The 57,671-nt window shown below is 70.7% G+C and carries 48 protein-coding genes (1 of these 48 running past the window's edge); 23 read left to right on the plus strand and 25 right to left on the minus strand.

Going from position 1 to position 57,671, the window contains the following annotated elements:
* Positions 1-447: 447 nt before the first annotated feature.
* Positions 448-1,503: a class I SAM-dependent methyltransferase gene (locus QQZ14_RS04930; RefSeq protein ID WP_284533099.1), complete on the minus strand. Its 1,056-nt coding sequence runs from the start codon at positions 1,501-1,503 to the stop codon at positions 448-450.
* 928 nt (positions 1,504-2,431) lie between these two features.
* Between QQZ14_RS04930 and QQZ14_RS04935 the strand changes: the two genes are divergently transcribed.
* Positions 2,432-2,983 carry a class I SAM-dependent methyltransferase gene (locus QQZ14_RS04935; protein WP_284533100.1) on the plus strand — a complete coding sequence of 184 codons (552 nt, stop codon included), beginning with the start codon at positions 2,432-2,434 and terminating at the stop codon, positions 2,981-2,983.
* A 59-nt stretch (positions 2,984-3,042) separates the two neighbouring features.
* Here QQZ14_RS04935 and QQZ14_RS04940 read toward each other — a convergent pair whose 3' ends face one another.
* The 9 genes from QQZ14_RS04940 to QQZ14_RS04980 all read right to left on the minus strand — a co-directional run bounded on the left by QQZ14_RS04940 (position 3,043) and on the right by QQZ14_RS04980 (position 15,289).
* Positions 3,043-4,143: a polysaccharide pyruvyl transferase family protein gene (locus QQZ14_RS04940; protein WP_284533101.1), complete on the minus strand. Its 1,101-nt coding sequence runs from the start codon at positions 4,141-4,143 to the stop codon at positions 3,043-3,045.
* 97 nt (positions 4,144-4,240) lie between these two features.
* Entirely contained in the window at positions 4,241-5,149 is a 909-nt protein-coding gene (locus QQZ14_RS04945) for a class I SAM-dependent methyltransferase (RefSeq protein WP_284533103.1), read from the minus strand.
* A complete protein-coding gene (locus QQZ14_RS04950) occupies positions 5,136-8,741 on the minus strand; it encodes a glycoside hydrolase family 99-like domain-containing protein (protein WP_284533234.1) in 3,606 nt (1,201 codons plus the stop codon). Before QQZ14_RS04950 ends, QQZ14_RS04945 begins: the two co-directional genes overlap by 14 nt.
* Positions 8,741-10,288 (minus strand): sulfotransferase, encoded by a 1,548-nt coding sequence (locus QQZ14_RS04955; RefSeq protein WP_284533104.1) that lies wholly within the window; start codon positions 10,286-10,288, stop codon positions 8,741-8,743. Before QQZ14_RS04955 ends, QQZ14_RS04950 begins: the two co-directional genes overlap by 1 nt.
* A gap of 7 nt (positions 10,289-10,295) precedes the next feature.
* Positions 10,296-11,048 carry an ABC transporter ATP-binding protein gene (locus QQZ14_RS04960; protein WP_284533105.1) on the minus strand — a complete coding sequence of 251 codons (753 nt, stop codon included), beginning with the start codon at positions 11,046-11,048 and terminating at the stop codon, positions 10,296-10,298.
* Positions 11,048-11,938 (minus strand): ABC transporter permease, encoded by an 891-nt coding sequence (locus tag QQZ14_RS04965; RefSeq protein WP_284533106.1) that lies wholly within the window; start codon positions 11,936-11,938, stop codon positions 11,048-11,050. Before QQZ14_RS04965 ends, QQZ14_RS04960 begins: the two co-directional genes overlap by 1 nt.
* Positions 11,935-13,140, minus strand: coding sequence for a hypothetical protein (locus QQZ14_RS04970; protein ID WP_284533107.1), 1,206 nt, complete (start codon positions 13,138-13,140; stop codon positions 11,935-11,937). The genes QQZ14_RS04965 and QQZ14_RS04970 overlap by 4 nt, the downstream gene beginning before the upstream one ends.
* Positions 13,137-14,276 carry a DUF58 domain-containing protein gene (locus QQZ14_RS04975; RefSeq protein ID WP_284533108.1) on the minus strand — a complete coding sequence of 380 codons (1,140 nt, stop codon included), beginning with the start codon at positions 14,274-14,276 and terminating at the stop codon, positions 13,137-13,139. Before QQZ14_RS04975 ends, QQZ14_RS04970 begins: the two co-directional genes overlap by 4 nt.
* On the minus strand, positions 14,273-15,289 hold the full coding sequence (locus QQZ14_RS04980) for an AAA family ATPase (protein WP_284533109.1): 1,017 nt from the start codon (positions 15,287-15,289) through the stop codon (positions 14,273-14,275). Before QQZ14_RS04980 ends, QQZ14_RS04975 begins: the two co-directional genes overlap by 4 nt.
* A gap of 94 nt (positions 15,290-15,383) precedes the next feature.
* Here QQZ14_RS04980 and QQZ14_RS04985 point away from each other — a divergent pair, with 94 nt between their 5' ends.
* The 4 genes from QQZ14_RS04985 (at position 15,384) to QQZ14_RS05000 (ending at position 21,747) form a co-directional block, all read left to right on the plus strand.
* Positions 15,384-17,600 (plus strand): glycoside hydrolase family 99-like domain-containing protein, encoded by a 2,217-nt coding sequence (locus QQZ14_RS04985; RefSeq protein ID WP_284533110.1) that lies wholly within the window; start codon positions 15,384-15,386, stop codon positions 17,598-17,600.
* Positions 17,601-17,772: 172 nt separating this feature from the next.
* The gene (locus QQZ14_RS04990; protein ID WP_284533235.1) at positions 17,773-19,014 is read left to right on the plus strand and encodes a GH39 family glycosyl hydrolase; all 1,242 of its coding nucleotides are present in this window, start codon (positions 17,773-17,775) and stop codon (positions 19,012-19,014) included.
* Between the two features lie 89 nt (positions 19,015-19,103).
* Positions 19,104-20,345 carry a hypothetical protein gene (locus QQZ14_RS04995; protein WP_284533111.1) on the plus strand — a complete coding sequence of 414 codons (1,242 nt, stop codon included), beginning with the start codon at positions 19,104-19,106 and terminating at the stop codon, positions 20,343-20,345.
* A 49-nt stretch (positions 20,346-20,394) separates the two neighbouring features.
* On the plus strand, positions 20,395-21,747 hold the full coding sequence (locus QQZ14_RS05000; protein WP_284533112.1) for a GH39 family glycosyl hydrolase: 1,353 nt from the start codon (positions 20,395-20,397) through the stop codon (positions 21,745-21,747).
* Positions 21,748-21,754: 7 nt separating this feature from the next.
* Here QQZ14_RS05000 and QQZ14_RS05005 read toward each other — a convergent pair whose 3' ends face one another.
* The 3 genes from QQZ14_RS05005 to QQZ14_RS05015 are packed head-to-tail and all read right to left on the minus strand — an operon-like array spanning position 21,755 to position 25,307.
* Entirely contained in the window at positions 21,755-23,158 is a 1,404-nt protein-coding gene (locus QQZ14_RS05005) for a sugar nucleotide-binding protein (RefSeq protein WP_446740476.1), read from the minus strand.
* Between the two features lie 8 nt (positions 23,159-23,166).
* On the minus strand, positions 23,167-24,165 hold the full coding sequence (rfbB, locus tag QQZ14_RS05010; protein WP_284533114.1) for a dTDP-glucose 4,6-dehydratase: 999 nt from the start codon (positions 24,163-24,165) through the stop codon (positions 23,167-23,169).
* Positions 24,166-24,194: 29 nt separating this feature from the next.
* Positions 24,195-25,307, minus strand: a complete 1,113-nt coding sequence (locus tag QQZ14_RS05015) for a glycosyltransferase (protein WP_284533115.1) — start codon at positions 25,305-25,307, stop codon at positions 24,195-24,197.
* Positions 25,308-25,421: 114 nt separating this feature from the next.
* Between QQZ14_RS05015 and rfbA the strand changes: the two genes are divergently transcribed.
* Positions 25,422-26,285 (plus strand): glucose-1-phosphate thymidylyltransferase RfbA, encoded by an 864-nt coding sequence (gene rfbA, locus QQZ14_RS05020; protein WP_284533116.1) that lies wholly within the window; start codon positions 25,422-25,424, stop codon positions 26,283-26,285.
* Between the two features lies 1 nt (position 26,286).
* Here the strand turns inward: rfbA and QQZ14_RS05025 are convergent, their stop codons facing one another.
* Positions 26,287-27,237 (minus strand): GDP-mannose 4,6-dehydratase, encoded by a 951-nt coding sequence (locus QQZ14_RS05025; RefSeq protein ID WP_284533117.1) that lies wholly within the window; start codon positions 27,235-27,237, stop codon positions 26,287-26,289.
* A gap of 1 nt (position 27,238) precedes the next feature.
* Positions 27,239-28,219 (minus strand): GDP-mannose 4,6-dehydratase, encoded by a 981-nt coding sequence (gene gmd, locus QQZ14_RS05030; protein WP_284533118.1) that lies wholly within the window; start codon positions 28,217-28,219, stop codon positions 27,239-27,241.
* Positions 28,220-28,396: 177 nt separating this feature from the next.
* Between gmd and QQZ14_RS05035 the strand changes: the two genes are divergently transcribed.
* Complete coding sequence (locus QQZ14_RS05035; protein WP_284533120.1) at positions 28,397-30,421, plus strand: glycosyltransferase family protein; 2,025 nt, start codon at positions 28,397-28,399, stop codon at positions 30,419-30,421.
* Position 30,422: 1 nt separating this feature from the next.
* On the opposite strand, the gene QQZ14_RS05040 is transcribed toward QQZ14_RS05035, so the two are convergent.
* From QQZ14_RS05040 to QQZ14_RS05065, 6 genes are all read right to left on the minus strand, one after another.
* Entirely contained in the window at positions 30,423-31,277 is an 855-nt protein-coding gene (locus QQZ14_RS05040; RefSeq protein WP_284533121.1) for a hypothetical protein, read from the minus strand.
* A 64-nt stretch (positions 31,278-31,341) separates the two neighbouring features.
* Positions 31,342-33,294 (minus strand): DUF4012 domain-containing protein, encoded by a 1,953-nt coding sequence (locus QQZ14_RS05045; RefSeq protein WP_284533122.1) that lies wholly within the window; start codon positions 33,292-33,294, stop codon positions 31,342-31,344.
* A gap of 51 nt (positions 33,295-33,345) precedes the next feature.
* Positions 33,346-34,800, minus strand: a complete 1,455-nt coding sequence (locus QQZ14_RS05050; protein WP_284533123.1) for a sugar transferase — start codon at positions 34,798-34,800, stop codon at positions 33,346-33,348.
* A gap of 303 nt (positions 34,801-35,103) precedes the next feature.
* On the minus strand, positions 35,104-36,177 hold the full coding sequence (locus QQZ14_RS05055; protein ID WP_284533124.1) for a glucose 1-dehydrogenase: 1,074 nt from the start codon (positions 36,175-36,177) through the stop codon (positions 35,104-35,106).
* Positions 36,174-36,638: a hypothetical protein gene (locus QQZ14_RS05060; RefSeq protein ID WP_284533125.1), complete on the minus strand. Its 465-nt coding sequence runs from the start codon at positions 36,636-36,638 to the stop codon at positions 36,174-36,176. The genes QQZ14_RS05055 and QQZ14_RS05060 overlap by 4 nt, the downstream gene beginning before the upstream one ends.
* A 1-nt stretch (position 36,639) precedes the next feature.
* Complete coding sequence (locus QQZ14_RS05065; protein ID WP_284533126.1) at positions 36,640-38,988, minus strand: molybdopterin oxidoreductase family protein; 2,349 nt, start codon at positions 38,986-38,988, stop codon at positions 36,640-36,642.
* Between the two features lie 57 nt (positions 38,989-39,045).
* On the opposite strand from QQZ14_RS05065, the gene QQZ14_RS05070 reads away from it, so the two are divergent.
* Positions 39,046-39,507 (plus strand): MarR family winged helix-turn-helix transcriptional regulator, encoded by a 462-nt coding sequence (locus QQZ14_RS05070; RefSeq protein WP_284533127.1) that lies wholly within the window; start codon positions 39,046-39,048, stop codon positions 39,505-39,507.
* A gap of 83 nt (positions 39,508-39,590) precedes the next feature.
* Here the strand turns inward: QQZ14_RS05070 and QQZ14_RS05075 are convergent, their stop codons facing one another.
* Together QQZ14_RS05075 and QQZ14_RS05080 are read right to left on the minus strand one after the other, a co-directional pair.
* Positions 39,591-41,279, minus strand: a complete 1,689-nt coding sequence (locus QQZ14_RS05075) for a SulP family inorganic anion transporter (RefSeq protein ID WP_284533128.1) — start codon at positions 41,277-41,279, stop codon at positions 39,591-39,593.
* Complete coding sequence (locus tag QQZ14_RS05080) at positions 41,276-41,608, minus strand: ArsR/SmtB family transcription factor (RefSeq protein ID WP_284533129.1); 333 nt, start codon at positions 41,606-41,608, stop codon at positions 41,276-41,278. Before QQZ14_RS05080 ends, QQZ14_RS05075 begins: the two co-directional genes overlap by 4 nt.
* A gap of 142 nt (positions 41,609-41,750) precedes the next feature.
* Between QQZ14_RS05080 and QQZ14_RS05085 the strand changes: the two genes are divergently transcribed.
* From QQZ14_RS05085 to QQZ14_RS05100, 4 genes are all read left to right on the plus strand, one after another.
* Entirely contained in the window at positions 41,751-43,589 is a 1,839-nt protein-coding gene (locus QQZ14_RS05085) for a phosphoenolpyruvate carboxykinase (GTP) (RefSeq protein ID WP_342395223.1), read from the plus strand.
* A gap of 148 nt (positions 43,590-43,737) precedes the next feature.
* Positions 43,738-44,094 carry an ArsR/SmtB family transcription factor gene (locus tag QQZ14_RS05090; RefSeq protein ID WP_284533131.1) on the plus strand — a complete coding sequence of 119 codons (357 nt, stop codon included), beginning with the start codon at positions 43,738-43,740 and terminating at the stop codon, positions 44,092-44,094.
* Positions 44,091-44,609, plus strand: coding sequence for an SRPBCC family protein (locus QQZ14_RS05095; RefSeq protein WP_284533132.1), 519 nt, complete (start codon positions 44,091-44,093; stop codon positions 44,607-44,609). Before QQZ14_RS05090 ends, QQZ14_RS05095 begins: the two co-directional genes overlap by 4 nt.
* A complete protein-coding gene (locus QQZ14_RS05100; protein ID WP_284533133.1) occupies positions 44,606-45,163 on the plus strand; it encodes a TIGR03086 family metal-binding protein in 558 nt (185 codons plus the stop codon). Before QQZ14_RS05095 ends, QQZ14_RS05100 begins: the two co-directional genes overlap by 4 nt.
* Positions 45,164-45,165: 2 nt before the next feature.
* On the opposite strand, the gene QQZ14_RS05105 is transcribed toward QQZ14_RS05100, so the two are convergent.
* Complete coding sequence (locus QQZ14_RS05105) at positions 45,166-45,327, minus strand: hypothetical protein (protein WP_284533134.1); 162 nt, start codon at positions 45,325-45,327, stop codon at positions 45,166-45,168.
* An 83-nt stretch (positions 45,328-45,410) separates the two neighbouring features.
* Here QQZ14_RS05105 and galE point away from each other — a divergent pair, with 83 nt between their 5' ends.
* The 3 genes from galE (at position 45,411) to QQZ14_RS05120 (ending at position 48,166) form a co-directional block, all read left to right on the plus strand.
* Positions 45,411-46,415 (plus strand): UDP-glucose 4-epimerase GalE, encoded by a 1,005-nt coding sequence (gene galE / locus QQZ14_RS05110; RefSeq protein WP_284533135.1) that lies wholly within the window; start codon positions 45,411-45,413, stop codon positions 46,413-46,415.
* Positions 46,415-47,185 (plus strand): N-acetylmuramoyl-L-alanine amidase family protein, encoded by a 771-nt coding sequence (locus QQZ14_RS05115; RefSeq protein WP_284533136.1) that lies wholly within the window; start codon positions 46,415-46,417, stop codon positions 47,183-47,185. The genes galE and QQZ14_RS05115 overlap by 1 nt, the downstream gene beginning before the upstream one ends.
* A gap of 150 nt (positions 47,186-47,335) precedes the next feature.
* Complete coding sequence (locus tag QQZ14_RS05120) at positions 47,336-48,166, plus strand: DUF559 domain-containing protein (RefSeq protein WP_284533137.1); 831 nt, start codon at positions 47,336-47,338, stop codon at positions 48,164-48,166.
* A gap of 122 nt (positions 48,167-48,288) precedes the next feature.
* Here the strand turns inward: QQZ14_RS05120 and QQZ14_RS05125 are convergent, their stop codons facing one another.
* Positions 48,289-48,918, minus strand: coding sequence for a TetR/AcrR family transcriptional regulator (locus QQZ14_RS05125; RefSeq protein ID WP_284533138.1), 630 nt, complete (start codon positions 48,916-48,918; stop codon positions 48,289-48,291).
* A 76-nt stretch (positions 48,919-48,994) separates the two neighbouring features.
* Between QQZ14_RS05125 and QQZ14_RS05130 the strand changes: the two genes are divergently transcribed.
* From QQZ14_RS05130 to QQZ14_RS05165, 8 genes are all read left to right on the plus strand, one after another.
* The gene (locus tag QQZ14_RS05130) at positions 48,995-49,840 is read left to right on the plus strand and encodes a glucosyl-3-phosphoglycerate synthase (protein ID WP_284533139.1); all 846 of its coding nucleotides are present in this window, start codon (positions 48,995-48,997) and stop codon (positions 49,838-49,840) included.
* Complete coding sequence (gene folP, locus QQZ14_RS05135; RefSeq protein WP_284533140.1) at positions 49,837-50,700, plus strand: dihydropteroate synthase; 864 nt, start codon at positions 49,837-49,839, stop codon at positions 50,698-50,700. Before QQZ14_RS05130 ends, folP begins: the two co-directional genes overlap by 4 nt.
* On the plus strand, positions 50,697-51,200 hold the full coding sequence (locus tag QQZ14_RS05140; protein ID WP_284533141.1) for a hypothetical protein: 504 nt from the start codon (positions 50,697-50,699) through the stop codon (positions 51,198-51,200). Before folP ends, QQZ14_RS05140 begins: the two co-directional genes overlap by 4 nt.
* On the plus strand, positions 51,197-51,871 hold the full coding sequence (locus tag QQZ14_RS05145; protein ID WP_284533142.1) for a dihydrofolate reductase family protein: 675 nt from the start codon (positions 51,197-51,199) through the stop codon (positions 51,869-51,871). The genes QQZ14_RS05140 and QQZ14_RS05145 overlap by 4 nt, the downstream gene beginning before the upstream one ends.
* 73 nt (positions 51,872-51,944) lie before the next feature.
* Positions 51,945-54,548: a M12 family metallo-peptidase gene (locus tag QQZ14_RS05150; protein ID WP_284533143.1), complete on the plus strand. Its 2,604-nt coding sequence runs from the start codon at positions 51,945-51,947 to the stop codon at positions 54,546-54,548.
* A 100-nt stretch (positions 54,549-54,648) separates the two neighbouring features.
* Positions 54,649-55,551 (plus strand): LLM class flavin-dependent oxidoreductase, encoded by a 903-nt coding sequence (locus QQZ14_RS05155; protein ID WP_284533144.1) that lies wholly within the window; start codon positions 54,649-54,651, stop codon positions 55,549-55,551.
* Between the two features lie 60 nt (positions 55,552-55,611).
* Positions 55,612-56,241, plus strand: a complete 630-nt coding sequence (locus QQZ14_RS05160; RefSeq protein ID WP_284533145.1) for a hypothetical protein — start codon at positions 55,612-55,614, stop codon at positions 56,239-56,241.
* Between the two features lie 100 nt (positions 56,242-56,341).
* Positions 56,342-57,671, plus strand: partial view of an NAD(P)/FAD-dependent oxidoreductase gene (locus tag QQZ14_RS05165; RefSeq protein WP_284533146.1) — the 5' portion only. The gene runs 140 nt beyond the window's last position; the window shows 1,330 of its 1,470 coding nt (coding positions 1-1,330); its start codon is at positions 56,342-56,344; its stop codon lies beyond the right edge, outside the window.

Raw genomic sequence — 57,671 nt, forward strand, 5'->3', positions numbered from 1 at the left:
CATCACGGCGCTCAGCGATCTGCACCTTCGTGCTACCCGATCGACCCGGGGACCTCCGCACGAACACCACCGGCCGGACCCTACCGAGCCCCGGGGTGTGTCAATCAGCGACGCCGCAACGCGCTCACCTGCGAAGACGCCACAACGGTCACCGATCCACGGTCAAGTGGCACGAGTCAGGATCGGACAATGGCCCGAAGCCTCGTACACAATAGGCAGGGTGCTCATGTAGAGGGAGTGTATGCGCGACGGTGCACCCGACGCTCCTATAGTCGTCGCGGGTCGTCGGCAGAGGATCGCCGAACCTGCTCGTAGTGGCTCAGCGCTGGTGACGAGTCGGACCTCGCCCGGAAGGTCGTACTGGCTGCCGAGGCTTGGCGCCGCGGCGTGGTGTTGCTGGGGTCGACAGAGGGTGTCCGACGACCCGAAGAAGTGAGATGGCGCGCCTCACGTCTCTCGCGACAACACTGCCAGGTTCTGGAAGCGAGATACCACCCCAGTGATCTGTTCTCTGACTGCGAAGTGTGACCTGAAGAGGCTCATCGCGTGCTCGTCAGTCATGAACGTGTGGCGGTAGTACTCCGGGTCGGAGATGACGTCGTTCACCTCGTTGGCCTTGAGTTGGGAATTGAATCCATCGTGCAATACCTGTCTCACGAAGCTCTCGGTCCTTGAGGCGAAACCAAGAAGGCTAAAGTCCCCGTGGTATGAGAGTAGCGCGAGGCCACCGGGGCGAAGAATTCGTGATATTTCGTGCAGCCAGGCATCCATGGCTTCGGCCGTGAGATGGGATAGCACAGAGTTCGCAAAGACGACGTCGAATGTGTCTTCGGGCAGACTGGTGGGGGGCATAAGGTCCACCGTCTCGAACCTTCCTGGGTGGAGGTTCTCCGAACACCACGCCACGTTGTACGGGTCGATGTCAATGCCCGTGATATCGGCGCCGGACTCCTGATAGTGCCGACTGAGCCTCCCGCAGCCGCATCCCCAGTCAAGAATCCTCTTGTGTTCGCTACCAACCGCGGAATATTGCGCCGCAATACTGACGAAACGTAGATAATCCGAGCGCCCGTTATTGTGGTAGTTGTACGCAGTCGCGCCTTTGCCGGATACGCGCTCGATATTGGCAACTGGCGGCGTCGGGTCGATGGAGTCCCACGAGGCGTACTGAGCGAACGTGAAACGATCCCGCTCGGCCTCGGGCGTACCGGTGGGGCAGATCGTCACGTTGAATAGGTCGGGCCTCGCGGGAACGGTCAACTCAACCCCGAATCGCCGACTCTCGGGTACGAACCAGAACTTATCTTCCGCGTAGGCGCTCTCGAGTTGACGCCACGGCACGCGTTCTCCATTGACGAAAGCTTCGATCTCTCCGGGCGAAAGCTTGGGTCCCAGAACTACCGTCCCACGCACTCGAAATCCGTCGCCCGATTGGAAGTGCCCATCACGGAACCAGAAGAAGTTCGGAAGAAGAGAGTTGAGAAGCGTGGTGTAGTCGGACACGCGGTCCCCCTTGGCCTTCGAAGAGTTGTATCTAGTCTATCGGCGGGACCCTGCGTCGTCTGATCCGAGGCGGGAGACGGAGAGCCTCGCCATCGCCCGACTTTGGCGCAGTCATCGGCCACCGCATGCCGCGGGCCAGACTGTATCTCAACGGGTTCCGCAGAGTCGAGGGCGCAACGAAAGCCGCCGCCCGTTCCGCGCGACGGTGTGGGCTGGAGGCGGGAGAGCTCCTGAGGGGCGGAAATCACGGTGCCTGCCCGAAAGGTTCGAGTACACGGCGTCGACTCTTGCGGCGGGCTTCGTTGACGTTCATCTGTGCCCTCTCGCCGGCTCGGCGGCTCGCCGGCTCGGCGGGGCGGCCTCGCGGGTAGCAGTAAGCATCGCCCATATGGGCGCGCCATCGTCGTGATCGAGCAAGGAATCGGACACCCAGCGGCATGAACATCGCGCATTCTCGGTATTCGAGAACCGCGGCGGAGCGGGCGGTGTGCTCACCGTCGGGCTTTCTGGATGGGGCGGTGGCTTCAGTCGACGGATGTGGGGTCGATCGCCCGGCGATCCGCCTACACTTACGCGGGACGACCTATCAGGCTGAGACAGCCAAGGACGTGGCGCCGAGTGGGTTGCAAGGGAATGTGGTGCGACTTTGCGGCGTCGCATGAGTGCGGAGGTGCCTCATGGCTGCTCCGGGCAAGGGGAGCTTGTGATGAACTCGCATCGGGACGAGTCTGCTCCAGACGCGTCCGTCTGTTTCACGGCTGCCTGTCGAGCTTGTGACAGTGAGCGATCTTTCGAGGCGCCGGATGACTATTACTCGTGCCGTTCGTCCCTCAAGTCCGGTGATTGTCCTCTTGGTGCATGCGTGCCACGTGAGCGAGCTGTCAGCGCTGTCGCCCATGACTTGTTCGGCCGCGACGGTCTGCGGAGGATGGACATTCACGAGGTCGCGCCCACGGGCCGCGGCTTTACACTCTGGCTTCGCCAGGAGGTGCGGGGTTACGTCGGATCTGGCTACTTCCCAGACGTCCCGTTCGGCAGGATGGTCGGAACCCTGCGAAACGAGGATATTGAGTCGCAGACATTTGCGTCGGGTGTTTTCGACCTCGTGCTGCACCTCGACGTCATGGAGCACATCTACCGGCCGTTCGACGCGCTACGTGAGGTCTGGCGTACGCTGAGACCCGGCGGATACTGCATCTTCACGGCCCCGACCTACGCAGGCCGTCTGCGGAGTGAACAGGTCGCCTTTCGTGAGAGCGACGGAGTTCGCGTTGTGGGGGAGCCCGAGTACCACGGCAACCCGCAGCATCCGGACCAAGGAGCTCTCGTCACCTGGCGTTACGGCTACGACCTGCCATTGCTCATCAGTCGAGAGACCGAGTTCGATGTCGAGGTACGTCGTTGGCAATCCCGCCGCTTGGCAATCATGGGCCCGATGACTGAGGTGTACATCTTGCACAAGGGCTCCTGGCACTCATAGCCTGGGCCCGAGCTGGCGGGCGGCGGATGGGTTCGATCGGCAGGCCTCGTCGATCAGCACTATCGAGCTAGTGCGGCGAGCGTTCCGCGGGCCGCCAGACCATGGCCCTTCAAGAGCGTCACGTAGGTCTTCGCGAGTTGGGCTCGATTGGCGTCGAATGCACGACCATCGAATGAGCGCAGCGTCGCCCACATCGCACGCGGCCCTTGGTCTTCAAGGTCCTGGGCAGGCACGCTCGGAAGCCCTGTCGTGTCGCACAGCTCCTTGGTGCGGCTGTCGTGTGTGACCACGACAGCGGGCGTGCCCGCCTGCATGGCCATCATCGCGCCGTGGAAGCGGGGCCCGACACACACCTCGAAGCGCTGCATGTGCTCGATCCATGCCTCGATCTCGAAGAACACGACCGCATTCGATCTCGCCCACTGCTCGAAGAGCTCGGGGTCTAGCCCCGGGGCAAAATGCCTGGTGAGCCGGGCCAGATCAGCAGGATCCACGTCCTTTCCACGGGCGAGATCGATGAGCTCGAGCTCCTCCTGAAGTACCCATGGGAGTCCTTGCGTGGAACCGGCTGCCAGACTCACCATGATCTGATCCACGACCTTGAGGTTGCTCGCCGTGGATCGGGCTGCCAGTGTCGCGATCCGCTCCGGCTCCGTGCCCGTGACACGACTCTCGATCGACTCACCGAGGTTTCGGCGCCCGGACAGGAAGTGGGACGGGCAGCCGATCACCTCCGTCGAAGTGATCCCGTGCTTGGCCAGCTGCGACCTCGTGTACTCGCCTCGGACAAGGATGTTGGGCGTGTCCGAGTAGCGCAGCCGCGCGACGGCCCTCGCCCAATGAAGCGTGCCCGGAGTCGGTTCGGCGTCGTCGGTGGCGGCCGACGACTGAGCGCCAAGACCGATAGCTAGCACGGGTACGTCGGCTTCGAGCAGGAGGTCGCCCAACTGTCCCAGGTCGGTGTGCGAGCCGAATTGGTTGGCGCAGGGCATCACGACAAGATCGGCTTCAGCCAACAACTCCGGTGACGTCGACCACCCCCGGAATGAGATTTCGGCGTCCAACTGGTCGGCAATCGCAGTCGTGAATGCCATGTTCCCAGTGTTCCGCCCGACGCGTGCGTACAGGGCTTTGGTGTCGGTGCCGGCGTAGTGCGTCATGGCACGTTGGCCGGCGAGATACGCAACTCGCATATCGCGCGAAGCTCCTTCTAGAGTGCGGGGTCGGATGGTCACGGGCTCTGCCGTGGAGAAACCTTCAGGCGGGTGCTCGACGGGCTCGTACCACAACCTGGTGAGGGTCAGCGGGAACCCACTCGAGCAGCGGGGGCTCGAACCCGCTCGCGAGACAGGCTCGATCAAGGTAGCTCAGGGACACGGAGGTGTCGCCGTAATCGTGTTGGCCCGGGTAGGGGTGGAAGTAGAACTCCCGATGCTCCGCATCCCGCAGTGCGCCCTCCCAGTCGGAGCGGAGGGACCAGTATTCAGGTGGTCGCACCGTGAAGACGGCGACGCCTCCCGGTCTGACCATCCGTCCCAGCCCGGCCAGGCACGATGGAAATGCCTGGGGCCCGAGGCTCGTGAAGACAGAAAATGCGTAGACAACGTCCAGGCTGTTCTCGGCTAGGGGCAAGGTCTCGAGGAGAGGGTCGCTCAAGATGAGCTCGATGGGGACCCGCAACTGCCGAGCTTCCTCCAAACTGGACTCCCACGCATCGCAGCCCGTAAGGTTCTCGGGCTTCGAGTACTTCAACCACAGCATCGCCAGGCGCCCCCAGCCCACACCGAAGTCGAGCACCTTGGCATCGGTCGGTCTCACTCCTGCTTCGGCGCAGGCAAGAACGACCTGGTCGATGTGGGCAACCGATTGTCGTAGGAGCTGACCACCCGACAGACCCGTCCACTCCTTTTGAAGTGAGGCGTCCGGCATCCGAGGGAGGAGTAGGTCGGCTCGGCCGAAGTGCCTTTCGGGCGCATCGAGCAACTGGCCCCAGATCGCGACTGGAATCCGCCGCAGGAGGTCGGCCAGGTTGCCTAAGTCTGGGCGGAGCTCTCTGTCCAGACGGACGACTTCGTCGCGCCACGGCGTCAGTTGGGTCCACGAGACGTCGTCGAGAAAGGCGCCGGTCGCATCGCCGCTGAGCGCGCCGGCGCTAGGCCGTTCCATGCCCGCTCGCGCCCTTGTCGAGCCCGGCCGCATCGTGTCGATCGCCGTCTCGAGTCCTGTTGCTGGAAGTGATCTTCGCTGCCAAGGATGCGAACTGCTCATCGTGATGGAGCGCAGTGGAGGGTCCGAGGTTGAACTGCTCGTAGAGGCGCTCGGCATAGGCGACCGCCAGGCGCCGCACAGGCGCGGACACGGGGAACGCATCGGCGATGTCGGCCTGCATGGTCATGATCTCCATCAGGTGTCGCCGCCCGAGGCCGCTCGCAACGACGCTGTGCTGGTGGCGGCGATGTCCATTCAGCGCGCGGGGCACGAACACGAGGTCGCCGTGCTGCAGCACCTCGAGGTAGACCCGCCAGTCTCCAGCGGTCGGCAGTTCGCTCAGGTCCACCCGCTCCATCGCCAGGCGAAGGGTGGTGGCGTCGAACAGCACGGCACTCACGTTGGGAATCGTGTTGCGAATGGCGAGGCACTCCGTGATCTCGTCACGGCCCGAGGTGCGGTAGCGCCGGGTCCAGTCACGCGCGTGGATGTCTGCAACATACTCACGGTAGTGGTGGGCGAGGACGGTTCCGTCGGCGTCGAGCTGTCTCGATTCGCTGTAGGCCATGGCGGTTCCTGATGACCAGAACTCTGGTACAAGCGACGCGAGGAACATGGGGTCTGCGACGTCGTCGGCTTCGGCGATCCACACCAGATCGCCGGTGGCGAGCTGCGACCCCAACCGCCACTGGGCGAACACCGATCCGCTGTTCTCCTCGTTCACGACGACACGCACGTGTGGTATCGCGTCCGCGATCGCCTCGCGGATGGCTGTCACGCTGTCGTCGGTGGACGCGTCGTCGAGCACGATGAGCTCGTAGATCGGGAACGTCTGGTCGAGCACCTGTCGAAGCCGGTCGCCGATGAACCGCTCGTAGTTGTAGTTGGGCACGACGACGCTTACGCGAGGAAGCGCGGCGGGCGTTGCAGCGAGCAGGTCGAGCATGTAGCGCTGGAAGTTGAACTCGCCGATCACAAGTTGCCGGCGGGTGTGCGCGTCGGCGGGCGAGTCCGAGCTGACAGCATCGATGACCCCGTCGACGAGACACTCGCCTGTCAAGGTCTCGACCAACCGTCCACCAGATCGGAGGATCAGGTCATCCTGTCCTGTGCGGTCGCGTCCTGCCACGACCGGGAGCCCGCACATGAGTGCTTCGAGCACCACGCTGGGGAAAGGGTCCTCTCGCGAACTGAGGACCAGCACGTCGGCGGCTTGATAGTAGACCTCTGTGTCCGAGACGTAACCGACGAGGTGCAGCCTGTCCGAGCCGGCCGCTGCGATTGCGTCGACGATGCGCCTGTCGTAGGTGTCGTGACGGCCCACCCACACGAAGTGGACGGCGCTGCCGTCCGCGGCGGTGGGCCGGGTGGCGGCCATCTCGGCGAAGAGATCCAGGCCCTTGCGATGATCGCCGTACCCCACTCCGAGGGCCACTGTCGCGTCGAAAGGCAATCCCAACCGCTCGCGCAGCGCTTGGCGATGAGCCGCGGATCGTTCTCCGGCGATCGGCTTATAGATCCCTTGAGGGCGGATGATCTCGTCGGTGTCCCGCGGCAGTGCGTAGGGGTAGTCGCGCGCAACCTTGTCGGCGGGGAACACGATCCGATGTGCGCCGTTGGTCAAGGACTCCGCGCGCTGGCTTACCGCTGGGTCGGAGAGCACGCTTGGCAGTTCGTGCACAAGACCGGTGACGTCGGCCCCGGCTTGACGCAGTCGTGAAGCGAAGCCACCGGACACGGACGTGTTGCAGATGGCGGTGGTGAATCCGCGTTGGACCAGTCGATCAGCAAGCATCTCGGCGGTGGCGTCGTCGTCGCGCGCCAGAACGTGTAGCGGCGCGGTCCTGGCGAACTCGGATGCGAGCTCGCCCTCGCCGAGCGCCACCACCTCCACGTGGAGCCCGAAGCGGCCCAGGGTGCGGGTCATCGCGAGCGCCAGCAGTTGCGCACCGTGCGGGTGCATGTCGTGCGTGACGACGATGACTCCCGTGCCATGGGTGCCCACCGGACCGTCGGCCAACGTGGTCTGCGCGTCACGGACGGCGTGGAGCCATTGGTAGCCCTGGGCCTCGTCCGGCTCGAGATAGGCGCCCTCGGCCCACTCGTTCCACGCGTTGATGAAGACCAACCGCGAGGAAGGCTCGCAGCGGGCGATGGTCTCCGCGCCGGCGTTGAGGAGCCATTGTCGGAAGCCTTCCGGGTTGGCGCCCCACAAGATGGCCGCTGACTTCCCGCGTCGGGCGGTGTTGTCCCACGAGGGACATGCCCCGCGCCACACCGGGTAGGACGGTTCGGCGTAGCTGTTGCTCCGGCTGGCCAGTTCCACCCAGTCGTAGACCTGTCCCTCGAAACCCGGCGTCGCCTCGAGTTCCGACACGCGATGTGGGCCGGTGTTGTTGGGCGGGAACTCGACCGCGACGTCGAAGCCGAAGTCGGCTGGGTCTGCCTTGTCGAAGGACTGGACGTAGGCCAGCAGGATCTCGCCGATGCCGTTGTCACGACACCAGGCCCGCCACCGGGCGGCTGTCGCGGCCGGGTCGGGAAGGAGTGAGGGTCGATACACCAGCAGCACGGGCTTGCCGTCGACCCGGACATATCGGCGATCGCGGAGATAGTGGGCCATCTCCGCGATGAAGGCGAGATCGTCCTCCGGAGAGTGACTCTGTCCGATGAGCACGTCCCCGGCTCTGCCGTCCCAGGTGCGGGTCCAGTTCTCGTTCGCCCAGCACACCAGGAATTCGAGGTCCAACGAGTCGTCGGCGAGGAATGCCTCGAGCGGACGGTCCAGGAGTCTCTTCCCGGCAAACCAGTAGGCGTAGAAGCAGAACGCGGAGATCCCGTGGAGGACGGCCAGCTCGACCTGCCGGCGCATGATCGCAGGATCCCGTAGGTCGTAGTAGCCCAGCTCTCCCGGGACGTTCGGCTGCCGGTGCCCGTCGAAGGACGGCGTCCCGCGCACGACATTGGTCCACTCGGTGAAACCCTCGCCCCACCATTCATCGTTCTCCGGGATCGGATGGAACTGCGGCAGGTAGAACGCGACCGTCCGCAACGCAGTCGCGCCGGGAGGTGAGGCCGCGGGCGATTCAGACCGCTCAGCGAGCGACGGCAGGACCGGCCTGGCGTCGGGCGCCGGGATGGGCTGGGGCTCGGGTTCGCTCGGGGCCGCGATGGCCGTCGCGCCTGCGAGCTCGACCGTGAGCGGGGAGAAGTCGTCCAGACCCGGGGCATCGAGCGACTCGAAGTCGGCCCGAGGCAGGCGACCCTCACGCCACCCGTACAGGGCGTAGTGCACCAGCGGGTTCATCCCGCTCTCCGCAACGTCTGGATTGGAGTCGAGGTAGTACTGCGTCGAGAAGCCTGGTCCGGGGTCGCGTCCCTCGAGCCACCCTTGGGTCAGGTAGTGGATCAGGGGAGGGGCGCCGGCCTCGGCCACATCGAGGTAGTGCACGCGGTACCACTCCTCGTCGACCGCACCGCTGGCTGCGACCTCCGCAAGCTCCTCGGGCGCGACTGCGGGCTCCCAGATGGCTGCTGGCTCTGACCGCATCACGTTTCCTCGTCCCGCGTCGAGTCCCGTCCCAGCGGCCTGGCGAGCTTGCGCCCCCACCGCCACGTCCTGGACGCTCGCATGGCGCGGCCCGCGGCTTCCTCGGCCCGGCGCTGCGCCTCGAGCACACTCACCGCGCGGAGGAGTTGCTCGCGCTCGAAGCGGAGCACCCGTTCCCTCGCGCGCGACACCTGCGCGAGCGAGTCGTTGTCTGCCAGAGCAGCCGCGAGCTCGCTTCGGGACCGCTCGAGGTGGGCTTGCGCCTCCTGCGTCTCCGACTCGAGAGCCTCGATGCGCCGTGTCTGCTCGAGGCGTCGCACTCGGAGGGCCTCGACGTGCTCGTCCAGCGGCTTGCGCTCCTCGACCAGAGCGATCAGCCTGGCCGAGTCGCGCTCGATCTCTGCCTCCTGCCGAGTGCGCACCGCCTCGTGGTGCCGCACGCGATCTCGGAGTACGGCGAGCTCGATCGTCGCCGCTCGTAGCGCCTCAGCGTTCGCGTCGCGTGACCCTCGAAGCGTTTGCTCCAGTCGGAGTGCCTCCGCGGTTGCCTGACGGGACTGGTGAAGCGCCTTGTCCAACGCCGAGTTCTGCTCCGCATGCCGCTTCAGCTCGGACTCCGACTCCGCCAGCGAGCGCCGGAGTAGCCCGACCTCTGCCTGGAGTGTTGCCGCGTGGCGACGACCTCTGACCAGCTCGGTCGACGACTCGCTCTGATTGCCGGGGACGTCGCCTGGATCGATTCGGTCGACCGATCTGGGCACCTGCTCGATCCAGGACCAGAGCTCGCGCTGGCTCGCCGTCAGCGGCACGACTTCGACGGTGCTTCTGTTGCGATAGAGCTCGGGGCGGACGGCTTTCGGCCGGTCGGGGGGGACGGTCGTGCCGAGTGCCTCGGCCAAGCTCTCGATGACCTCGTCTGGGTGTTCGAGGAGGTCCCCGTAGCGGACCACGACGGCACCCCGGTCCTCCGCGGCAGCGAGTGCCCGGCGCACGTACTCCTCCCAGAGGGCCAGCCCCGTGACCAGGGGCATGCCGTCGCGCCTCTGCAGGGAGGCAGCGACCTCGGCTGGGTGACGGAAGGTCAAGACCAACCTGGCTGACGGTGGCAGCTGCCGCTCCCAGAGTGGCCAGAGGACGCAGAGCCGGGGATCCTTCAGGGCGAACGGTGATGCGCCCGCGTCCTTCCCCATGGACGCGATCAGGGCTGCGACGTGCTCGTCGACCTCGTCGCCGAGCCCGAGCAGTTCGTCGGGCCCAGGGGGTCCGTCCCACGAGGCGCCGACCTGGGACAGGATCCGGTCGTTCAGCACTTGGACGTCGGCGCGCTCGAAGAACCCGTCCGGGTTGTCCTCGCGGGGCCCGAGCAACTCCTCCGGTCGGCCGAGGTACCAGCCGAGGTCACCGAGGATGTGCGCTGTCAGGCTCGTCCCGGAACGGTGCATGCCGAGCACCACGACGGGCCCGCCGGACGTGGTGTCCGAGACGGTCGTTGAACCGGCCGCCCGGCCTGTCGACGTCTGGCGGGTGTCGCCCCGGGAATCGCTCATCGCGCCGTCACAGTCCCGCAGCGGTCACGTAACTGGCGTGATAGTCAGTCAGTACGGCATCGATGGGGCCTCTGGAAGCAACCGCCCCTGAGTCGAGCCACACTGCATCCGTGCATTGCTCTCTCAGCAACGCATCGCCGTGACTGGCGAGGACGAGGATCCCGGCCGACGACAGAAACTCGTTGAGCCGGCGACTGGCCCGCGCGGTGAACTCAGCGTCGGCCGTGCCCAACCCCTCGTCGAGGAGAAGGATGTCAGGACGCAGCGACGTGAGAATCGAGAACCGGAGCCGTGTCTGCATGCCGGTGGAGTAGGAGTAAGCCGGATGTAGGATCCGCTCACCGAGGCCACTGAAGTCGGCGATGTCGTCTATCCGGCTGCGCATGGCGCGAGGAGACTCGCCCAGTTGCACGCCCATGCTGACGATATTGTCGCGCCCAGTTGCTTCCTGGTCCAGTCCCGCCGCTGCGCTGCCGAGGAGGGCCAGGACGCGACCGTCCACCTGGACGGAACCGTGCGTCGGCGGCAGTAGCCCAGCCATCACCGAGAGCAACGTGGACTTTCCGGCGCCGTTCGGTCCGACCAGCCCGAGCCGTGTGCCCTCCCTGATGTCGAGGTCGATCGCTTTCAGCGCCGCGATGACGATCGGTTCCTGGAATCGGCGTCGCGCTGTCTGGACGACTCGATTCTTCAGGTTGTAGTCGCGCACCGAGAGCAACTGGTGTTCGACGCGAACGCCGCGCAGCGAGACTGAAGGCATCAGGCGACCCAGTATGGCAAGTGCGATCGGCTGCGGGCAAACACCCAGATGGCCAGGATGACATTCCCTGCACTCACCGCGGCCACCCCCGTCCAAGTCAATGCCGACGGGTAGTCACCCAACAAGGGGTCTCGAAACAGTGCGAGCAGGTGGGCAAACGGGTTCCAACCGATCAGAGCGCTCCTGCTGTCAGGATGGAGCTCGTCGACTCGCCAGAAGACCGGGGTGAAGAACATCATGACCTGGAGGATGGAGGCGACGAACGGCCCGACGTCGCGGAATCGCGCGACAGTCGGCCCGAGCCAGAGTCCGAGTGTCACGCCGTTCAGCACGATGATCATCACGGCCGGCACGATCAGAAGTAGTTGGGAGCTGAGCGGCACGAGGCCTGCGACGACGAAGGCAACGATGATGACGAGGTTGTGGCCGAACTGGAGAAGCTCGACCGTGGCCGCCCGGAACACCAGGAAGGACAACGGCTGTCGTGTGCTCGCGATCGCCGAGGCATTGTCGACGAACACGTCCGCCGCCTGCCGTGTGAGGCCAGCCAGTAGCGTGAATCCTATGAAGCCGCCGCCGACGTACGGCACGAACTCGTCGAGGGGCTGGTGGAAGATCGAGCCGAACAAGACCGCCAGTCCGAAGACGTAGGCGGCCGTCTGCAGTGTGAGCCACCAGGGTCCGATGACCGTCCGCCGGTACTGGTTCTTCACCTGTTCGACCGCGAGGTACGTCCACGACTTCCACCGCCGGACCCCCTCGGCGACGTCTCCTGCTGCTGCGCTGAATCGGTACCCCAGCGACGCATCGAGCGGTGCGTATCCCTGCCAGGGGAGGCTGGCCGGGTCCTCGGCCCTTCGGGCGCCAGCGCGCGGATGCCGAGGACTCACGAGCTGCTCTCCTCGGTGACTGGTGCGGCGGGATGGGACGGCGTCGAGTCTATAGAACGGACGGCAAAGGCGAGTCGTCGGCCAGCAGGGAGCCCCTTGACGGCACTGCGGGCGACGTCGTCGGCTGCTGACCACGTCGTCGGCACGTCCCGGGGTTGAACACCCGTCGGCGCGTAGACCGCGCTGACCGTCGAGGACGCGATCTGTCGCAGCGGTTGCCGGAGGGTCCGCGGCAACGCGGCGATCCTCTGGCCAGAAGCCGCGGCGTCGACCGGCAGGGAGCGGGGGAGGGCGAAGCCGGCGGCGCGCAGTCGACGCGTGGACCAGATCCACGCTCCGGCAATCTGCTCCGTCTCCGTGCCGCGCCGAAGGCGGCGCCGGAGGCGCCGCCAGGCCAGGGCGACCCAGGCGACGCGAAGCGTCGCAGCCACGAGCGCCGAGAGCAGGGCTGCCAGCACGGTCAGCCAGATCGCGCGCAGGGGTGCACCGGAGTCGGTCGGCGGCGTGTCGACTTCGGCCGTCGAGTCGGCGGGTGCGCGGGACGGCGTCGGGCGAGGGTCGGGATCACCGAGCACCGAGGGCGGCTGGATCGACTGGTCCACCGCCCCGGGCGCCAGGACGGCAGGTTCGCCCTCGAGTCGGCGGTCGGCCTGCAGGGCGATCGCCGCCGACAGGCCGCCGATGAGCACTGCGAAGGTGACAACCGCGATCAGATGGGGTGCGCGGCCGGTCCACCGCCGGCTCTGGCCCTCGACGACAGCCAGCGCGATGGTCGTGACCACGGCGGTGGCGACGGCGACCGGAGCGACCTCGGCGCCCGCGCCGAGGCCGAGTGCGCCGCCGACGACGCCCACCACCCCGGCTGTGAACAGCGCCGGCGCGGGGCCGCGCACGGCCGCCACAGCGAGAGCGGTGAAGGTGGCCGCCGCGAAGGTGGATCGCGCTGCGGGGCCGTGCCCCGTCCCCGACACGAGGTTCACGACCTCGGCGACCGCCAGCGCCGCGGCGAGGCCGGAGGCCGCCGCAAGCTGGACTGAGAGCCGAGCGGCCGCGGCCGTCAGCACGATCACGACGACGACGGCGGGGATGACGAAGGCGAGCAACGCGAAGAGGGATACCGCCCCGGAGTAGGCCAGCGATGCCACCGCACAGCACGCGCCCGCGGCAGCGGTCCGTATGCCCCCTCCCGGTGCCGCGCTCACAGGTCCCCCAAGCCCGCGGCGTCCGGCACGTCCACCACGCGCACCCCGGGAAGGCTCCCGCCCGCCGCGTCGGCGCCGACGCGGACGACCGTGAGCGGGGCGATGGTGGCCAGCCGACGCAGCGAGCCGGCCGTGCGTGGGTCCGGGACCGAGGTGATCACGATCGTGTGGGCGGCCCGGGTGCGCGCGACGACGACGGGCAGCTCGTCCGCCGCCGTGTCGACCGGCGGCAGCAGTTGGACGGTGGCGAGGGCGTCGAGGAGGCTGCCGGCAGCGCCCGCGGACGCACTCGTCACGCGTGCTCCTCGGGCGGTGGTGACGAGGTGCACCTGCTCGGCCCTCCCCAGCTGGCTGGTGGCGAGCGACGCGGCCACCTCGACCGCAGACTCGAAACGCTCGGTGTCCCAGCTGGTGCTGAACCGGCCGCTCGTCGCGTAGGCCGAGCCGTCGACGTCGAGCACGATGGTGGTGCCGGTCGAGGCCTCGGAGACCTGCTGGCGCACGACGAGCTTCCCCGCCCGCGCGGACGAACGCCAGTGCACAGAACGGGGCTCGTCGCCGAGCACGTAGTCGCGCAGCGCGTGGAAGTGCTGGTCCCCGGATCGTCGGCTCGCGGAGTCGGACTCGCCCTCGCGGAAGGCCGTCGTCAAGGATCGACGGACCCGCAGTGACCTCGGCCGCACCGTCAGCACGCCGCCGTCGGCCGACGCGACGACCCGGCGGACGATGCCCCAGGGGTCGCCGTGCACGAGCGAGTACGGCCCGAGCGGACGCTGACCGCGCTCGCTGGTGTCGACCGGCATCCGTAGCGAGGCGGCGCCGGTGCGAGCCGAGCGAGGAAGCCGCACCGATCGCAACGGTGCGCGCACCGGGCCGTCGACGACGCGCAGCCAGCGGCGTGGGCCTCGGACCTCGAGGCTGAGTCCGACCTCTGCCGGCTGGCCGCGGACGACCTGCACCGACGCCTGGTCCGGGCGGACGGTCCCGCGCGGAGTGCGCAGCGTGGCGAGGAGTGCGAGCACCACGAGGGCGCCGGCGCCGGCACCGAGCGCCACGAGCTCCGGCCAGTTCGCCCGCCACCCCCAGATTGAGAGACCTGCGGCGGCCAGCACCAGCCCGGCGCCGCGCACGGTCATCGCTGGCCGTCCCCCGGCGGCGGTTGCACGGCCTCGACCGCCTCGGCGGCGGCATCGGCGGCGGAGCCGCCGGACGCCTCGAACGACGGGCTCACCAGCATCCGGTGGGCGAGCACGGGCTGCGCCAGGGCCTGCACGTCGCTCGGCACGACGAAGTGCCGGCCGTCGAGCGCGGCCCGCACCCGGGCGGTGCGGAGCAGTCCGATCGCGCCACGGGGCGAGGAGCCGAGCCGCAGCTGCGGCATCGTGCGGGTGTGGCCGACCAGCGAGGCGACGTAGTCGAACACGGCGGGCGCGACGTGCACCATGCGTGCCGCCGCGACCAGGGAGGCGATCTCGCCGGGCGAGCTCACCTGGGGGACGTGGCCCACGCCGGTGCCGGCGTGCTCGGCCTGCAGCACGCGGACCTCGGCGGCGTGGTCGGGATAGCCGACCGTGGTCTTGACCAGGAAGCGGTCGAGCTGGGCCTCCGGCAGCGGATAGGTGCCGTCCATCTCGACGGGGTTCTGCGTCGCCATCACCAGGAACGGCCGCGGCACCGGATAGGGGCGCCCGTCGACCGTCACCTGCCGCTCCTCCATGACCTCGAGGAGGGCCGACTGGGTCCGCGGCGCCGCACGGTTGATCTCGTCGGCCAGCACGATGTTGGAGAAGATCGGGCCGGGGTGGAAGTTGAAGCTGCTGGTGTCCTGGTGGAACACCGACACGCCGGTCACGTCGCCCGGCAGGAGGTCGGGGGTGAACTGGATCCGCTGCCAGGGCGCCCCGAGCGCCGCGGCGAAGCTGCGCGCCAGCGAGGTCTTGCCGACTCCGGGGACGTCCTCGAGCAGCAGGTGACCCTCGGCGAGCAGGCAGGTCAGTGCCAGGTGCACGACCTCGGCCTTGCCCTGCATGAAGCCGTTGACGGCCCCGGCGATCCGCTGCGCCGTGGCCTGGAAGGTCGCTGCCTCCTCGATCGTCAACGGGGCAGGGCCCCGGTCCTGCATTACGTCCACGATTCCCCCAGAGGTCACGGTCCGGCATGCTACCGGCCCGTGCCGAGGGAGGCCCGATCGGCGGCGCGCCCGTAGGATGAGGCGGCCACGATCAGTCAGGGGGACCCTCGGAGTGGACCCGCACGACCCGGAAGACCTCTTGGAGGCGCTCCGCGCCGAGAACGACGAGCTGCGGATGCGGATCTCCGTGCTCGAGGCCACCGCCGAGGAGTACCGGCGGCAGATGACCGCCGTGCTGACCTCCGCGTCGTGGCGGTGGTCGGCGCCGTTGCGCGGATCCGCCGGGAAAGTCCGTCTCGTCAGGTCCCGGGCTCGGTCGCTCGCCAAACGACTCGTCGGGCGCGACAGCCAGCCTGTCACGACACCAACCGCGGGTCTGTTCGCTCCGGTCGCCCGCAAGGGCGCGTCCGGCACTCCCCACTTCTCCCCATTGCTCAACCGTCCCCTCCTGCATGGGGTCCGGTCGTCGCGGCTGGCGCTCGATCCTCTGCCGAACCTGGATCAGGCCCGGATCCTCGTCGTCGCTCACGTCTTCTATCCCGAGGTGTGGCCGGACATCGAGGACCGGCTCTCGCGGATGCCGGAGGCCTTCGACCTCATCGTCACGCTGGTGAAGGGCCCCGCGGAGAGCATCGAAGGACGCATCAGCGGCCTCTTCCCGCGCGCCCGGATCCAGCACGTCGAGAACATCGGCCGCGACAGCTGGCCGTTCGTCGAGCTCGCCCGGCTCGGCGCCTTCGAGGGCTACGACGCCGTGCTCAAGGTGCACACCAAGCGATCGGTGCACCGCATCGACGGGGACGCCTGGCGCCTCGACCTGCTGGACGGGCTGCTGCCCTCGCCCGAGGGCATCCGGCGGATCGTCGACCTGGTGCGTCGCGACCGGAACGTCGGCGTCGTCGTCCCCTCCGGGCACCTCAAGGGGCCGGAGACCTGGGGGTCCAACCAGGAGCTCGTCGAGGCTCTCGCCGCCCGGTTGCCGTTCGCCTTCGATCCCGACGCCCTGCGCTATCCCGCGGGCTCGATGTACTGGGCACAGCCGTGGCTGCTCCAGCGGCTCGCCGACCTCGAGCTCGGGCAGGAGCACTTCGAGTCCGAAGCGGGGCATCTCGACGGATCGACGGCACACGCCATCGAGAGGTTCGTCGGGGTGATGGCCACCGCGGCCGGCCTGGACCAGGTGGAGACCGGAGAGGTGCCCTCGCGCCTCCACCAGGCGCGCCGAGCCGCGTCGGACACCACCGCGCCCCGGGTGCTGGCCTTCTATCTCCCGCAGTACCACCGGATCCCCGAGAACGACGAGTGGTGGGGGGAGGGGTTCACCGACTGGGTCAACGTCGACCGCGCCCGGCCGCTCTACCGCGGGCACGCGCAGCCCGTCGAGCCCGGCGAGCTGGGGCGCTACGACCTCTCCGACGTCAAGGTGATGCGGCAGCAGGCGGAGCTGGCCGCCGACCACGGTGTCGACGGGTTCGTGATGTACCACTACTGGTTCGACGGACGCCCGCTGCTCGACACGCCCCTGCGCAACCTGCTCGCCGATCCGTCCGTCGAGTTCCCGTTCGCGCTCTGCTGGGCCAACGAGTCCTGGACGCGGCGGTGGGACGGACTCGACAAGGACGTCCTGATCGCCCAGACCTACCCGCCGGGCTGGGAGGACGCGTTCTACGACGACCTGCTGCCGGCGCTGCGCGACCACCGCTACCTCCGGGTCGGCGGCTTGCCCCTGCTGGTGGTCTACCGCATCGGTCAGCTGCCCGACGCCGCAGCGACGATCGCGCGGTGGCGCAAGCGCGCCGACGACGACGGCCTCGGGGGGCTCCACGTCCTCGCGGTGATCCCCTCGCGCGACTTCGAGGGCATGTCGGCCTCGGCAGCCGCCGCGGTCGACGGGCTGGTCCACTTCCCGCCCGGCTCGGGGATCGGGCTGCAGTCGTTGCGCGGACTCGTTCCCGACCTCGACCCCGGCCACTCGGGGGACATCTACTCCTACGACGCCGCGGTCGACGGTGCCGACCTGCGCACCACCGGTCCGCACGGCCTGCGCGTCCATCCGGGCGTGATGCCGGGCTGGGACAACACGGCTCGACGAGGCTCGGCGGCGTACGCGTTCCACCGCGGCAACCCGGTGTCGTTCCGCCGCTGGCTCTCCCGGGCCGTCGATGCGGCCACGGCCGCCGGCGGTGAGCCGCTCGTCTTCGTCAACGCGTGGAACGAGTGGGCCGAGGGTGCCTGCCTCGAGCCGGACGCCCGCTTCGGTCGGGGCAACCTGGAGACCGTGCGTCAGGTCACCGGCACCCGCGCCCGCAGACCCGATCGCGCTGACTGACCATCTCGTGGACGGGTCCGACCTCCTCCCGCAAACCTTCGCCACATGTCGCTCGCCTGACGTAGGGTCGGAGGCTGCGGGCGTTCCTGTGGGGGAAGCCGCCCGATTCCTTGCTGTCTGCCTCGGAGGACCGACAATGTCATTGCCAGCTCACCGATCCGGCTTGCGGGCCGTGCTCCTCGGCCTGATCCCGCTGCTGATGGTCGGCGCGTCGCTCGTGTCGGCGCCCGCGCAGGCCCAGCGGGTCTCTCCCGACTTCTTCGGGATGCACGACGCCAACATCGCCGGTGGCTCGGTCCCCGGCGTCACGGTCGGCTCTGTCCGGCTCTGGGACACCGGGACCTCGTGGCGCCAGATCGAGAAGAGGCCGGGACGCTTCGACTTCAGGGCGCTCGACAAGGCGGTCAACACGGCTCGCGACGCCGGCCTCCGTCCGATGATCGTCCTGGGTCAGACGCCGAGGTTCCACGCCTCGAAGCCGAAGGCCGCGGGATGGTACGGAAAGGGTGCCTCCAGCATGCCGACGAAGATCTCGGCCTGGAAGAGCTACGTCACCAAGGTGGCCAAGCGCTACAAGACGTCGGTCGACTACCAGATCTGGAACGAGCCGAACGTCGTCGGCTTCTGGAGCGGCAGCGTGAGCCAGATGGCGCAGCTCACGGCAGTCGGCAGCGCCGCCATCAACAAGGCCGTCGGGCGCACGGCGACCATCGTCGCACCGTCCTTCCCGCTGCGGCTGGCGAGCCAGCGGGCGTGGTTCAAGAAGTACTGGGCGTCGAAGGTCGGCGGCAAGGGCATCGCCGCGATGGTCGACGTCGTGTCGGTGAACCCCTACCCGCTGGCCAATCAGGCGCCCGAGGCCTCGGTCACGCTGCTGTCGCTCGCCAAGCGGGCCCTGCCCCAGCAGGCGCGTCGCAAGCCGATGTGGAACACCGAGATCAACTACGGCCTCCGGGGCGGTGCCACCGCCAAGCAGATCCCCGACGCCAGGCAGGCGGCGTACGTCGCTCGCACCCTGCTGCTCAACGCCGGAGCCTCGGTCAAGCGGGTGTACTGGTACAGCTGGCGCATCAACGGCATCGCCAACACGCACCTCGTCGAGAACGACGGCACCACGCTCACCCCAGGGGGTCGCGCCTGGGAGGTGGCCCGGAGCTGGATCGTCGACGCCGACCTGACGTCGTGCGCGGTCACCGGGACGGGGCAGCTCAAGGGCCTCTACACCTGCACCGTGCGCGTCGGCGCGGACGAGGTCCGGCGGATCTACTGGAAGCCCACCGGCAGCGCTGTTCAGGTCACGACATCGGCGACGACGACCTCCTGGACCGACCTCGGCGGCACCACCACGACCCACGTCGGCCCGACCACCCTCACGGTCGGCGGCGCGCCGGTCATGGTCTCGTCGCTGACCTGACAGGCGGGGCCGAGCAAGCTCGGCCCCACCTCATCGCCCATCGGGGGGAGATCCGTATGACCGCTACCAATGTCCGCTCGTCCGCTCGTATGCTGCTGGTCCCGCTTCTGGCGGCGGGTCTCTTCCTGTCGCTCCTCACGTTCGCGGCCCCCGCCGAGGCGAAGCGGGTCGATCCGGCCTTCTTCGGAATGCATGACACCCGGATCAGTGGCGGGACTGTGACGACGCTGCCCATCGGATCCGTGCGGCTGTGGGATACCGGGACCGCCTGGCGAGACATCGAGAAGCGCAAGGGTCGCTTCAACCTGGGCACGCTGCGCACGGCCGTCCGCACGGCGAGAGAGGCCGGCGTGCGCCCCATGGTCGTGCTGGGCCAGACGCCACGGTTCCACGCGACGAAGCCGAACGCGCCCGGCGCCTACGGGCGTGGTGCGACCAGCATGCCGCGCCTGGGTCCGTGGAAGCGCTACGTCGCGAAGCTGGCGCAGACCTTCGGGACCACGGTGGACTACCAGATCTGGAACGAGCCGAACGTCGTCAACTACTGGACCGGGTCGGTCTCGCAGATGGCGCTGCTCACAGCCACCGCTGGGACCACCATCGAGAGGATCGCCGGTCGGAAGGCCGTCGTGGTGGCGCCTTCCTTCCCGCTGCGACTCACCTCACAGCAGGCGTGGTACCGCGCGTTCTGGCACGCCACCGTCGGCGGTCGCGGTGTCGCCCGATTCGTCGACGTGGTCTCGGCCAATCTCTATCCCCTGGAGCACCAGGCCCCGGAAGCCTCGATGAAGCTGGCCTCCTTCGCCCGGCGAGCCGTCCCGGAGGCTGCCCGCCGCAAGCCGTTGTGGAACACCGAGATCAACTACGGGCTGCGGGGAGGCCCCCCCGCGAAGCAGATCTCGACCCGGAAGCAGGCGGCGTACGTCGCGCGCACCCTGGTCCTGAACGCCGCGAGCCCGGTTCGCCGGGTCTACTGGTACGCCTGGGGCCTCGGCGCCATCGCGAACACCCATCTCGTCACGCCGGACGGCACCAAGCTGACCCGGGCCGGACGGGCCTGGGGCGTCACCGCCACCTGGCTCAGCGGCGTCGACGCTCAGGGCTGCACTCAGAAGTCGCGAGGACGCCTGCAGGGCGTCTACACCTGCGCGTTCCACGAGGGGGACGAGGTGCGCCGCGTCTACTGGAAGCCCCGCGGCAGTGCGGTCGACATCGCGACGCCCCGCACAACCCACTCCTGGTCGACCCTCTCCGGCGCCACCACCGAACGCTCAGGACGCTTCGCACTCCGGGTCGGCCAGGCGCCGGTCATGGTGAGCTCTCGCCGCTGAGCCCGACGCTCCAAGACACTCGCACTGCTTCCCGAGCCGTTGGAGAACGATGTTGGTCAGATCCCGCCGCACCCTGTTCGCGATCGCCTGCACCTGCGTGGCCATGCTCGGCCTCGGCTGCAGCACGAGCAGTCCCTCACGCGAGGCCGAGGGTCCTGAGTCGACCCCCTCCGCGCTGACGACGTCGCCCACACCTAGCTCCGCGGAGTCGCCGGGGCCGTCCGAGGCGGCGGTCCCTTCGGGACAGCGGATCCAGGGGGCCTTCTTCGGCATGCACGACGGACTCGTGAGCCAGGGCATCGCGCCGGACGCGCCCATCGGCGCGCTGCGCCTCTGGGACTCCGGGACGAGCTGGCGGGACCTGGAGAAGAGCCCGGGCGTCTTCACCTGGACGACGCTCGACACCGCCGTCGACACCGCGGAGCGGATGAAGGCCAGGCCGCTCCTGGTGCTCGGCCAGACCCCCGCCTTCCACGCCTCGAAGCCGCGCGAGGAGGCGCCGTACGGCCCTGGTGCGGCCTCGATGCCCGATCTCGGTGCCTGGCGCCGCTATGTCACCGCGGTCGCAGAGCGCTACGGCAACCGGATCGACTACCAGATCTGGAACGAGGCGAACGTCGTCCAGTACTGGACCGGCACGCCGCGGCAGATGGCCCGGCTGACGCTGACCGCCTCGGAGGCGATCCGCGAGGTCGTCCCGAAGGCGACGATCGTGGCGCCGGCGTTCCCGGTGCGGCTCGAGAGCCAGCAGGACTACTTCGCGGACTTCTGGTCGCTGCAGTCGACCCGCGTCGACCTGGCCGGCGCGGTCGACGCTGTGTCGGTGCAGCTCTATCCGCCCGCGGACGGGCTCCCGGAGGACCAGGCGACACTGCTCGACACCGTCCGGCAGGTGCTGGCCGAGAACGGGATCGACCTCCCGGTGTGGAACACCGAGATCAACTTCGGGCTCCTGGGCGGGCCCGAGCCACCGCCGATCTCCGCCGAGCTCCAGCGAGCCTTCGTGATGCGCACCTACCTGCTCGACGCCGGCCTCGGTCTGTCGCGGGTCTATTGGTACAGCTGGAACATCGGTCGGATCGCCAACACCTACCTGACCGAGGAGGACCTCACCACCGAGACCCTCGCCGGGAGGTCCTTCGACGTCCTCCGCGACTGGCTCGACGGCACCCGGGTCGAGGGCTGCACCCTCGGAGACGGGGAGCCCGGGGTCTGGGAGTGCGTGGCGCGCGGTGCGGGTCAGGTCAGGACGTTCTGGTGGAAGCCGCGGGGCCCCGCCGTGCGCGTGGCCGCTCCGGACGCGACGTCGTGGAGCGACGCGGACGGTGCGGTCAACCGCTGCCGCGGGTCGTGCCGGGTCCCGGTCGGGGTGACGCCGGTGATGGTCGTGCGCCCGGCGTGATGCCCCCTCAGGAGGCCGGCTCGTGCTGGCAGTAGCGGACCAGCGCGGTGAGAGCGTCCTCGGGGACGAATCCGGTGCGCGCCAGCTTGTCCAGGCTCAGGACGCTGCGAGCCGGTCGCGGGGCCAGAGACTTGCCGGCGGCGTACTCCTCGGTGCTGACCGGCGTCACGTCCCCGGGATCGCGGCCCGCCAACCGGAAGACCTCGCGGGCCAGGTCCGCCCACGACGTCGCCGGACCCTCGTTGGTGACGTTGTAGGTGCCGTACGCCGCGCCGCTCTCCACCAGGTGCCGTGTGGCGCGCGCCAGCTCGCCGGTGAACGTCAGCCGACCCACCTGGTCGTCCACGACCGACGGTGAGATGCCGCGCTCCGCGAGCGACTGCATCGTGCGGACGAAGTTGCGCCCCTCGCCGATGACCCAGGACGTCCGGAGCAGGTAGTGCCGCGGCGCGGTCCCGACGGCGAGGTCGCCCGCTGCCTTCGACTGGCCGTAGACCCCGAGCGGCGAGAACGGCTCGTCCTCGTCATGGGTGTCGGCGGCCGCGTCGAACACGTAGTCGGTGGAGTAGTGCACCAGGGTGAAGCGGTGCTCCTGAGCCAGCCGGGCGAGCACGGCCGGTGCCTGGGCGTTGGCGGCCCAGCACGCGGGACGGCCCTCGGGGGTCTCGGCGTCGTCGACGGCGGTGTAGGCCGCGGCGTTGAGCACGAGGTCGTAGTCCTGCCACGGCCAGGCTCCGACCGCGGTCGGGTCGGTGAGGTCGAGGACCGGATCGGTGCCGACCAGATCGACCTGGTCGGCCTGCGGGAAGTCGGCCGCGAGCGCCCGGCCGAGCTGACCGTTCGAGCCGATGATCAGGGTGCGACGCGGCTCCATCGGGACCACGTCGGCCAGCATCGGATTGCGCTGGTCCTTGTCCGAGATGTCGGCCTCGTCGAGAGCGATCGGCCACGGCACGGCGACCTCGGGGTCCCCGAGGTGGACCGCGGGGTAGGAGATGCCCGCCCGCCAGTGGTCGTTGACCAGGTAGCTGTAGCTGGTGCCGTCCTCGAGCGCCTGGTAGGAGTTGCCGACCCCCCGGGGCACGAACACCGTGACGGACGGGTCCACCTCGATGTGGAAGGTCGTCCCGAACGAGTCGCCACGGCGCAGGTCGACCCACGCCGCGAAGACGCGCCCGGTGGTCACCGAGACGAGCTTGTCCCACGGCTCCGCGTGGATGCCCCGCGTCGCGCCGCGGCGGGCGTTGTAGGAGACGTTGTTCTGGACCGGCCCGAAGTCGGGCAGCCCGAGGGCGACCATCTTGTCCCGTTGCCAGTTCTCCTTGAACCAGCCCCGCTCGTCCTGGTGCACCGGCAGCCGCAGGACCAGCAGGCCCGGGATCGGCGTGGTCTCGATGCCGAGCTGCGTCACCGGCTCCATCACTGCCCCTTCGCCGCGTAGCCGGCCTCGACGGCCTCCTTGTGCGGCCGCCACCAGTCCTCGTGCGCGACGTACCACTCGATGGTCGCCGCGAGCCCGCTCTCGAAGTCGCGGTACGCCGGCTCCCAGCCCAGCTCGGTGCGCAGCTTCGTCGCGTCGATCGCGTAGCGCAGGTCGTGCCCGGCCCGGTCGGTGACGTGGTCGAAGTCGTCCGCGGGCCGGCCGAAGTGGCGCAGGATCATCTGGACCACCTCGAGGTTGTTGCGCTCGCCGTCGGCGCCGATCAGGTAGGTCTCGCCGATCTTCCCGTTCTGCAGGATGGTGAGCACCGCCGAGGAGTGGTCCTCGGTGTGGATCCAGTCGCGCACGTTCAAGCCGGCGCCGTAGAGCTTGGGCCGGCCGCCGGTGATGACGTTGGTGATCTGGCGGGGGATGAACTTCTCGACGTGCTGCCACGGACCGTAGTTGTTGGAGCAGTTGGAGATCGTCGCCTGCACCCCGAAGCTGCGGACCCACGCGCGGACCAACATGTCCGAGCCCGCTTTGGTGGAGGAGTAGGGGCTGGAGGGGTCGTACGGCGTCGCCTCGGTGAACCGCTGCGGGTCGTCGAGCTCGAGGTCGCCGTACACCTCGTCCGTCGAGACATGGTGCAGGCGGACGCCCGCCTTGCGCACCGCCTCGAGCAGGGTGAAGGTGCCGACGAGGTTGGTCTGCACGAACGGCGACGGGTCGCGCAGCGAGTTGTCGTTGTGCGACTCCGCCGCGAAGTGGACGACGGCGTCGTGCTCGGCGACCAGCGGGTCGACCACGGCCGCGTCGGCGACGTCCCCCACGACGAGCCGCACCCGGCTCTCCGGCAGGCCGGCGAGCGACTCGCGGCTCGCCGCGTAGGTGAGCTTGTCGAGCACGGTCACCTCGGCCTCGGTCGCGCCGATCAGGTGGTGGACGAAGTTGGAGCCGATGAAGCCGGCCCCGCCCGTTACGAGGATGCGATCCATGTCCGGTCCCCTCAGTCGGTTGTGGGTCGTCAAGAGCGTCGGGTGGCGTCGATGATCCGGGCGTACGCGTCGGCCACCGGCTCCCACAGGAAGTGCCGGGCAGCCCGGTCCGCGGCCAGCTCGCCGAGTGGCCGATCGTCGTTGAGCGCGGCGACGACCGCCTGGACGATCGACTCCTCGTCACCGTCGCAGTACACGCCGGTGTCGGCGAGCACCTCACGGTTGAAGGCGGTGTCGCGCGCGACGACCCGAGCGCCCAGGGCCATCGCCTGCACCAGGGACGGATTGGTCCCGCCGACCGTGTGGCCGTGGAAGTAGACGCCGGCATGCTGCCACAGCGAGTGAAGCCGCTGGTCGTCGCTGAGGTGGCCGAGGACCTTGATGCGCGGGTGGGCGACCGCCAGGGCGTCCGCCGCTCGCTGGATCGGGTCATCCGGGGTGGCGGATCCGACGACCACCACGTCGACGTCCGCCTTCTCCACGATCGCGGGCGCGGCCGCGAGGAACTCGGCGACGGTGTTCTCCTGCACGAAGCGCGCCACCAGCAGCACGTACCGGCCCGCCTCGAGATCCTCGTCCAGCGGTAGCGCCGGTCCCGGGTCGCCGCCGTACGGTACGAACGTCCCGTCGCGGCCGAGCTCGCGACGCCAGTAGTCACCGATCGCCTCGGCGTCGAAGATCAGCTCGTCGGCGAAGCGGGCCGTGAGCCGGGCCCCCCACCGGAACACCGTCTTGCCCAGCGAGTTCCACTTGTCGCGCTCCCACTCGATGCCGTCGACGTTCACGACGGTGGGGATCCCCCGCAGCCTGAGCAACGGGAGCCAGAACCCGTTCGCGACGTTCATCACCAGCGCGACGTCAGGCTTCCTGACGAGGGCGTGGAGGACCGCCGTGAGCCCGTAGGAGAGCGTGCTGAACGCGGTCGTGTCGAGACCTGGGGTGAGGACGCGGTCCACGCGCGGGTCCGTCGTGCTCGTCGCTGCGACCCAGCCCCGGCGTCCGTAGACCCGCACCCGCCAGCCACGGTCCGCCAGTGCGGGCGCGATCCGGCGTACGGCGGTCTCGAACCCGCCGTAGAAGCTCGGGTAGCCGCGCGTCCCGATGACGGCGACGATGGGGGTGTCTGGTCGATGTGGGTGCATGCTTCCTTTCCGCGTGCAGCGGACAGCGTCGCCTCATCCTAGGCGTGGCGGCTCCGTCGTTCGCCAACGGCGTGCACTGCTCGGCTGGGCGAACGCGGTCCGTACGATGACGCCATGCGCGGAATCATCCTCGCGGGCGGCACCGGCTCGCGGCTCCACCCGATCACCCACGCGGTGAGCAAGCAGCTGATGCCGGTGTACGACAAGCCGATGATCTACTACCCGCTCTCGACGCTGATGCTGGCCGGCATCCGCGAGGTGCTGGTCATCACCACGCCGCACGAGGCCGATCAGTTCCGTCGTCTGCTCGGCGACGGCAGCCAGTTCGGCATCGAGATCTCGTGGGCGGTGCAGGCCAGCCCGGACGGCCTCGCGCAGGCCTTCTTGATCGGTGCCGACCACGTCGCCGGCGAACCGTCCGCCCTGGTGCTCGGGGACAACCTCTTCTACGGCGCCGGTCTGGGCAGCCAGCTGCACCGGTTCCACTCGCTGACCGGTGCAGCCGTGTTCGGCTACCGGGTCGCGGACCCGGCGGCGTACGGCGTCGTCGAGTTCGACAGCGACGGTCGTGCGCTGTCCCTGGAGGAGAAGCCCGAGAAGCCCCGGAGCAGCTATGCCGTTCCCGGCCTCTACTTCTACGACGAGACCGTCGTGGAGCGCGCGGCCTCCCTGAAGCCGTCGGCGCGGGGCGAGCTCGAGATCACCGACCTGAACCGGATCTACCTCGAGGCGGGGGAGCTGCACGTCGAGGTGCTGCCCCGCGGCTCGGCCTGGCTCGACACCGGCACGTTCGACGAGCTGAACGAGGCCAGCAACTTCGTCCGGGCGATCGAGCGCCGGCAGGGCACCAAGATCGGCGCACCGGAAGAGGCCGCCTGGCGGATGGGCTTCATCGGCGACGAGGAGCTGGCCGCGCTGGCGGAGCCGCTGGTCAAGAGCGGCTACGGCCGCTACCTGCTGGAGCTCCTCGACGAGTGACTCAGGGGGAGTCGGCGAGATCGCACCTGACCATCTCGGCGACGACGTCGGCGAACTCCCGGGTCGGCACCCACCCCAGCCTCTCCCGCGCGCGGGAGGAGTCGCCGACCAGCTCGGACGCGTCCGCGGGGCGGACGAGGTCGGGGTCGGCGACCACCCACGACTCCCAGTCGGTGATGCCCACCTGGTCGAAGGCGGCGGCGACGAAGTCCCGCACCGAGTGGGCGGTGCCGGTGGCGATCACGTAGTCGTCGGGTGACTCGGCGCGCGCTGCGCGCACCATCGCGTCGACGTAGTCGGGTGCCCAGCCCCAGTCGCGGCGGGCATCGAGGTTGCCGAGAGCCAGGCGGGTGGCCCGGCCCTGGGCGATCGCGGCCACCGTCGAGGTGATCTTGCGCGTGACGAAGTGGGCCGGCCGGCGCGGCGACTCGTGGTTGTAGAGGATCAGGCTGACCGCGTGCAGGCCGCGACGACGGTAGACGTCGACCATGAGGTGGGCGTACGCCTTGGCCGCGCCGTACGGGTTCACGGGGCGGACGGGCGTCGACTCGTCCTGCGGGCTGTGCTCGGGCTGCCCGAAGATCTCCGCGCTGGACGCCTGGACGACCCGCACCGCTCTGCCGTGCTCGTCCTGTGCCGCGAGCGCCGCGTCGAGCAGCGCGGCAGCGGCCAGCCCGTTCACCCGGCCGGTCAGCTCCGGTTCGGTCCAGGACCGCGCGACCGAGCTCACCGCCGCGAGGTTGTAGACCTCGTCGGGAGCCACCTCGAGGAGCAGGCGGCGCACGTCGTCGGACACGGTCACGTCGCCGACGTGCAGGTGCACCTCCGGGAGGTCCGGCAGGGGCTCGAGGTCGTGGGCGAGCGCATGCACCTCGACACCGTCCGCGAGCAGACGGTCGACGAGGTAGCTGCCATCCTGGCCGTTGACACCGGTGACGAACGCCCGGGTCATCTCACCAGCCCTGCCGGGTCGCGGCCAGGTCGGCGTCGACCATGAGTGCGACCAGCTCCGGGAACGACACCTTGGGCTTCCAACCGAGCACGTCGCGCGCCTTGCTGGCGTCGCCGATCAGGTGATCCACCTCGGCCGGGCGCATGAATCGCGCGTCCTGGCGGACGTACGGCGTCCAGTCGTCGATGCCCACGTGGCCGAAGGCAGCGTCCAGGAAGTCGCGGATCGAGTGCGCCTCGCCGGTGGCGATGACGTAGTCGTCGGCCACCGGCTGCTGCAGCATCAGCCACATCGCCTCGACGTAGTCGCCGGCGAAGCCCCAGTCGCGCTCGGCGTCGAGGTTGCCGAGCACCAGCTCGTCCTGCAGGCCCAGCGTGATCCGGGCGACCGCCTCGCTGATCTTGCGGGTCACGAACTCCGGTCCGCGGCGCGGCGACTCGTGGTTGAACAGGATGCCGCTGGAGGCGTGCATGCCGTAGGACTCGCGATAGTTGATCGTCATGTGGTGTCCGAACACCTTGCTCACGCCGTACGGCGAGCGGGGCCACAGCAGTGTGCGCTCGTGCTGGGGCACCTCCTGCACCTTGCCGAACATCTCCGAGCTCGACGCTTGATAGAACCGGATCTCCTCCGGATGGTCGCCCGTGTGGAGCCGGACCGCCTCGAGGATGTTGAGCACGCCCTTGGCCGTCACGTCGGTCGTGAGCTGCGCGTTCTCCCAGGAGTAGGCGACGAACGACACCGCACCGAGGTTGTAGACCTCGTCGGGGGCGGAGTCGCGCAGTGCCCGGATCAGACTCGACATGTCCGTGAGATCACCGTTGTGGAGCCGGACGCCGGGGAGCAGGCGCTCGACCAGGTCGCGCTTGGGGTTGTTCTGCCCCCGGATCAGACCGTGGACGTCGTACCCCTTCGCCAGCAGGAACTCGGCCAGGTAGAGGCCGTCCTGGCCGGTGATCCCGGTGATCAGTGCGCTCGGCATGCTGGCATTCTGCCCGAGATCCCGGGGCCGTCCTGGATCGCGGCTCCGTGGCTCGCATCCGCGCGCAGACGTCGTAGATTGGACGGGTGTCCCGCACCCGCCAGGTCGACCTGCCCCAGGACGTGGGCTCTCGTCCACGAGCCCTGAGCCGCCAGGTCCTCCGGGAGTGGTGAGGTGGTGGCCCGCTCTCCACGCTCCCGGGCCCTGGACTGGCTCGCGTCGGGATGGTTCGACCGCGAGTTCTACGCGGCGCTGAGGGGGCGCCGGTTCGGCGACGACGTCGAAGCCGCCGAGGACTTCGTGGAGCACGGCATGCAGCTGCTGCTCAGCCCGCATCCTCGGCTGCACGTCGTGGATCGGCCACCGCCGACGCGCGGGGCGTGGCGACGCGGCAGGGTCGGCCGCGTGCTGGCCGACCTGGGGGCGGAGGTCGCTGCGGGGCGACTGGATCCCGCGCCCGGCGTCCCGTCGGCCCGCGACCGGTTCCTGGACGTGGCGCACCGGCTCGGGCGCGAGGGCGAAGCAGGGCCGAGTGACGTTCCGGTGGTCGACTGGACCGCCGTGGCCGGACGCGCTCGTCGGCCCGACCTCACGTCCGTCGTCGTGGTGGCCGACGACATGCGCGACACGATCCGGTCGGTGCGCGGCGTGCTCGACGCCGCCGACGGCCGCGACCTGCAGGTGCTGATCGTCGACTGCGGCGCGCCGGTGCACGAGACGCTCGGTGCCTACGCGGCGCTGCAGGACCGCGCGGAGGTGGACCTGGTCCGACTGCCGGCCGGAGTCGAGGCCTCGACGGGGGCGAACGTCGGGATCTCACGGTCCGTCGGTGAGGTGGTGGTCTTGCTCGATGCGCACGTCGTGCTGCGCCGCGGGGCGATCGGGTCCATGCTCGCCGTGCTCGAGGACCCGGTCGTCGCCTGCGTGCAACCCCTGCTGCTCGGTGCGGACGACAGGATCCTCTCCGCCGGGCTGGTGACCGCCGACGACGGAGAGCCTGAGCCCGTCCTGGTCGGCCATCCTCCGGACGACGCCCGGCGTCTGGAGGGCCACCCGCTCGCCGCGATCGCGGCGGACGCCGTGGCGCTGAGGGTGCGGGACGCGGCGGGGGTTGGGGGATTGCGCGAGGACCTGGCTCGGTCCGATGCCGTTCTCGACCTCGCGAACCGGCTCGGAGCCGGGCGGCCGGGTGGGCTCCGACTCGCACCCACGGCGCGCGCGACGGTGACCGGCCGGGTGAGCGCTCCGACGTCCCCGACCCACCCGGCAGGCAGAGTCCGCGACCCGGTCGTCGTACGCCGCCCGGCCGACACCCCCGTGCAGCGGTGGTCGATCAAGCTGCCGTCCTCGCCGGGCCCGGCGGGTGACCGGTGGGGCGACACCCACTTCGCGGAGGCGTTGGCCGACGCGCTGCGCGACCTCGGCCAGGACGTGGTGACCTATCGCCGCGGTGCTCACGAGAGCGGGCCGATCTGGCTGGACGACGTGTCGCTCGCCCTGCGGGGGCTGCATCCCGTGCCGCCGGTGCCCGGCCACCTGAACGTCTTGTGGGTGATCAGTCACCCCGACGACGTCGATCCGGCTGAGCTCGACGGCTACGACCATGTGTTCGCCGCCTCTGTTCCGTGGAGTGCCGCACTGTCGGCCAGCACGGGCCGCACGGTCCATCCACTCCTCCAGGCCTCGGAGTTCGAGCCTCCGGGTGGCGACTCCCTCGGGGCGCAGGGATCCGGCGACGCCGGCGTGGTGTTCGTGGGCAACGCCGGGGGAGGCCGCAGCCGGCCGCTGGTCCACCTGGCCGTCGAGGCCGGGGTGCCGCTCGTGGTCTACGGCACCGGCTGGGAGGACCTGCCCGAGGGCGCCTGGCGTGGCGCGTACGTCGACAACGCCCGCTTGCCCGATCTCTACCGGCGACACGGGATCGTCCTCGCCGACCACTGGCCCGACATGGCCCGGACCGGCTTCATCGCCAACCGCGTCTTCGACGCCGTCGCGTCCGGTGCCCGCGTCGTCTGTGACGACGTCGCGGGGATCCACGACGTGTTCGATCCGCGCGACGTGGCGGTGGTGCACGACGCCGACGACCTGCGGCGCGTGGTCTCAGAGTTCCGGCGCACCGCCCGGGCGCAGGACGTGCCGCGGCCGCCGCTCTCCTTCCGCGACCGGGCCCGCACCCTCCTCGCCGAGGTGTCGGGCGGCTGACTCAGTCCTTCGCCTCCCGGCGGAAGCCGAAGCGCTTGCGCAGCACCCGGTGCTTGTTGGTGCCCTCGAGGTTGTCGCCCTTCTCGATGATCACGAGGTTGTGATAGCAGTGCACGCCCCGGACATGGGTGTCGGAGTAGCTCGGCTCGTAGTCGGCGTCGAGGAACTCCTCGTGGTTGAGGCCGTCGACCAGGTCCTTCACGAACGCCATCGTGGTGTCGCGGGACTGACGGTCCTCGCTGCCGCCGAACTCGGGCCAGTAGGAGGTCTGCGTGTCCTCGATGGCGTACACCGCGCCGTCGGGCAGCATCGGGAACAGCAGCTCGAAGGTCGCCCTGATGTCGCTGGGGCGGTGGCTGCCGTCGTCGATGACCACGAGCGGTGTCCCGAACCGATCGAGGACCGACCTCAGCACCTTCTCGTCGGTCTGGTCGCCGATCACGGTGGTGATGCGAGGCCTGTCCACGAACGACTTGTCCTCGATGTCGAGGCCGACGATCTGTGCCCCAGGGAAGTAGCGACGCCACATTCGCAAGGACGCGCCACCTTGGCGGGAGCGCTTGTAGCCGCCGACCCCGATCTCGAGCAGGACGAACTCCTCGTCCCGGAGATGTTCGAGGTGCCGCTCGTAGTGGGGCGTGTAGAAGTGCACGCCCCACTTGTCGGTGCCGGTGCTCTTCGCGATGTCGGTGAGGCTGGGCCGCGGCGGGTCGCTGTGCCCGCGCAGCCGGTCCCAGACCTCGACGCTCACGAGCGGCTTCACGTGGCGTACGGCGGCCTGCCGGGCGAGCTCGGTCGACCTCGAGCGCCAGGAGCTGACGAGCGATGCCGGCGGCCTCCGGGCGGCGGGGTTCACGTCAGGCTCTCCTTGGCGGGGCGTCAGCGGGCAGCACGAGTGGTACGCGTGGAGCCTAGCCTCGCTAGTCGGCGGGCGCGGCCACGATCTCCCACTCCTGACTGGTGCTCAGCGCCTGGTTTGGGAGGCTGACCGTGCTGCCGTCCGCGGTCCATCCGTCGGGGAGGTCCGTCACGGTGTAGCCGTCCGGCAGCTGGACCTCCACCCGGACCGACTGGCCCCAGACCGTGCCCTGCGGGTCGAAGGCCAGGTGGTAGGTCAGCTCGCCCGACTCGTCGACCGTGGCGGCGTCGTCGACGCGATAGTGCATCTCGAACCGCGCCTCGCTCGCCGGCGGGAGGAGAGCCTTGGTCGCGACGAAGCCGTGGTGGTAGAACCTGCGGACCGACGGCTCGATCGGGTCGCCGAGGAACGAGGCCTTCTGCACGTCGATGCCCCGGGGGACGAACACGCTGAGGGCCAGCCCGGCCCACCGGGTGAAGTACCAGCTCCGCGGGTCGCGACCCGGCACGGAGTACGGCGGCGTGTCGTTGCCCAGCACCACGCTCACCTGGTCCTGCGCCGAGCCGTCGGGCTCAAGCCTGACCCGGAGGTCGATGTCGCGCCGCTGGTAGAAGTCGACCTTCGAGCCGTTGGTGTTCTGCGTGAACGCACCGATGTAGTCCCCCTGCGGATCGGCGAGGTCGCCGTCGAGGCCGAGCGCGGCGAAACCCTTCTGGACGACCCGATCGCGGAAGAACATGGCGAAGTGGCGCTCGTCGGCGGCGGTCGCGAGTGCCTGTGCCTTCGCCTGGAAGTCGCCGTCGCCCAGGAACTTGCTCTTGAAGGCGGGGATGAGCTCGTCGTTCAGCTGGTCCTGTGCCGTCGGGTCGGGGTAGTACTTCTCATAGCTCCCCACCAGGGTGCTGACGAGGTTGTCCGAGGTGAGCTCGCCGTAGCCCTCGACCTCGATGGGTCCGGTGACGTCCAGCAGCTGCGCGAGGGCGACCACGTCGATGGCGATGACCCCGTCCAGGTGCTGGTGCTGGTTCTTGTCCCACGCCCGGAGGAGCTCCAGGCCCGAGACCGACCAGGACGGCGCGAAGGTGGCGCTGGTCAGGAGGTGACGGCCGGGATAGTGGAACGGGTTGCGAGACACCGGACGCCAGGAGATCGGCGTGACCATCCGGGGGTTGCCGTCCGGCTGGACGGACTTGCCGAGCTCGACCTTGCCGTGGTCGAAGGAGAGGGGAGCGAACTTCAGCGTCGCCCCGCCCGAGTAGCGGAGCTCGGCGGGGTTGAGGATCGTGATGAGGTAGCGCCGCTTGCCCTCGAAGCCCAACACGTCGGGCAGCCGCTCGAGCATCGGCGTGAGGTCGGCGACGGTCTCGGCCATCGGGTCCACCTCTGCGGCAGCCTCGTCGCGGCGCTCCGACAGGAACCCACCGATCAAGGGCGTCGAACCCTGGACGTCGTCGAGCGCTGTGTCCGCAGACGTGAGGTGCTCCGTCGCGCGCAGGGTCCCCTCGACCACGCGCTGCAGCGTCGCCTCGTCGACCCGCTCGTCGCGGAACAGCGTCGCATCGGGCCCGGCCGCCGCCGGGTAGAGGTCGACGCCGATCTCGGCCACGGAGGTCGTGTCGTCGAGCGCCTGGACCAGGTGGCGCGCGTCGTCCACGGCGGTTCCCACGAGCGGGAGGGCGGCCCAGACGTCCGAGCCGAACCAGTTCGCCTCGAGCTGGCCCCTGTCGACATGGCCTCTCGCGCTCGCGACCAGGTCGCGGGCCTCGGGCAGCTGCCCGTCGGTCAGCGCGTCCTTGGCCTCGCTCAGGTCGTCCTTCGCGGCGCCGGCCTCGAAGTACGTGACCGCGAGGGGCAGGACGAGCAGCACGAGGATCGCCACCGCGGCGGTCAGTCCCAGCGTCACCAGCGTGAGCAGGCGGCGTCGGGGTGACGCGGCGCGGAACGCCGTACGCCTCGCGGCGACGGCCCGTCGCAGGCGATTCCTGGGCTGGTCCTGGTCCACCGCGTGCGACATGAGGGCCATCCTCCCAAAGGAGGTCGCGGCCCCCGAATCGGCTCCGACGAGCTAGTACGCGCCGCGCGACCGGAGGACGGCGCCGACGGTCTTGGCGAGGATGTTGAGGTCCTGCAGGATCGACCAGTTGTCCACGTAGTACAGGTCCAGGCGGACGGCCTCCTGCCACGACAGGTCGGACCGCCCGGACACCTGCCACAGCCCGGTCATGCCAGGTCGCACCCGGAGTCGCCGGTGCACGTCGGAGGCGTACTGTGCGACCTCGCTCGGGAGCGGAGGGCGAGGGCCGACGAGGCTCATCTCGCCCCGCAGCACGTTGATCAGCTGCGGCAGCTCGTCGAGCGAGTAGCGCCGCAACCACCTGCCGGGCCGGGTCACGCGCGGGTCGTCCTTCATCTTGAACAGCATGCGCTGGTGGCCGAGGGCGGCTCGCAGCTCGTGAAGCCGGTCCTCGGCGTCGGGAACCATCGAGCGGAACTTCAGGCAGGCGAACTCCGCGCCGTCGCGCCCGGTGCGGGTCTGGCGGAAGAAGACGGGTCCGCCGTCGGCGAGCTTGATCTGCAGCGCTGTCAGCAGGAAGAGCGGGCTGAAGAGGACGAGCAGGATCAGGGCGCCGGTCACGTCGAAGAGCCGCTTGCCCCAGCGGATCGCGTCGATGGAGCGGGGAGCATCGATGTGCATCAGCGGGAGACCACCGACGGGGCGGATGCGGACGCGCTCTCCGGACACGTCGGTCACCCGCGGGGCGACGACGACCTGGACGTCGTGCTGCTCGAGATCCCACGCGATGCGACGCAGCTCGGTGGACGAGGTCAAGGCCCCGCTGGCGAAGAAGATCACGTCGACGCTGTGGTCCTTGACCACCGACGTGACCTCCTCGCACTCGCCGATCACCGGAATGCCCAGGTCGGTGTGTACCCGGTGGTCGTCCCGTGGCGTCAGGGCTCCGACGACGTTGTAGCCCAGCCAGGACTCCCGGGCCAGGGCGGTGGCGACCTCGTCGACGTGCGAGGGGAGGCCGGAGATGACGACGCGGAACTGGAGCTTGCCCTGCTTGCGCGCATGCTGGATCGCGCGGCGCAGCGCAAACCGTCCGACGACGAGGGCCGGGATGCCGACCGCGAAGAGCAGTTGGTAGTAGCCGCGCGAGAGCGGGTACTTCGCCAGGTAGCACCCGACGCCCAACAGGCCGGCCGTCAGCAGGCTGGCGTTCACGACCCGCTTGTACTCCTCGGTGCCAGCGCCGAAGAGGTCGTCACGGTAGCCGCCGCGAAGTGCGATCAACGCCAGCCAGGCGATGCCCACCACGAACCCGACCGCGGCCAGCGCCGAGGCGTCGTCGGCGGGGGTCTTGTAGAAGTCGAAGCGCCGGCGTCCCCACGCGGCGAAGAGAGCCGACAGGGTGACGATGGAGAGGTCGAGGACGAGTGCCGAGGCCGGCAGGTAGCGCAGCGCCCGGCTCGGCGGCCCGGCGACGAGTGTGCGTGTTGCTGAGAGCAGAGTCATGCGCGGCCTAGTCTCCCTGAACCATCCGTTCGGCCCCGCGGCCGACCTGCCCCCCAAGCAGTGTCGATCTCGGTCAGGCTGCGTGGCGTCGCAGTCGATCGAGGAAACCACTCTAAAACACGGGTGTTACGCGCAGGTGTCCAGGTGCTCTCGTCACCGGCTGGAGGCGTCACGGTGCGAGGAGCAAGGGCGCACCGCCGGCCCCGGTGGACGGGTGGGCGGTCGCATGACGTCTCTCCCCCGAGAATGTTCACGTATCGGACGCTACGCTGTCGACGGCAGATGTCCAGACCTCAGGGGACCTCACCCGAGCGTGATGACGACCTTCACGTCCTGCTCCGCCGCCCCGAACGCACTCGCGGCCCGCTCCAGCGGCACCTGGCGGGTGAGCAGCCGGCCGAGCCAGCCCGGGTCGGCCGCGGCCAGCGCGTCGGCGGCCGCGCGGTAGTGACGCAGGTTGGCGTTGACCGAGCCGATCACGGCGTCGTTCTCCAGCACCAGCTCGCGGTTGAGGCCGCCGGCGTCCAGCGAGATCGTGCGGCCGGTCGACGAGACGCCGGTCAGGCAGACGATGCCGTAGGGCCGGGTCGCCTCCATCGCGTCGAACACCAGCGACCCGACCCCGGTGGCCTCCAGCACCACGTCGGGCCGCGCGTGCTCGGTGACCTCCGCCACGCTGCCGTGGTGGTACGTCGCCCCCAGGTCGCGGACCAGCCCCGGCTTGGGCCCGTCGGTCACCCGGTCCAGCACGTGCACGTCCAGCCCGCGCTGCACCCCGATCATCGCCGCGAGGAGCCCGATCGGCCCGGCGCCGGTGACCAGCACCCGCCGCGGCTCGAACCAGGCCCGCTCGCCGACCCGCTGCACCTGCTCCCAGGCCTTGGCGACCACGCTGGTCGGCTCGATCAGCACCCCGGTCAGGCCCAGGTGGGCGGCGACCCGCACGGCGTACCGCTCCGGCACCGTCCACCGCTCGCTGCCGTAGCCGTCGAGCTCCTTGATGCCGCGCTCGGTGTAGCGGCCGTTGCGGCACATGTCCCACTCGTCGTGGGCGCACGCCCCGCACGGCACCGGGTCGGGCCGCCGCACCACGCCCGCGACGAGGTCGCCCTCGGCGAGGTCGCTGCGGGCCGGCGCCTCCAGCACCCGGCCCAGCGACTCGTGGCCGAGGATCAGCCGGTCGCGGCCGGGCGGCGCCCAGCCGTAGTCGCCGCGCACGATCTCCTTGTCGGTGCCGCAGACCCCGATCGCGACGCCCTCGACGAGCAGCTCGTCCGCGCCCGCCTCGGGCTCCGGGACGGCCTCGACGGCGAGCGAGCCGCGCTTGTGGGGCTGGACGGTGAGCGCGCGCATGCGGCCGCTCACGGCGCTGCTCACGGGGCCACGATCAGGGCCTGCGGGGCGGCGACCTTGAGCCGGGTGTCCAGCCAGGTGATCTGCCGCGCGGTCTCCGCGCTGCAGGCGTGAGCGAGGTCGAGCAGCTCCCGGTCGCGCAGCCCCTGCGCGCCCTGGGCGATCACCATCCAGGTCGTCTGCACCAGGCTCGCGAGCACGTGCAGGTCCTGCAGGTCGCGCAGCAGCCCGATCTCGCCGTCGCGGGCCTGCGCGAGACCGGCCGCGTGCAGCCGCTCGGGCTCGTCGACATCGGTCTGCTCGCCGTAGCGCTCGACCACCGGCGCCAGCGCCTCGCGGTGGGCGTCGCTCCAGCCGGCCAGCGTGTGGCACAGGTGGAACACGTCCGCCACCTGGGCGTGGCCCTCGGCCACCGCGCGGAACGAGTCGGCCAGGGTCTGCTCGCTGTGGTCCGCGAGCCCGACGTACGTCGCCAGGTGCGGCATCTCAGCTCCCCTCCCCGTCGTGGACCCGGGTCACTCTGCAGGCGGCCGTCTTGAACGTCGGCTGCTTGGACACCGGGTCCCACACGGTCATCGTCAGCTCGTTGGCCGGGTGGTCGCCGTAGTGGAACGGCACGAACACCGCACCCTCGGTGACCTCCCCGACCCGCACCGGCACCTCGATCGCGCCGCGCGGCGACTCCAGGCGGACGGTCGCGCCGTCGGCGACGCCCAGCCGGTCGGCGTCGGCGGCCGCGAGCTCCACCCACGCGTGCGGCGCGGACTCCTCGAGCGGGCGGGACCGCTTGGTCTTGGTGCGGGTGTGGAAGTGATAGACGGTGCGCCCGGTGGTGAGCCGGAACGGGTAGTCCTCGCTGGGCTCCTCGTGCGGTGGGGAGTACGCCGTGCCCTTGAGGAACGCCCGCCCGGCCGGCGCCTGGGCGCGGTGCTCCTGCTCGCTGACGGTCCCGCCGGTGACCAGGTCGTGGCCGTAGGTCTCGCACCGGTCGGTGTCGGTGGGGAACACCCCGTCGCCGTACAGCCGCTCGACGCCGAGCGGCCACTGCACCCCGGTCGGGCCGCGGAGCAGGTCGTAGGTGATGCCGGTGTAGTCGCAGGGCCGGCCGCGGCTCGCCTCGGTCCACGCCTCGAACGCCTCCTCCGGCGTGCGCCAGGTGACGAGCGGGCCGCCGTCGAGGTCGGTGAAGCCCATGGCGTCGGCGTACGTCAGGAAGATCTCGAGGTCGCTGCGCGCCTCGCCCGGGGGGTCCACGGCCTTCTCCGACAGATGGACCGTGCGGTCGACGTTGGTGAACGTGCCGGTCTTCTCGCCCCAGCCGGCCGCGGGCAGCACCACGTCGGCGAGCCGCGCGGTCTCGGTGAGGAACAGGTCCTGGACCACCACGAAGCACTGGTCGCCGGCCAGGATCCGCTTGACCCGCTCGCTCTCCGGCAGCGAGACCGCCGGGTTGGTCGCGGAGATCCACAGCAGCCCGATCGTGCCGGCCTCGGCGTAGGAGAAGATCTGCATCGCGTGGGTGGGCGGCGCCCAGTGCGGGATCGTCATCGGGTCGACGTGCCACAGGTCGGCGAGCTCCTGGACGTGCGCGGGGTTGTCCCAGTTGCGGAACCCGGTCAGGTCGCCGTCGGCGCCGGTCTCGCGGTTGTTCTGCGCGGTCGGCTGGCCGTTCATCTGCAGGAGGCCGCAGCCGGGGCGGCCGAGCATGCCGCGCAGCAGGTGCAGGTTGTTGACCGCGACGGAGGCGGCGGTGGCCTGGTGGGACTGGTAGAAGCCCTGCAGCACCGTCGAGAGCACCGCCTCGGACTCCCCGAAGATCCGCGCCGCCCGGCGTACGTCCTCGGCCTCGACGCCGCAGATCCGCGCCGCCTCCTTGGGGGTGTACGGCGCCACCACGGCGCGCAGGTCGTCCAGCCCGAGGGTGTGCGCCTCGACCCAGGCGTGGTCGACCCAGGCGTCGTGCTCGAGCAGCTCGCGGGTCAGCGCGTTCATCAGCGCGAGGTTGGTGCCCACGCGCGGGGCCAGGTGCACCCCGCCGGTGCGCTCGGCCTCCGCGGCGACCGCGGTGCGCCGGGGGTCGACGCACACCACGCGTGGCGGGTCGTCGCCGCGGGTGCGGTCCAGGATCCGCGACCAGAGCACGGTCTGGGTCTCGGCCATGTTGTGGCCGTAGAGGAACAGCGCGTCGCAGTGCTCGATGTCGTCGTAGGACCCGGGCTGGCCGTCGGCGCCGAACGACTCCTTGAGCGCGGCCGCGGCGGTGGCCGTGCAGAGCCGGGTGTTGCCGTCCATGTGCGGGGTGCCGAGGCCGGCCTTCCCGATCACCGCCTGCGTGTAGTACTCCTCCAGGAACAGCTGGCCGCTGGTGTAGAAGCCGTGGCTGAGCGGGCCCTGCTCCTCGAGCAGCTGCTTCGATCGGGCCACGATCCGGCCCATCGCGGTGTCCCAGTCGGTCTCGACCAGATCGCCGCCCTCGCGCACCAGCGGCCGGGTCAGCCGGTCGGGCGAGTGCGACCACGGCGTACTGCCGTAGAGGCCCTTGGGGCCGAGCCGGCCGTGGTTGACCCGGTCGGTCGCCCGGCCGCGGACGCCGACCATCCGGCCGTCCTTGACCGCGATGTCGCAGCCGCAGCCGTTGCTGCACAGCAGGCACGCCGAGGACACCCAGCGGTCGACCTGGTCCTCGCTGACGCCGTCCTCGAGATGGAGGTCGACGCGGGTCGGCCAGGGGGTGCCGCGGCCGTGGGGTGTGCGCTCGCCCCAGACGTCGCGGGTGCGGTCGGTGTCGTGGGTGTCGTGGGAGTCGTGCGTGCTGTCGTGGGTCGGAGTGGTCACGACTGCCCGGTGTCCGCAGATCCGGGATTCATGCGCTAGCGCATATATGTTTCTCGGATGGAACCGGGTGATGAGCTGGCCGAGGCGTTCGTGACCGCGAGCCGGGCGCTGGTGGGGCTGGCCGTGCACTCGGTCGGCGCGGCGCCGACGGAGGTCACCGTGGCGCAGTTCCGGCTGCTGGTGCTCGTGGCGGGCGCGGGGGAGCGGACCGTCGGCGACATCGCCGAGCAGCTGGGCGTCAACCAGTCCAACGCCAGCCGGCACTGCGACCGCCTCGAGCGGCTCGGGCTGCTGGCGCGGCGCCGGTCACGCTCGGACGGCCGGGTGGTGCGGGTGCGGCTGACCGACGACGGCCTGCGGCTGGTCGACGAGGTCACCCGGCAGCGTCGTGCCGACGTACGCCGCGTCCTGGCCCGGATGTCACCCGAGGAGACCGCCGGGGCCCTCGCGGCGCTGCGGGCCTTCGGGCGCGCCGCCGGCGAGCTCGACGACCAGCAGTGGGTTGCTCATGCGTGGTGATTTCGGGTAGTCCCTGACGATCGGGCCCCGTTGGTACGCTCCCAAGGGGCCCGATCGTCAGGGACTACCGCACACCGCCAGCCTCACGAGGGGTGAGCGGCATGCTCGTGCTGCGCCCGGGCGACGTGCTTGCGGGCGTGCGCGATGGCCTCGGGAGTGGTCGCGAACGCGTGCTCGTCGTGGGCGAGCCGGTCGTGGACGCCGAGCTCGCGCAGCACCCGCTCGTGGCGGGGCTGCAGGCCCGAGAGCAGCACGCTGATGCCGCGGCCCTCGAGCCGGGCGATCGTGTCGGCGAGCACCGAGGCGCCGGTGGCGTCGATCGTCGAGACCCGCGACATCCGCAGCACCACCACCCGCACGTCGCTGACCTGGGACAGCTCGAGCAGGAAGTCGTGGGCGGCCGCGAAGAACAGCGGCCCCTCCATCCGATAGGCCACGATGTGCTGGTCGAGCAGGCCGCGCTCCTCGTCGGCGTGCGTGGTGTCGTCGGTCCCGTCCTCGAGCGGCACCTCGTCCATCCGCGCGGCGAGCGCGGTCTGGCGCAGCGCGAAGAAGCCCGCGACCACCAGGCCGACGATCACCGCGGTGACCAGGTCGACCGCGACCGTGGCGACCGCGGTCACCACGAGGACGGCGGCGTCGCCGCGGGTGGCGCGCAGCAGCGCGCCGACGCTGGAGACCCGGACCATCTGCACCGCGGTCGCGGTCAGCACGCCGGCCAGCGCGGCCAGCGGGATCTCGCCGACCCAGCGGGACGCGGCCAGCACGACCACGAGGAGTACGGCGGCGTGGCTGAGCGCGGCCATCCGCGAGGTCGCGCCGGAGCGGACGTTGACCGCCGTACGCGCGATCGCCGCAGTCGCGGGGATGCCGCCGAACAGTGGAGCCGCGAGGTTGGCCATGCCCTGGCCGACCAGCTCGCGGTCGGGGTGGTGCCGGCGCCCGACGCTCATGCCGTCGGCGACCGTGGCCGACAGCAGGCTCTCGAGCGCGGCGAGCGCGGCGACCGCGACCGCGGGCAGCACCAGCCCGCCGAGGTCGCCGATCGGGACGGTCGGCAGGTGCGGCAGCGGCAGGCCGGAGGGGATGTCGCCGATCGGGGCGGCACCCAGGCCGGCGGTGGAGTTGACCACGGTCGCCGCGACCACCGCGATCAGCGACCAGGGCAGCCCGGGCCGCACCCGGGCCATCAGCAGCACGCCCGCGGTGACGGCCGCCGCGATGCCGAGCGGCGCCCACGCCGGGTGGTCGGCCCACGCGGTGACCGCGTGGAAGGCCTGGGCGAGCACCTCCTCGCCCTCGGGGCGCACGCCGAGCGCGGAGGGCAGCTGCTGGAGCGCGATGATCGCGGCGATGCCGAGCGTGAAGCCCTCGACCACCGGCACCGGCACGTAGCGGATGAACCGCCCGGCGCCGACGTACCCCAGCACCAGCAGCACGACGCCCGCCATCAGACCCACCACGAGCACGCCGTCGGCGCCGTGGGTCGCGACGATCGGCACGAGTACGACGGTCATCGCGCCGGTCGGGCCGCTGACCTGCACCCGGCTGCCGCCGAACACGGCCGCCACGGCGCCGGCGACGATCGCGGTGACCAGGCCGGCCCCGGCGCCCAGGCCCGAGCTCGCGCCGAAGCCGAGCGCGAGCGGCAGCGCGACCAGGCCGACCATCAGGCCGGCGGTGAGGTCGGCGCCCAGCCGCAGCGGGCGCCAGTCGGAGGCGTGGGGGAGGAGCTCTCGGATGCGGCCGGTGGCTGGCGTGGTGGTGCTCACGAGGGCGTGCTGGCGAGCTCGGTGCCGAGCTCGCCCTGGACCGCGATCAGGCCGGAGAGGATGGTGCGGGCGGCCAGCAGCAGGTCGCGGACCTCGGGGATGCTCACCGAGTAGACGACCTCACTGCCGACGCGGTGCGAGGAGACCATCGACGTACGCCGCAGCACCGCGAGCTGCTGGGAGAGGTTGCTCGGCTCGATCTCGATCTGCTCGAGCAGCTCGTGCACGGCGTGGTCGCGCTCGGACAGCAGCTCGAGGATGCGGATCCGGGCCGGATGCCCCAATGTCTTGAAGAGCTCGGCCTTGGCCTGATACAGCGGTACCCCCATGGGTGTCGTCTCCCTCCCGGAGTCGTCTCACTTGAGAGTTACACAACTTGCAAACTTCTTCAACTCGTGTACCTTCCGGTGACAACGGGGATGCGAGAGCATGGCAATTCGTCGAGGACAACGTAAGGACCGGGTGGTAGACGTGGCCGTCGAGCTGGAGAGCGTGCTGGACGAGGCGGGGTTGAAGAACGCAGCTGTGCGCGAGTACGTGCGCCACTGGGCGGCGCTCACGGGCGCCTCGCGGGTCGAGGTGGTCGACGCCGCGGACGACGAGCGGCTGGTCTCCGAGGCGCTCGAGGCCGGCGAGCTGCTGCCGGTCGGGGAGGGCTGCTACTACTCGCGCAGCTACTACAAGGACACCGCGCGCTCCGAGGAGCGCACGATCGTCGCCACCAGCAACCCCGAGGACAAGGGCACCTACAACAACTGGCGGCCGTCGTCGGAGATGAAGCCCCTGCTCGAGGGCCTGATGCGCGGTGCCTCGGCCGGCAAGACCATGTACGTCGTGCCCTACCTGATGGCGCCTCCGGGCTCGCCGATGGAGCGGTTCGCCGCCGGCGTGGAGCTCACCGACAGCCGCCTGGTCGCGCTGCACATGATCCGGATGGCGCGGGTCGGCGTACACCACATCAACGACCTCCACGACCCGGACAGCTTCGTGCGGGCCGTGCACGTCACCGGCGACCTGGAGAACCTCGGCCAGGGCACCCCCGACGACCAGCGCTACTTCGTGACCGTGGCCGACGAGCGGACCATCCTGCACTTCGGCTCGTCGTACGGCGGCAACGCGCTGCTCGGCAAGATCGCCCACGGCCTGCGCCAGGCGGCGTACGACGGCTGGGCGTCCGGGGAGTTCCTCGCCGAGCAGTTCATGCTGCTCGGGATCGTCGACAACGAGACCGGCCAGCGCTACCACGTCGCCGGCGGCTTCCCGAGCGCGTCGGGCAAGACCAACCTCGCGATGACGCTGGCGCCCGAGGGGCTCGGCGACCGCTATCGCGTGGAGTTCTACGGCGACGACATCACCTGGCTGTGGATCGACCCGGAGAGCGGCCGGGTGTACGGCATGAACCCGGAGAACGGCGTCTTCGGCGTCGCCAAGGACACCAACGAGACGACCAACCCCACGGCGCTGGAGTCGGTGCGGCCCGGCACCGGCGCGATCTTCACCAACGTCGCCTACAACGAGCTCACCCACGAGGTCTGGTGGGAGGGCCGCACGCCCTCGCCGCCGTCCGATCTCGAGGGCTGGCTGGACTGGAAGGGCGAGCCGATCGCCGCGCGCGGCCCGGAGCGGGCGGGCGAGCCGTGGTCGCACCCCAACAGCCGCTTCACCACCACGCTCGCCAACGTGCCCAACGTCGCCTCCGACTTCGAGGAGCCGCGGGGCGTGAAGATCGACGCGATCATCTTCGGCGGCCGCACCCGCGACCGGGAGCCGCTGATCCGGGCGATCACCGACCTCGCCGAGGGCGTCTACGACGGGCTCACGCTCGGCGCGGAGGCGACGTTCGCCGCCGACGGCGTCGACGGGCAGCTGCGCTACGACCCGATGTCGATGCGGCCGTTCATGTCCTACCCCGAGGCGCGGTACGCCGCGCACTGGCTCGACGTGATCAGCCGGGCAAGCGAGCAGCCGATCTTCGCGCACGTGAACTGGTTCCAGCGCGACGCCGAGGACGGCCACTTCCTGTGGCCCGGCTACCGCGAGAACCTCCGCGCGCTGCTGTGGCTGATGCACCTCAAGGAGGGCTCGGTCACCGGCGTGCAGACGCCGGTCGGCATCCTGCCCACCGAGGAGGAGCTGCACCTCTCCGGCGTCTCCGTGCCGCCCGAGGACATCGAGCGGATCCTGTCGATCGACGTGGACCGGTGGCGCCAGGAGATGGGCTTCCGCGAGGAGCACCTCCAGCAGTTCGACGGCCTGCCCGAGGAGATCTGGGAGGCCCACCGGCGGGTCGCCCGCGACCTGGGGTGCTGAGCCGTCTGCGGTAGTCCCTGACGTTCGGGCCCTGTGGGATCGCTCCCATGGGGCCCGAACGTCAGGGACTACCGTTCTCAACTCCATGGTTGACAACGCGTGTGGGCCGGCCTACGGTCGTTGACAACCAATCGGTTGAGGAGGCGTGGTGGCGGACGAGCTGTCGCGGGTGTTCCAGGCGCTGGCGGACCCGACCCGGCGCGACATCGTGGCCCGGCTCGCGGCGGACGGCGACGCGACGGTCGGCGACCTGGCTGCGCCGTACGACGTGAGCGTGCAGGCGGTCTCCAAGCACCTCAAGGTGCTCGAGGACGCCGGGCTGGTCAGCCGGCGCCGGGACGCCCAGCGGCGCCCCGTCCACCTGGAGGCGGAGGTGCTCGACCTGATGACGAAGTGGATCGAGCGCTACCGCCGGCAGGCCGAGGAGCGCTACCGCCGGCTCGACGAGGTCCTCGCCTCCCTCGACGACGAGTCCCGTCCGCGGGAGCAAGGAGCCGCATCATGAGCGCCACCACCAGCAACGCCACCGGCAACGAGACCACGATCGAGGCGGTGCCGGACCTGCCGGTCATCACGATCACCCGCGAGTTCGACGCACCGCCGGAGCGGGTGTTCCGCGCCCACGTCGACCGCGACCTGTTCGTGCAGTGGATCGGCCCCCGCGGGCTCGAGACCACGGTCACCGCCTGGGACGCCCGCACCGGCGGGGCCTACGCCTACCGCGCCGCGAGCGGCGACGGCGACTTCGAGACCGGCTTCTACGGCTCCTTCCACGAGGTCCGGCCGCCCGAGCGGCTCGTGCAGACCTTCACCTGGGAGGGCGCCCCGGACGGCGTCAGCCTCGAGACGATGACGTTCGAGGCGCTCGACGGCGGCCGCTGCCGGATCGTCGCCACCTCGGTGGTCGAGTCGATCGAGATCCGCGACCAGATCCTCTCCAGCGGCATGGACGTCGGTGTCAACGAGGGCTACGCCAAGCTCGACGCGCTGCTCGCGGCGGGCCTCGACGGTACGCCGTGAGCGCGGCCGACGAGCACCGCGAGATCGCCGCGGGCTTCACGGCCCGCGTGCTCGGCGCCGCCGACTGGGAGGTGCCGGCGCCCGTCGCCGGCTGGACCGCCCGCGACGTCGTGGACCACCTGGTCACCTGGTCGCGCGCGTTCCTCGCCGGCCTCGGGGTGGCGCTGCCGGAGGTGCCGTCGGCCGACGACGACCCCGTCGGGGCCTGGCTCGGCCACGCCGAAGGTGTGCAGGCGCTGCTGGAGAGCCCGGAGGGAGCGGAGGTGGTCGAGCACGCCCACATGGGCACCCGTCCGCTCGGCGACCTGCTCGCGATGATCTACGTCGGCGACGTCTTCCTGCACACCTGGGACCTGGCCCGCGCCACCGGCCAGGACGAGCACCTCGACCCCGACCGGTGTGCGGCCATGCTGGCCGGCATGGAGCAGATGGAGGACGTGCTCCGGAGCAGTGGCCACTACGGCCCGCGGGTCGACGTACCGCCCGACGCCGACGTACAGACCCGGCTGGTCGGCTTCATCGGCCGCGACCCGGCCTGGCGGCCGCCGGCCTGACGCTAGGCGACCGGGTCCTCCGGCGGCCAGGCCGCCGGGAAGGCTCGGGCGCGCCAGCCGTCGGGACGCAGCTCGATGACCGCGGACCACGACGCGGTCGCGGTCAGGGGATCCGGTACGGCGTGGTCGGTGCGCCGCCACGACTCCGGCATGGGCCTGGTCATATGACGTTCATCGGTCCTGGGCCGGTCGACTTGAGCCTCCGGCGCCCCGGTCCAGACCGGGAGGGCTCGCTAGGGTGAGAGCCATGAAGGTTCTCGTGACCGGCGGCGCCGGCTACATCGGCTCGACCACCGCCAAGGCCCTCGAGCAGGCCGGCCACACGCCGGTGATCCTGGACTCGCTGCTCACCGGACCGCTGGCGTTCGTGCGCGACCGGATCTTCTACGAGGGCGACATCGCCGACCGGGCGCTGGTGCGCCGGGTCTTCGAGGAGCACCCCGACATCGACGCCACCATCCACATGGCCGCGCGCATCGTGGTGCCCGAGTCGGTCGAGAAGCCCTACGAGTACTACCGCGACAACGTCTCCAAGTCCCTCGAGCTGTTCGACGAGCTGAACAGCCTCGGCAAGGGCCGGGTGCTGTTCTCCTCCTCGGCCTCGATCTACGCGCTGAAGGACGAGTTCGAGGTCTCCGAGGGCGATCGGCTCGAGCCGGGCTCGCCGTACGCCCGCACCAAGCGGATGATGGAGGAGATCCTCCAGGACATGGCGGCCGCCACCGACCTGCGCGCGATCATCCTGCGCTACTTCAACCCGATCGGCTCCGACCCTGACCTCGAGTCCGGCATCTACGCCAAGGAGCCCTCGCACGTCCTCGGCCAGCTCGTGATGGCGGCGCGCGGGCAGAAGGACTCCTTCACGATCACCGGCACCGAGCACCCCACCCGCGACGGCACGGGCATCCGCGACTACATCCACGTCTGGGACCTCGCCCGCGCGCACGTGCGCGCCGTCGAACGGTTCGATCAGGTCATCGAGGCGGCCGCCGCGCCGAGCGTGGTCATCAACGTCGGCACCGGCTCCGGGGTGACCGTGCGCGAGCTGGTCGCGGCGTTCGAGAACGTCTTCGGCTCCGAGGTACCCGTCACCGAGGCACCGCCACGGCCCGGCGACGCCGTCGGCGCGTTCGCCAACGTCGACCGCTCCCGCGCGCTCCTCGACTGGCGCACCGAGCTGTCGCTGGAGGACGCGATCGCCTCCGCGCTGGCGTGGGGCGCGAAGCGCCAGGAGATCCTGGGCTACGAGTGATGCGCCTGGCCGGTCTGCTGACGGCGGTCCTCCTGCTCGGGGGGCTCGCCTCGCCGGCGTACGCCGAACGCGCCGAGCCGGCCACGCCGTCCCGTGCGGCGGCGCCGCTGGAGGGCCGGGTCGTCGTGCTCGACCCCGGACACCAGCTCGGCAACCACAACTACCCGCGCCGGATCAACCGGCTCGTGCCCGCGGGCGGGTTCCGCAAGGCGTGCAACACGACCGGCACCGCCACCAACGGCGGCTACCCGGAGGCGACGTTCGCCTGGCGGGTGACCAAGCTGGTCCAGGCCCGGCTCGAGCGGCTCGGGGCGCGGGTCGAGCTGACCCGCAGCTCCAACCGGCAGGACCGCTGGGGCCCCTGCATCGACGAGCGCGGCCGGGCCGGCAACGCCGCCGCCGCGGACCTCAAGGTCAGCGTGCACGGCGACGGCTCGTACGCCGCCGGCGCCCGCGGCTTCCACGTGATCGCGCCGACCGACCGGCGCCCGTGGACCCACGACATCTACCGGCCGTCCCGGCGGCTCGCGCTGGACACCCGCGCCGAGCTGCGCGCCCGCGGCCTGCCGGTCGCCAACTACATCGCCGGCGGTGACGGCCTCGACTTCCGCGCCGACCTCGGCACGCTCAACCTCTCCGACGTGCCGACCGTGATGGTCGAGCTCGGCAACATGCGCAACCCCCGCGACGCCCACCGGATGACCAGCCCCGCCGGCCGCGCGACCTACGCCCGGGCACTCGCCGCCGCCGTACGCCGCTTCCTCGGCTGAGCCGAGCTGCGCGGAGGCCGTGGGGCGGGGCAGTTCGCCGCGCACCGGTGGCCGTACGCCGGGCGCGGCATCGGTCATGCCCGAACTGCCCCGCCCCGGGCCCTGTGGACAACGCCGGCCCCCGGGTCGAGCCCGGGGTAGGGCTGGGGGATGGACCCGATCGAGGCGTTGGCCATGCTGGGTGGCGTCGCCACCAGCGAGGAGCTCCTGCGCTGCACCAGCCGTCGCAGGCTGCGCACGGCGCTGCGGACCGGGGCGATCGTCCGTGTCGGGCGCGGTCGTTATCAGCTCGAGGGGCTCGACGAGGCGCGCGCCGCCGCGGCCCGGCTGGGCGGTGTCGTCTCCCACCTCAGCGCTGCGCAGCTCTGGGGGTGGAAGGTCAAGATGCCGCCCCAGAAGCCGTGCGTCACCGTGCCTCGCCGCAGCTCCCGGCTCGACGCCGACGACGTCGAGCTGCACTGGGCGGATCTGCCGATCTCGGCCGTGACGCTCGGTGTCACCGACCCGTTGCAGACGGTGATCGACTGTGCCCGGGCCTATCCGTTCGACGTGGCGCTCAGCGTGGCCGACTCCGCGGCGCGGGACGGTATCGCCCGCGAGGACCTCGTCGCGGTGGCCCTCGAGTCGCCGCGGACCGGCAGACGCAAGGCCCTGCGCGTGGCGGAGGCCGCCGACGATCGCGCGGCCAATCCCTTCGAGTCGGTGCTCCGAGCGATCGCCGTGGAGGCCGGGCTGGACGTCGAGCCCCAACAGTGGGTCGGAGCGATCGGCCGGGCCGACCTCGTCGACCACGGTCGGCGGATCGTCATCGAGGCCGACTCGTTCGAGTTCCACTCCGACAGGGCCAGCCTGCGGCGCGACGTGCACCGCTACACGGCCTTCGTTCGTCTCGGCTACCGCGTGGTGAGGTTCACCTGGGAGGACGTGATGTTCGACCCGGCGTACGTCGCGGAGGTGCTGCGCGACCTGGTCCGCCCGTGAGGACGACCCGGCCGGCGACCCGCCGCCGGTGCGGGTGCGAGCCAGGGCAAGGGTCAGGTCATCCTCACCAACCCGGTGAGGCGTGCGCAGACGCTGGTGAGCCACACCGTCGACTGCCCCGATCAAGCACCCGCGCCCTCCAGCACCAGCGTCACCAGGGCCGAGGCCCGCTCGTCGATCTCAGCGTCGTCGAGCGACCGCCCGTCCAGGCGCAGCGTGAGGTTCTGGGCGAGCACGGACCCGTAGACGCACTGACCGATCACCGGGGCCCGGTCGGGGGCGGACAGCTCGCCCCGCTGGACGGCGCGGGCCACGATCTGCTCCAGGAAGCCGGCCTGGACGTCGGTCACCGCCTCCGCGAACCCGCCCAGGCGCTGCGGCGCACCGGCGGTGTCGACGATCACCCGGAGCACGGCCCAGCCGGCGGGGTCGCGGTAGTGGCGGAACAGGTTGACCGCCAGCGCGTGCAGGTCGCCGCGCAGCGAGCCGGTGTCGACGTCGCCGAGGTCGCCGCTGTGGGTGCTGACGGCGTCGGTGAGCAGCGAGTCCTTGTCCTGCCAGCGCAGATAGACCGTCGACTTCCCGACGCCGGCGCGGCGGGCCACGCCGTCCATCGTGAACCCCGACCAGCCGTGCTCGCCGTACTCCTCGAGAGCGGCATCGATGATGCGTTGCTCAGCCCCGGGCGTGCGCGGTCGGCCGCGCGTGCGCCGTGGCGGCGATGATCCCGGGGCCCCCTGTGAGGTGGACATGATTGATTGAACATCACAATCTGCGCAAAGAGAGACGGATCGCCGACGTTCGCGGCCGCTCGCTACGCTCGTCGACGTGTCGGCCTGGGGCGAGAGCAACACCCACCACTGGGACGACTGGACCCTCGGCGATCTCGTCGCGGCCAAGGGCGGCCACACCGTGAGCCTCGTCGTCCCCGCGCGCAACGAGGCCGCGACGGTGGGCGACGTGGTCACCCGGGTGCGCGCGGCGCTGGTCGACACCGTCGCGCTGCTCGACGAGATCGTGGTCATCGACTCCGACTCGACCGACGACACCTACGACGTCGCCACCGACGCCGGCGCGGTCGTCCACCGCTCCGCCGAGATCCGCCCCGACCTCGGCAGCGTGCCCGGCAAGGGCGAGGCGATGTGGAAGTCGCTGTTCGTCACCGGCGGCGACGTGATCGTGTTCATGGACGCCGACCTGCTCGACTGGGACACCCACTTCGTGCCCGGGCTGCTCGGGCCGCTGCTCACCCGCCCGGAGGTCGCGCTGGTCAAGGGCTTCTACGAGCGGCCGATGGGCTCCGGCGAGGCCGCGGTGCCGTTCGAGGGCGGCCGGGTCACCGAGCTGGTCGCCCGGCCGCTGATCCGGCTGCTGTTCCCCGAGCTCGCGGGGCTGCACCAGCCGCTGGCGGGGGAGTGGGCCGTACGCCGGGAGCTGTTCGAGCAGCTCAGCGTGCCGACCGGCTACGCCGTCGAGCTGGCCGCGCTCGTCGACACCGTGCGCGCCCGCGGCCTCGAGGCGCTCGCCCAGGTCGACCTCGGCACCCGCGCCCACCGCCACCAGTCGCTGCGCGACCTCAGCGGCATGTCGGCGCAGATCCTCGCCGCCGCGCTGGCCCGCGTCGGCACCGGCTCCGGCACCGACGAGCGGCCGCCGGCGGTGAGCCTCCGATGACCCTCCGGCTGGGCCGGCACACGTTCCCCGACGAGGCGACGCTGATGATGGCGATCGTCAACCGCACCCCCGACTCCTTCTACGACAAGGGCGCCACCTGGGCCGAGGACAAGGCCTTCGAGCGGGTCGCGCTGGTCGCCGCCCAGGGCGCCGAGATCGTGGACATCGGCGGCATCAAGGCCGCGCCCGGGGTCGAGATCGGCGCGGCCGAGGAGAAGGCCCGCGTCGTCGACTTCGTCGCCCGGGTGCGCGAGTCGTTCCCCGAGCTGGTGATCTCGGTCGACACCTGGCGCGCCGAGGTCGGCCGCGCCGCCTGCGCGGCGGGCGCCGACGTACTGAACGACGCCTGGGGCGGCGCCGACCCCGAGCTCGTCGACGCGGCCGCCGAGGCCGGCGCCGCGATCGTCTGCACCCACACCGGCGGGGTCACCCCGCGGACCCGGCCCTACCGCCTCGAGTACGACGACGTGGTGGCCGCCGCGATCTCCGACACCGTCGCCTACGCCGAGCGGGCGATCGCCGCCGGCGTCGACCCGGCCTCGGTGGTGATCGACCCCGCCCACGACTTCGGCAAGAACACCTTCCACTCCCTCGAGGTCACCCGCCGCCTCGGCGAGATGGTCGCCACCGGCTACCCGGTGCTGGTGTCGCTGTCCAACAAGGACTTCGTCGGCGAGACCCTCGACGTACCCGTCGGCCAACGCCTCACCGGCACCCTCGCCGCCACCGCGGTCTGCGCGCTCGCCGGCGCCCGGATCTACCGCGTGCACGAGGTCGTCGAGACCCGCCAGACCGTCGACATGGTCTCCTCCATCGCGGGGCGCCGCCCGCCGAAGCGCGCGATCCGGGGGCTGCAATGAAGGTCGTCCTCGTCCCGGGCGTCCTCGCGCTGCTGCCGGAGTACGCCGGCCTCGACGACCCGGTCGCCGAGCTGCGGGCCGCGTGCCTGGCCGCGGTGCGGTGGCTGGGGGCCGACCCGGTGGTCCTGGCCGACCCGCAGGGGGAGCGGGTGGCGCGGGCGCTGCTGGACGCTGCGGGTGGCTTCGAGACGGTTGCCGCCCAACCTCCTCAACCACCGGTGCTCGTCGTCGGGAACGGCAGCGCGAAGCGCAGCGAGAGGGCCCCCGGGCACCTCGACGAGCGGTCGCACCCCTTCGACGACGCGCTCGGCGCCGCGCTGCGGGCCGGGCGGCCCGAGGTCGACGCCGCGCTGGCCGCGGAGCTGTGGGCGAGCGTGGCCGGCATCGTGCGGATGGCCGACCTCGGCGGGCCGGCCGGGCTCGGCGAGGCGACCGTGGACTACGACGACGACCCGTTCGGCGTGCAGTACTGGGTGATGCGATGGGAGTGGGAGCGATGAGAGTCCTCGTGGGACCCGAGAGCACCGACCTGGCCGAGCTGTACGCCGTACCCCGCACCCCCTGGCTGCGGGTCAACATGGTCAGCACCGTGGACGGCGCCGCCACCGGCGAGACCGGCACCAGCGGGTCGATCAACAACGCCGCCGACAAGCAGGTCTTCGACCAGCTGCGGGCGATGGCCGACGTGATCGTCGTCGGCGCCGGGACGGTCCGGGCCGAGCGCTACGGCCCGGCCGGCAAGCCGCTCGTGGTCGTCAGCCGCCGCGGGCAGGTGCCCGACTCGCTGCGCGACGCGCCCCGCGGCTCGGTGCTGCTCGCGACCTGCGGCACCGCCGAGGGCCTCGGCGCCGCGCGCGACCTGCTCGGGGCCGAGCAGGTCCTGGTGCTCGGGTCGCACCGAGTCGACCTGCCGCTGCTCAAGCAGGTGCTCGCCGACCGCGGTTGGGGGCACGTCCTGTCCGAGGGCGGCCCGCACCTGCTGCGCGACCTGCTCGCCTCGGGCGCCGCCGACGAGCTCTGCACCACCGTGGTCCCGCGGCTGGTGGCCGGCGAGCATCCGCGGATCACCCAGGGCCCGCCGGTCGACGTACCACTGCGGCTGCACCTGCTGCTGGAGTCCGAGGGCACCCTGCTCGGACGATGGCTGACCGATAGCCCGACCGGGCAGTAGGCACCGTCGCAGCCGCCCCCTAGGCTGCCGTTACCGCGCCTGACCGAGGACGCGGGTTCGAGAGGGAGACCCCATGCTGCGACCGTTCCGGTTCGTCGCCGTGCTCTTCGCCCTGGCCCTGGCCGCCGCCATGCTGCCGCTGGCCTGGACGTCGGCCGACGCCGCGCCCCAGTCGGTGACCGACCCGGTGATCTACCGTCCCGCCGCCGGCTTCAAGCCGACCGGTCCGCAGGTCCGCGTGCGCCCCGATCATTACTCCGCCGTCCGCGTCGACACCGCCCAGGTGCGCGCCGCGCTCCGTGGCGCTCCGCGGGCGGGCGCCGCCGGCGCGACGGTCTTCTCGGTCCCGACCCCCTCCGGTGGCACCGAGCGCTTCGCGGTGCAGCGCACCCAGCTGATGCAGGCCGGCCTCGCCGCCGCGCACCCCGAGATCTCCACCTGGGCCGGCACCTCCCTCGACCACCCCGGCAGCACCATCGCCCTCGACGTCACCCCGATGGGCTTCCACGCGTCCGTCCGCACGGGCGGCCAGGCGGCGTGGTACGTCGACCCCGCCTACAACCGGCGCGGCACCGCGGTGCACCTCAGCTACTACGGCGGCAGCCTCGCGCGCCAGACGGAGCGGGTCGCCGAGCGTGAGCTGCCCGAGGTCCGCCGGGCGGTCGCCCAGCGGGCCGGCGCGCGCAGCCAGGACGGCGGCGGTGCGGTGGAGCAGCGCGTCTACCGGCTGGCGCTGGTGACGGACCCGTCGTACGCCGCCTACTTCGGCAGCGCCAACGTGACCGCCGAGAAGGTCACGCTGATGAACCGGGTCAACCAGATCTACAACGACGACCTCGCGATCAACATGGTCCTCGTCGACGGCACCGACGACCTCAACCTCGACACCGTCGCCAAGGCGTCCGGGCCCAACGGCCCGTGCGGCGCCCACCCGTGCTTCGACCCGGCCGTCGGCGACCCCGACTCGGACGACTACGTGCCGGGCCAGCTCGACTACTGCGACGTGCCCGGGCTGGTGCGCAACCAGGTCGTGCTCGGCCAGATCATCGGCGCCTCCAACTACGACATCGGCCACCTGATGCTCGGCGTCAACGGCGGCGGCATCGCCGGCCTCGGCGTCGTCGGCAGCATCGAGAAGGGCCTGGGCTGCACCGGCCTGCCCGACCCGACCGGCGACTTCATGGCGATCGACTACGTCGCCCACGAGATGGGCCACCAGTTCGGCGGCAACCACACCTTCAACGGCGTCCAGAACGCCTGCTCGGGCGGCAACCGCAACGGCGGCACCTCGGTCGAGCCGGGCTCCGGCTCCTCGGTGATGGCGTACGCCGGCATCTGCCTGCAGGACGACCTGCAGCCACACACCGACCCCTACTTCTCCCAGCGCACGCTCGACGAGGTCGGGGCCTACACCAGCGGCACCGCGCTCTCCCCGGTCGAGGTGCAGCACGTCTCGCTCACCGGCTTCGACACCGACGGCGACTCGATCCGCATCGCCTACCCCGGCGGCGGCGCCCCGGTCACGCTGACCCGCGGCTCGACGTACAACGCCGCCGCCATCGAGACCGCCGTCGAGGCGCTCACCGGCACGGACGTGACGATCACCGGCTGGGGCTACGACCCCTACGCGGACCCGGAGACCTACCCCGCGCCGCTGACCGCGCCCGACGACACCGGCTTCCAGGTGATCTTCGCCGGCGACGCCGACCCGTACACCGAGCACAGCGACCGGACCGACGTGGACGCCCTCCAGGTCAGCAGCACCTCGGCCGGGGTCGGCGCGTTCGTGGGCGAGACCGCCCAGGGCGGCGAGCCGGGCAACCACGGCTTCGCGATCAACCCGACCGACAACCACGACCCCGTGGTCACGGCGCCGCCGACCCGGACCATCCCGACCCGCACGCCGTTCACGCTCACCGGGTCCGGCACGGACCCCGACGGCGACAGCCTGGTCTACCTGTGGGAGCAGAACGACGACGCCGGCGGCCACCCGGGCACGGCGCTGGTCAGCAACCGCAAGCGGTGGGGTCCGCTGTTCCGGGTGTTCGGCACCTGGGCGAAGGTCACCGACGCCGGCACCCTCCAGTACGGCTCGCCGGGGGAGAACCTCGCCACCGCCAGCACCACGCGGACCTTCCCGGACCTTGCCCAGATCCTGCAGGGCGCCACCAACGCCCGCACCGGCAAGTGCGGGCGCGTCCCGGCGCTGCCCGACAACCTCGACAACTACGTCCCGGTCAAGCGGCAGCCGCGCAACTGCTACTCGGAGTTCCTGCCCACCTCCGACTACCGCTCGGCGATGCACTTCCGCCTGACCGCGCGCGACCAGCGTCCGGGCGGCGGGGGCGTCGGGTACGACGAGGTCACGATCAAGGTCGCCCGCAACGCCGGGCCGTTCCTGGTCTCCTCGTTCCGCGACGGCGGCCTGGTCAAGGGCGGCTCGAAGCAGGTCGTCACCTGGCAGGTCAACGGCACCCGCTGGATGGCCCCTCGGGTCCGGTTCGTGCTCTCGACCGACAACGGCCGGACGTTCAGCCGGGTGCTGGGCGTCACCCGCAACGACGGGTGGGCCCGCGTGCGGTTCCCGAAGGTGAGCACCGGCCGCGCCTGGCTCAAGATCGAGGCGGTCGGCAACTACTTCTTCGACATCAGCGACCACTCCTTCCGGATCCGGTAACGCTCCGTCTGGGATAGTCCCTGACGATCGGGCCCCTCCCGGGGCGATCCCGGGGCCCGTTCGTCAGGGAGTACCGCCCACGAGAGGACGGAGCGCGCCGATGGACGTCGGGATGACCCTGCCGGTGATGGAGCCCGACCTGTGGGCGAGCGGGCCCGGGCCGGAGACGCTCGAGACCTGGGCGCGGGCGGTCGACGCGGGACCGTACTCCTCGGTGTGCTTCGGGGAGCGGATGACGTTCGACAACCCGGACGCGCTGACCCTGCTCGGGGCGGTCGCGGCGTGGACGTCGCGGGTGCGCGTGGTGACGACCGTGGTGGTCCCGCAGCTGCACGCCCCGGTCCCGCTCGCGAAGGCACTGGCCACCGGTGACCGGCTCGCCGGCGGCCGGCTGTCCGTGGGGCTCGGGGTGGGCGGGCGCGAGGAGGACTACCGCGCAGCCGGCGCCGACTGGTCGACCCACACGATGGCCGCGATGGCCGACCGGGTCGCGACCCTGCGCCGGGTCTGGGCCGGCGAGCGGGTCACGGCCGCCGTACGCCCGGTCGGGCCGCCGCCGGTGCAGCCCGGGGGCCCCGAACTGCTGGTCGGGACGGTCGGCCCGCGCACGATCCGCAGCGCCGCCCACTGGGCCGACGGCCTGGCCGGGATGTCGCTGGACCTCGACCTCGCGGAGATGGAGCGGGTCTTCACGCTGACCCGCGACGCCTGGCGCGAGGCGGGCCGACCCGAGCCGCGGGTGACGACGTCGTTCTGGTTCGCGCTCGACGACGGCGACGGGTCGGCGCGCGCCCAGGTGCACCGCCACCTGCGCCACTACATGAACTGGATCCCGGCCGAGCTGGTCGACGGCCTCGCGGCCACCGCAGGGTTCGCCGGTACGCCGGACCAGCTGCGCGCGACCCTCCGGCGCGTCGCCGACCTCGGTGCGGACGAGGTGCAGCTGATCCCGACCGGCTCCGACCCGGCGCAGATCGAGCGGATCGCCGAGGTCATCCCCTGATCGGGTGAGCCACCACGCCGTTCGTCTGTGGTGCCCGCGCCCAAGACCTACGGTGGGCTCGTGAGGATGGATTGGGTGCCGGTGTCGGCAGCGCTGCTGCTGACCGGGGCCCTGGCCCTGTGCCTGGGCGGGTTCCTGCTGCCGTCCTCCGACAACGGGTCCGACTCGCTGCGGATCGTGGAGGAGCAGAGCGGCCAGTGGCTGACCGTCGCGGTGATCCTCTTCATCGCCTCGGTGTGCCTGACCCTGGGGCTGCCGGCCGTCCTCACGATGTTCGAGCACCGCGGCTGGACGCTGGGGATGATCAGCGGGATCGTGCTCGAGGTCGGGTTCATCGGCACGGCCGGGTTCGCGATGCTGATGGTGTTCTTCCGCTCGCTGGTGATCACCGATGCGATCCGGGACCGCAACATCGACGACATCGCCCACGAGGCGGGCCTCGCGGTCTTCCTCTACACCTGGATCGCCGGGCTCTACCTCGGCGAGCTGCTGCTCGGCATCGCGCTGCTGCGGGCCGGTACGACGCCCCGCTGGATCCCGGCCGCACTGATCCTGCATGCGCTGTCGTTCACGATCTCCGGGGTGCTGCCGGAGATCCTCACGAAGGCGACGATCCTGCTGCTCGTGGCAGGGTTCGCCGGCATCGCCGTCCAGACGACGACGCCGGAGCACCGGCGCCGACTCGGCTAGGACCCACCACACTTCGGCAAGGCTGTCCTTGCTTGGCAGAGCATACCCCCCGGGGTATGTTCTGCCGCGGCGCACGGAGCGCCCGAAAGGCAGGAACTCCATGGCGGACGTCGTCATCCTGGGGGCCGGAATCTCCGGTCACACCGCAGCACTGCACCTCTCCCGGCTGCTGGGCAAACGCAATCTCGGCAAGGAGCACACCGTCACGGTGGTCTCGCCGAACTCCAACTGGAACTGGATCCCCTCCAACATCTGGGTCGGCGTCGGCAAGATGGCCAAGGCGGACGTCGTGTTCCCGCTGGCGCCGGTCTACCGCCGCCGGGGCATCACGTTCCGGCAGGCCAAGGCGGTCGCCATCCGACCGCAGGGCGACGAGCTGGACCCGCGCGGTGCCGTCGACGTCGTCTCGACCGCGCCGGGCAGTGCCGGTGAGACGGACCGGATCCGCTACGACTACCTGATCAACGCGACCGGCCCGCGGCTGCGGTTCGAGGCCACCGAGGGGCTCGGCCCCGAGCACCACACGGTGTCGGTCTGCACGGCCGACCATGCGATTGAGGCCGCGGAGCGGCTGTCCGCGGTCGTCGCGCGGCTGCGTGACGGGGTGCCGCAGACCCTCGTGGTCGGGATGGGCCACGGCACCTGCACCTGCGAGGGCGCGGCGTTCGAGTACGTCTTCAACGTCGACCACCAGCTCCGCGAGGCGGGCGTCCGCGACCTGGCCCGGCTGATCTACCTGTCCAACGAGGCCCACCTCGGCGACTTCGGCGTCGACGGGATGGTCTTCGAGGAGCAGGGGTTCCAGACCACCAGCGAGCTGTGGACCGCGTCGCTGTTCCGTGAGCGCGGCGTCGAGGCGATCCTGGGCGCGCACGTGGAGCGCGTCGAGGAGGGAGTCGTCCACTACGAGACCCTCGACGGCCTGCACCACAGCCTCGGCTTCGACTTCGCGATGCTGCTCCCCCCGTTCGGCGGCGTGCCGCTCCAGGCGTTCGACCGCACCGGCGCCGACATCACCAGCGAGCTGTTCGCACCGAGCGGCTTCATGAAGGTCGACGCCGACTACACGCCCAAGCCGTACGACGAGTGGCGGGCCGCGGACTGGCCGACCACCTATCTCGCGCCGGGCTACGACAACCTGTTCGCGGTCGGCATCGCGTTCGCGCCCCCGCACCCGATCTCGCAGCCGCGCAAGAGCGCGAACGGCACGCTGATCGCGCCGTCGCCGCCGCGCACCGGCATGCCGTCCGGGGTGATGGGCAAGACCGCGGCGCTCACGATCGCGGACCGGATCAAGCACGGCCCCCAGGCCAAGGCCCACGAGGCCTCGATGGCCGACATGGGCGCCGCGTGCGTGGCGTCCGCCGGAGCCGGGCTGCGCACCGGGTCGGCCGCGTCGATGACGATGATGCCGGTCGTCCCCGACTACA

Source organism: Nocardioides sp. T2.26MG-1 (genome assembly GCF_950101795.1).
GTDB lineage: Bacteria > Actinomycetota > Actinomycetes > Propionibacteriales > Nocardioidaceae > Nocardioides.

Coding starts and splice junctions, on each gene's coding strand:
- QQZ14_RS04975 (WP_284533108.1), bottom strand. CDS start 14,276: ATGACCGTGCGCGGCGCCGGGCTGGTGCTGGCCGCCGCAGGTCTCTCA.
- QQZ14_RS04940 (WP_284533101.1), bottom strand. CDS start 4,143: ATGACGCACTACGCCGGCACCGACACCAAAGCCCTGTACGCACGCGTC.
- folP (WP_284533140.1), top strand. CDS start 49,837: ATGACCCTCCGGCTGGGCCGGCACACGTTCCCCGACGAGGCGACGCTG.
- QQZ14_RS05140 (WP_284533141.1), top strand. CDS start 50,697: ATGAAGGTCGTCCTCGTCCCGGGCGTCCTCGCGCTGCTGCCGGAGTAC.
- QQZ14_RS05115 (WP_284533136.1), top strand. CDS start 46,415: ATGCGCCTGGCCGGTCTGCTGACGGCGGTCCTCCTGCTCGGGGGGCTC.
- rfbA (WP_284533116.1), top strand. CDS start 25,422: ATGCGCGGAATCATCCTCGCGGGCGGCACCGGCTCGCGGCTCCACCCG.
- QQZ14_RS05125 (WP_284533138.1), bottom strand. CDS start 48,918: ATGTCCACCTCACAGGGGGCCCCGGGATCATCGCCGCCACGGCGCACG.
- QQZ14_RS04935 (WP_284533100.1), top strand. CDS start 2,432: ATGGACATTCACGAGGTCGCGCCCACGGGCCGCGGCTTTACACTCTGG.
- QQZ14_RS05070 (WP_284533127.1), top strand. CDS start 39,046: ATGGAACCGGGTGATGAGCTGGCCGAGGCGTTCGTGACCGCGAGCCGG.
- QQZ14_RS04955 (WP_284533104.1), bottom strand. CDS start 10,288: ATGAGCGATTCCCGGGGCGACACCCGCCAGACGTCGACAGGCCGGGCG.
- QQZ14_RS04945 (WP_284533103.1), bottom strand. CDS start 5,149: ATGGAACGGCCTAGCGCCGGCGCGCTCAGCGGCGATGCGACCGGCGCC.
- galE (WP_284533135.1), top strand. CDS start 45,411: ATGAAGGTTCTCGTGACCGGCGGCGCCGGCTACATCGGCTCGACCACC.
- QQZ14_RS05120 (WP_284533137.1), top strand. CDS start 47,336: ATGGACCCGATCGAGGCGTTGGCCATGCTGGGTGGCGTCGCCACCAGC.
- QQZ14_RS05025 (WP_284533117.1), bottom strand. CDS start 27,237: ATGACCCGGGCGTTCGTCACCGGTGTCAACGGCCAGGATGGCAGCTAC.
- QQZ14_RS05060 (WP_284533125.1), bottom strand. CDS start 36,638: ATGCCGCACCTGGCGACGTACGTCGGGCTCGCGGACCACAGCGAGCAG.
- QQZ14_RS05155 (WP_284533144.1), top strand. CDS start 54,649: ATGGACGTCGGGATGACCCTGCCGGTGATGGAGCCCGACCTGTGGGCG.
- QQZ14_RS05045 (WP_284533122.1), bottom strand. CDS start 33,294: ATGTCGCACGCGGTGGACCAGGACCAGCCCAGGAATCGCCTGCGACGG.
- QQZ14_RS05080 (WP_284533129.1), bottom strand. CDS start 41,608: ATGGGGGTACCGCTGTATCAGGCCAAGGCCGAGCTCTTCAAGACATTG.
- QQZ14_RS05015 (WP_284533115.1), bottom strand. CDS start 25,307: ATGCACCCACATCGACCAGACACCCCCATCGTCGCCGTCATCGGGACG.
- QQZ14_RS05105 (WP_284533134.1), bottom strand. CDS start 45,327: ATGACCAGGCCCATGCCGGAGTCGTGGCGGCGCACCGACCACGCCGTA.
- QQZ14_RS04995 (WP_284533111.1), top strand. CDS start 19,104: ATGCTGCTGGTCCCGCTTCTGGCGGCGGGTCTCTTCCTGTCGCTCCTC.
- rfbB (WP_284533114.1), bottom strand. CDS start 24,165: ATGGATCGCATCCTCGTAACGGGCGGGGCCGGCTTCATCGGCTCCAAC.
- gmd (WP_284533118.1), bottom strand. CDS start 28,219: ATGCCGAGCGCACTGATCACCGGGATCACCGGCCAGGACGGCCTCTAC.
- QQZ14_RS05095 (WP_284533132.1), top strand. CDS start 44,091: ATGAGCGCCACCACCAGCAACGCCACCGGCAACGAGACCACGATCGAG.
- QQZ14_RS05050 (WP_284533123.1), bottom strand. CDS start 34,800: ATGACTCTGCTCTCAGCAACACGCACACTCGTCGCCGGGCCGCCGAGC.
- QQZ14_RS05145 (WP_284533142.1), top strand. CDS start 51,197: ATGAGAGTCCTCGTGGGACCCGAGAGCACCGACCTGGCCGAGCTGTAC.
- QQZ14_RS05000 (WP_284533112.1), top strand. CDS start 20,395: ATGTTGGTCAGATCCCGCCGCACCCTGTTCGCGATCGCCTGCACCTGC.
- QQZ14_RS05150 (WP_284533143.1), top strand. CDS start 51,945: ATGCTGCGACCGTTCCGGTTCGTCGCCGTGCTCTTCGCCCTGGCCCTG.
- QQZ14_RS04950 (WP_284533234.1), bottom strand. CDS start 8,741: ATGCGGTCAGAGCCAGCAGCCATCTGGGAGCCCGCAGTCGCGCCCGAG.
- QQZ14_RS04960 (WP_284533105.1), bottom strand. CDS start 11,048: ATGCCTTCAGTCTCGCTGCGCGGCGTTCGCGTCGAACACCAGTTGCTC.